A 56996-nucleotide genomic window follows, 5' to 3' on the forward strand; every position below is an offset into this window, starting at 1 on the left:
TCCCCAATTGTCGCGGCAGGTTCGGGGTTGGCCTTTTCCCACGCCTCCATCTCTGCCGCGACCTTTTCGGGCTGCCCCTGAAACAGGGCCTTGAGGCGTGCTTCCTCTGCCGCGCCCCGCGCGCCCCACTGGCGCAGTTCCTCGTTGATGAAGCGGGGCAGCGCCACCACCATCACGATCCCGCCATTCTCTGGCAGACGCGCCAGAACGGAATCCGGCACGTTGCGCGGGTGGCCGTTGACGGCGCGTGCGCCCGAATGGCTGAAGATCACCGGGGCTTTTGCGACATCCAGCGCATCCATCATGGTGTCTTCGCTGACATGGCTGAGATCGACCAGCATCCCCAGCCGGTTCATTTCGCGCACCACATCCTTGCCGAAATCGGTGAGGCCGCCGTGCACCGGCGTATCGGTGGCGGCATCGGCCCAGGGCGTGTTGCTGTTGTGAGTCAACGTCATGTAGCGTGCGCCGAGCGTATGAAGCTGGCGCAGCACGGCAAGGCTCGATCCGATGGCATGGCCGCCTTCCATCCCCAGCAGCGAGGCGACTCGGCCGTCGGCCATCGCGCGTTCGACCTGATCGGCGGTCTCGGCAAAGCGCAGGCCTTCGGGATAGCGTGCGATCAGCCGCTTGGTGACGTCGATCTGCTCGATCACCTGTTGCACCGCTTCGGCCTCGTCCGGGTTGGACGGCACATAGACCGACCAGAACTGCGCGCCGACCTTGCCTTCGGCCAGCCGGGCGAGATCGGTGTGCAGTGCGCGGCCTTGGGGATGGCTCTCGCCGCTGTCGGTGGTGTCTTCGAAATCGAAGGCGGCGATCTGGTTGGCGACCCGCGAACGCAGCTGGTTGGGCACATCATTATGCCCGTCAAACACCGGCGCAACCTCGAGCGCGGCATTGGCGGTGGCAGTGGCGGGATCGACCGGAGCCTCCTGCGCGTGGAGCGGGCCTGCCAGCATCAGCGCGGCAGCCAGAGCGGTGAGGGACGGCGCGAAAAGTTGCATCGACAAGGCTCCCGAAGGTAGAGCGCCCGCACCCGAAGACATAGGGGGCAGGCAAGGACATCGGCATGAGTGATAGCGCGGCAGGACTGATCGAACAATTGGGCCTGACCGCTCATCCCGAAGGCGGGTGGTATCGCGAGACCTGGCGGGGCGAAGCCGGCCCGGAAGGGCGTGCGTCGGGGACGGGGATCATCTTCCTGCTGCAAGCGGGCGAAGCATCGCACTGGCACCGGGTCGATGCAGCGGAGCTGTGGCTGTGGCAGGCGGGCGATCCGCTCCAACTGCGGCTCGCTGCCAGCGATACCGGGCCGGTGCGGTCGGTCATTCTGGGCGCAGATATCCGGGCGGGTCAGCAGTTGCAGGGGTTGGTGGCGAAGGACGAATGGCAGGCTGCGCGGCCCGCGAGTGCGCCGCAGTTCGGCTATACACTGGTGTCCTGCGTGGTGGTGCCGGGGTTCGATTTCGCCGGATTCACGCTGGCCGCGCCGGACTGGGAACCGGGCGGGGATCAAGGCGCGTGATCCGCACCGCACTGCGCTGGCTACTCGCGCTATTCTATGGGGCGGCGGGGGTAATCCACCTGATCCGGCCCGAACCGTTTCTGGCCATCATGCCCACCTGGGTGCCCGCGCCCGAAGCGGTGGTGCTGTTGACGGGTGTGGCCGAGGTTCTCGGCGCGGTCGGACTGGTCCAGCCGTTCTCACCGCGATTGCGGCGCGCGGCGGGGTGGGGGCTGGCGCTCTATGCGCTGTGCGTATGGCCCGCCAACATCAACCACTTCATCATCGACATGGCGCGCGCGGATAGTGGGTTGGGCCTCGGCTATCATGTCCCCCGAATGTTCGCCCAGCCGCTGATCATTGCGCTGGCCGTGTGGGTCAGCCGCGATCCGGCAGCGCTCCGCCAGAGCGGGTCAGCGGAAAAGTCCGGCTGAAACGCAAAACGGCGCGCGACCCGACAGGTCGCGCGCCGCTTGCGTTGAACCCCGCCACAAAGCGGAGCGTCAAATTCAGCTGAGGTGCTTCGACACCGCAGCGGTCATCTTGAACATCGAGATCTGGTCCTTGCCGATCACCGCGCCAAGCTTGGCATCGGGATTGATCTGACGCTTGTCCTTGCTGTCCTGCAGGTTGTTCGCCTTGATGTATTCCCACACCTTCGAGGTGACCTGTGCGCGGGTCATCGGGCCTTTGCCGATCACCGCTTCGAGGTCTCCGGAAAGCTGCACCGGCTTCTGCAGTGCGTTGGTCGTGCCAGCCATGTTCTACTCCCTTGTATTTGTGGCAGGTAAATTAAAACTCGTCATCATCTAAGCCCGCACCTTCTCCCGCACCGCCAGTGAAGGTGGCCGAAAGCACTGCGCAGGCGGTTATTGTCCCTTGCAATGATGCGAGCAGTTCCGCGCGGCTTGCCCCGGGCATCAGCACCAGTGGCAGGTCGGTAGCGAAAATCTGGAACAGGTAATGGCGCTGCTCGCCTTCAGGCGGATCGGGCAGCAGCCATTCGGAATTGCCGAAAGCATTCTTGCCGGTGCGCGGCGGAACTTCACCCTCGAGCAACTTTCCACGCTGCGCAGGCAGGCCCCAGACCAGCCAGTGGCACGCAGGCTCGGAACCCTGAACCGAAGCTTCCTCGACCACGATCACCAACTCATGGGATCCGGGGGGCGGCGCGCTCCATTCCAGCGGCGGGGCTACGGCGTCTTCTTCGGTGGCGGTAAAGCTGGGGTCGAGTTCATCGCCCGCGCGAAACGCCGGGCTGGTCAAAGCAAATCCGCCCCGCCCGAGCGCCTGAGCCGAGCCGAGCGCAACCACCGCGAGGCCGGGATGGCGTGCGGTAGCGGGCACATGAGATGTGAGCCAGGCAGGAAATTCAGTCATGATTCTGTCGCTTCATCGCCTTCGTGCTAGTCCCATCCACCGCGAGAAACGAGACTGGAAAGCCCAGTTTCTACCGGTTTCTGAGGAAAACCCTGCAATAGCAGGCAAAAACAGCCCAGGTGTGATATTTTTGGGCCACTGAGCCGCTGCGGCTTGCCCTTGATGCCAAGACATTGCATCCAAGCAACCCCGACCAAGCCATTTTCTCGACATTATCTCACGCCGGAGTCGCATCCCATAATGACAGCCCCCCGCGCCGCGCTCAGCATCATCCTTGCCTTCGCACTGGTTGGATGCGGCGGAGGAGGATCATCGGCCCCGCCTATCACAGGCGGCGTGTCGCCAACCCCTTCTCCCACGCCGACGACCTCAGCCTGTTCCTTGCGCGCGCAGCAGGATTTCGCCGATAGCGTACTGAACGAATGGTACCTGTTCCCTAACCTGCTCGCCAATGCCAATCCGGCGAGCTTCAACGCGCTGCAGGACTATCTCGATGCCCGCGTCGCCCCCGCCCGCGCGCAGAGCCGCGACCGGTTCTTCACCTTCGCAACCTCGATCGCGGAAGAGAACGCGCTGATCAGCTCCGGCGCGACCGCAGGGTTCGGCATTCGCCTGTTCTACGACACTTCGAACAACCGCGTATTCGTCACCGAAGCGTTCGAAGGGGGCAACGGTTTCGCCGCCGGCCTCGACCGGGGAAGCGAGATCACCGCCATCGGCACCTCGAGCGCCAACCTGCAAAGCGTTGCGACCCTGATGGCGAGCGGCGGGCCGCAGGCGGTGGTCAACGCGCTCGGCCCTGGCACCGCCGGAACCGTCCGCGTGCTGCGCTTCGTCCAGCCGGGCGGCGCCACCTTCGAACGCAGCATCACCAAAACCGAATTTGCGCTGGACCCGATATCCGATCGCTATGGCGTGCAGGTGCTGGATGATGGCGGCAAGCGGGTCGGCTATCTCAACCTGCGCACCTTCATCATCGCCGATGCGGCGACCCAGTTGCGGCAGGCATTCGGCCAGTTTGCGGCCCAGGGGGTGACCGAACTGATCATCGATCTGCGTTACAACGGCGGCGGACTGGTCAATGTCGCCGATACCATGGGCGACCTCATGGGATCCGGCCGGATCGGACAGGTTTGGAGCCGGACCGTGCTGCGCCCTTCCAAGGCCGCTGAGAACGAAACCCGCCTGTTCGAGAGCGAGGCGAATGCCATTGCCCCCACCCGCATCGCATTTATCACCACCAATGCCAGCGCTTCGGCCAGCGAGCTGGTGGTGAATTCGATGATCCCGTACCTCGGTGACAATATGGCGCTGATCGGCGGCAACACGTTCGGAAAGCCGGTCGGCCAGTTCGGCTTCGACCTCGAGGCTTGCGACCTCAGAGTGCGGGCGGTGACCTTTCAGACCGTCAACGCCAATGATCAGGGTGAATACTTCACCGGCCTAGCAAGCGTGGTTCCCAACACCTGCCGCGCGGAAGACGATTTCTCCCGTCCGCTGGGCGACCCGAGCGAAGCCTCGATCGCGACCGCGTTGGATTTCCTTGGCGGACGTTCGTGTACCGCAATCGGACAGAGCGCTGCTGGCGATATTGCCAGCAGCGGTGCCGACGCGCCGCAGCGCGGCAGTGCGGTGATCGACCTGCCCGAAACCGAGGCGCTGCGCCCTCGCCGCCCCAGCCCGGCACAAATCGACATTCCCGGCCTGTTCTGACGCCCGCCCTGCCAAGGGCGGTCGGCTCAGGGCGCGGCGTCGCCGGTGAAGGGCTGGCCGGTGGTGTAGCCGCAGCCCATCAGGGTCTCCTCGCCCACAGCGACCGTGGCGACAAAGGGGAAGGTACGATTGCTCATGCCGTCGCTGCAATCGCCGGGGGTGAGCGTGGCGGTAAAGGCGTCGCCATTTAACTCGCCGGTAAAGCCCAGCCCATTGTTCCCGGCAAAACGGGTGACGGCAAAGCGCGTGCCGCCCGGATTTCCGGGCGTCATCCACACCGCCTCGCCTTGCTTGATCCGGGCAGTCCAGAAAGGCTCGGTTCCCGAGATAGTAACCACCTCCGTCGGCGCAACCGCATCGAAGGTTCTGCCTTCCGGGTCGATTGCATCATCCGCAGGGGTACAGGCGGCAACCAGCAGCGCGGGCGAAAATAACAGGTGGCGAAAGCTGGTGGGCATGGCGTGCTCCTCTGGCAATGGAGTTTAAACCGACCCGATTTGCTTGGCAAAGGGCTGTCGTGAGGGCGGCCAGAACAAAGGGCGGACCGCGCCATCGCGCGATCCGCCCTCGGTTTTTATCAATGCCGATCCGCTTACTGCGGCATCAGCACCGTATCGATCACATGGATCACGCCATTGGAGGCCGCCACGTCGGTCGCGGTCACATTGGCGGTGTTGCCGGTCGCATCGGTCAGCACCACGCCGCCATCGGCGACAGTGGCTGTCAGAGTGCCGCCGCCGACGGTGTTGATCGTGTAGCCGGCATCGCCCGCTTCTGCGATCGCATTGGTCAGGGTGGCCGCATCGACCGAACCTTCAACGACATGGTAGGTCAGGATCGACTTCAATGTCTCGGTGTCTTCGGTCGTCAGTTGCTCAACAGTGCCGTCCGGCAGCTTGCCAAAGGCATCATTGGTTGGTGCGAACACCGTGTAGGGTCCGGCGCCCGAAAGGGTCTCGCCCAGGTCAGCGGCGGTCACCGCAGCGACCAATGTGGAGAAGGTCTCATCGCCTTGGGCGACCTCGACGATGTTGCCCGTCGCGGTGGCATCTGCGGTCATCGCAGTGGTATCCGCCGCGGTATCATCGGCCGGAGTTTCGCTGGCACAGGCAGTCAGAGCGAGTGCGACCGCGGAAGCGAGAGTGAATTGCATGATCTTCATGTAAATAGTCCTTGATTGCGCCCGTAGGCCTTGGTTCGTCCCGATAACACAGCGCACCGGGGACGACCGGGCTTGGCACCGAAATGGCGCTGCCCGTTCATTGTCCCAATGATTGGATGCGACGGAGGTTCCGAACCATTACGAACGCGATCCTCCGGCCCGGAACTTTGCTGATGCGTCAGGGTTGCTTGCCCCATGAACTGGAGCCCAACCCGCGAGCACGCGCTTGCGCGCCTTGCCGAATTCCTGCCTGCTGCGGGGCGCATCTACGCCGATCGGCGCAACCACGACGATGGTCCTTCGATCGGCAGCCGGAGCAATGTCTCGCAACTTTCGCCGTGGCTCCACGCAGGGGCACTGGGCGAGGCCGAGGTGCTGGAGGCTTTGCTGGCGCAACATGCCCCCCGTACGGCAGAGAAGTTCATCGCCGAGGTGTTCTGGCGCCTCTACTTCAAGGGCTACCTCGAACAGCGGCCGGGCGTCTGGGACAGCTATCGCGAAGGCCGCGATGCGGCGCTGGCGGCGATGAAAGCCAATGCCGGTCTGCGCAAAGCCTATGCCGAGGCCACCGAGGGGCGCACCGGGATCGCAGCGTTCGATGTCTGGGCGCGCGAACTTGCCGAGACGGGCTACCTCCACAACCACGCGCGGATGTGGTTTGCGAGCATCTGGATCTTCACACTGCGGCTGGACTGGCAATTGGGCGCGGACTTCTTCGTGCGGCACCTGCTGGACGGCGATGCGGCCTCCAACACCTTGTCGTGGCGCTGGGTTGGTGGGTTGCACACCCGCGGCAAGCACTACCTCGCGCAGGCAGACAACATCGCCCGCTACACTGCCGGGCGCGCGCACGGCCCGCTGACTGCCGAGCGTTTGGCGCAGGACGCTGAACCGCTCACCGAACCCCGCGACCATCTGCGCAGCTTGCCCGATCTCCCGCCGCCAGTAACGCCCGAAGACCTCGCCGAACCCTACGCGCTGCTGCTGCATGACGAGGCGGCGCATCATGCTCCCCTCGCCCTGCCCGCCGCACCTGCGCTGGTGATCGGCGCGAGCCGCTCGGGGGCACGCTCGCCCGGAGCGGTTGGCGTACTCGCCCGGTGCTTTACCGAAGCGGCGATGGCCAGCGGACTGGCGGAGGCAGCGGCGACGTTCGGCTGCCCGGCCGTGCTATGGCACGCGGACGAGCCGATTGAACCGTTGCTGGCTCAGGCCGGCATCACGCGTCTTGCGGTGCCCTATCTGCCCGCCGGATGGACCCGCGATGCGCTCGCGCCCGGTCTGGCCGCACTGACCGGCGAGGGCCGCGTCATCTCCCTGCTCGGAGACCTCGACCGCGCTACCTGGCCGCTGGCCAAGGCGGGCTTTTTCGGAGTCGCCAAGCAGATCGACGCGGTGCTGGGGGAATGCGGGATCGGAGGCGGTTAGCCCCCGAAGCCAGGTTAGATCGTCTTGTCGGGCGAAGGGTCGTGGCGGTGCCGCTCGGCCTTGCCGAAGATGCGTTCCAGCCGTTCGGCCATGGTGTTGGCGGCGATCCGCGCCGCGCCATCGACATCGGGCGCCTTGCCAGTGACACCGATCGGGCGACCACCGCGCGGGCGCGCCTCAATGGTGCAATGCTTGTCGTCCGCGCCGTGCTTGCGTCCGTTGACGTCGCTCACATGGACTTCAAGCCGGGTGAGCCGATCCTCGAACCGCGCCAGCTTCTGCCGGACCTGCTGTTCGATCCGCTCTGCGACGTTTTCCGTTCCCATTACCGAACTATCGGTGTTGAACTGGAATTGCATTGCCATGCGCTATCCTCCTGTCCTTGTTTTGGTTTTGTATCGACACAACCAATATGGGACGCAAGACAGCCGGTTTCCAGAGGAAACCGTAGCCGATGTCAGATGCTTTCGCTTTCGGTCTCGGATTCGTCCTCGTTAGCAGCCTCAAGCTCGGCTTCGGCCTCGGCAGCTTCCGCTTCGGCAGCGCGCTTTTCGGCGCGCACATTATCCGCCTTGGCGCGTTGCACGGCAGTTTTGCGCGCTTGTTCGGCCAGCCCGCGCCAGGTCTTTTCCGAGCGCAGCTCACGCTCGCGCACGTTTTCCAGCGTCGCAGCATCGGCGAGAGCGGCTGCCTCGTCTGCGCGTTCGCAGTAGAATTCGTAGGTCTGGGCCATGGGCTTTAATATCCTGCCGGGGTTGGAGGGGGAGGCGGGAAAGCGGTGGAGCGGGAGAGCGCCAATGCCCCCTCCCGCTCCGGTATTCGGTCAGTCAGCTGCCGAAAGGTTCACAGCGCTTTCCTTGCCATTACGGCCGCGCTCGAGTTCGAAGTTCAGACGCTGGTCCTTTTCGAGGCTGTGCATGCCGGCTGCCTGAACGGCAGTGATATGCACGAAGCTGTCGGACGAGCCATCGTCGGGCTGGATGAAACCATAGCCCTTGTCGGCGTTGAAGAACTTTACGGTTCCGGTCTTGCTCATGCGATGTTCCTTTCAAGAACATTTTCGTGACCCGCCACACCATGCAGCGGGGAAGTGCGTCAGTTCGTCCGATGAAAGGAAGTCGTCGTCTGGTTAACGCCGGGGGCCATACAGCCAAGCGGCGGAGCGCAAATTTCGAAGTCCGTCGCAAATTTCGACGTCAGCGAGGGAGCATGTAGCATGGATTGTCCCGATCGCCTAATTTGGGGGATTGTTTGTGTTCCGCACGCCCGTCCGGGCGTGCGAAATCCTCGCTCACACGGCCTGCGGCCGCGTCGCTGCGGGCGGCCGGTCGGCCTTGCGGTGCCTGCGGCACCGTTTTGGCTTGCACTTGCCACTGTCGCTGCGCCGCCGTGTAGGAGACACATGAGACACTGTCCAGGAACCGAAAACCTGCCCCCACTATGCGCCTGCGAGATGGGCGTGGGCGCGTGCGATTCGGCGCGGGTTGCGGGCTTGGGGTGCATCGGCGCAGGATGGCGCGGATCGGGGGGTGTAGGAAAGAGTCTCGCGCCATTTACCGCGCCCGCCGCGCTGGGCGATCGTGATTGGTCGCGTTTTCCGAGTCGCCGGGTGTTTCCACCCGGCTCGAAAACGCTCTAGGCTTGCGCGATGTCATCTGCCCCCATCACCATCCTGATCGACGCCGATGCCTGCCCGGTGAAGGACGAGATCTACCGCGTCGCCGAACGGTTCCGCGCCGAGGTGCGCGTGGTCAGCAACGCGCCTTTCCGCATCCCCGTGTCCCCGCGCATCAAGCGGGTGGTGGTGTCGGACAGCTTCGACGCGGCGGATGACTGGATTGCCGAGGCCGCCGAGGCGCTGCCGAAGAACACCTGCGTGGTCATCACCGGCGACATCCTGCTCGCCGAACGGTGCCTGAAGGCCGGCGCGCGGGTGCTGAAACACAACGGCGAGGAATTCAGCCCCGCCAGCATCGGCGGCGCCATCGCCACCCGCGCGATCATGGCCGACCTGCGCGCAGGGATGGACGGCGTCGGCGGCGGCCCCGCGCCGTTCAGCAAGGCGGACCGCTCGCGGTTCTTGCAGGCGCTCGACCGGGTGCTGGTGGGGTTGGGGCGTTAGAGCGGTATCGAAATGGGCTACGGAGCGGCGACAGTGTCGCCTAGTCCAAGATTACACGATCGCGGTTTGTTAATTCTCCACAATTTGCAAACTCCATATGTAAATCCATCCGAGAACTTGCTAACGAAAAAACCATGCCTCACATCAAAGCATTTGTCGGTCATAGCTTCACGGATGACGATGAAGCAATTGTTTCGATATTCTTGAAGTTCTTTGACCAAATCAGGGGCTCTTTGCACTCGTTCGAATGGGTGAACGCCCAAAAGGCAGCACCTCAAATTTTAGCCGAGAAGGTTCGCGGCCTCATGGAGGATAGAAACACCTTCATCGGTATTTGCACAAAGAAGGAGCTGGCGCTTTCTCCAAGTGCGGTATCTCAAAGTCTCATCTTTTCAAATTATTCAAAATCCAAAAACTCCGACATCGAGTGGAAGACATCTGACTGGATTATACAAGAAATCGGCCTTGCATTGGCCCATTCTATGTCCTTTTTAATACTTCTTGAGGAAGGATGCCGCCGTCCCGGCGGTCTTCAAGGAGATGTTGAGTTTATATCATTTACAAGAGACGCACCACAAAAGTCATTCGGCAAAATACTTGAGATGCTGCAGGACCTAAGTCCAACAACGTCTTCCCGCTCGGACATGTCAAAAGATTCTGAGGTCAATATTGCTTCAGAAGCCTCTACGCGGAATGAACTAGATGTAAGTGATGATGAAGAAGAGACGCCACAGCCTGACTGGAGTTTTGAGAACTTCAAAAATGCTTACTTCTGGCAAATTCTAAAGGAAAGTCCAGATAGAGCGCAGCGAATTTCTGACGCATTCTACCAATCTGACCATGCGCAGTCACAAGGCTTGCAGGCGCAATGGGAGTCCAAATGTGAAGAGTGGAAACTGATATTCGGACAAGGCGGCAGTCTGCAAAATCTTGAAAGGCTCGCCGAACAAAATCCCCATAATTTTGATGTGGTCGCGGCATTTGCTTCCGGAATGTCGATCTACAAAGAGCACATAAAATCGGCTGATATTTATCAAAAGGCGGCAAACCTAGCCTCCGAACCCTCGGACATTCTAAATTTTCGACTTTCCGCCGCCCACGAGCTTGCGAAGTTCGGAGACGCTAGTTCCGCTCTCGATCTTATCGACAGCATCAAACCTATAATATCAGATAGTCAAGAATTAGAAGTTTCGTTCTCGCAGCGAGTTAAAAGCATTGCTGACGAAATTAACGATGATTTTCTGAAGATTCAAGCAATGGAGCGGATAGTACATCTGCGACCATATGACGATGATGAACGATTTTCACTTGCTTACAGCCACTCTCAATTGGGAAATGACGAGTTAGCGCTTCATCATTATCTTTCAATACCTCATAGTCGTCGAAATAACTTTGCGTGGAATAACATCGGCGTAGCTTATCAGCATTTTTCAGCACCAGCGCGAGCCATTAAAGCCTTCGAAAAAGCAGCATCGGATGGCAACACTCTAGCGATGAGCAATCTTGCATATCGCTACATGAATGTCGGATTCTTACGTGAGGCTAAAGACAGGTTGGATTGCGCCCTGAAAGGGGAGGATGTTCACAAGAGCGTGAACGAGGCACTTGCTGCTTTGAGTGAGGTTGACGACAACGAAGCCGAAGTTGTTGAAAATGTGCTTGAGGGCGCTTCTATGAAAATTGAAGCTTTCAAAAAGCTAGGACGCGCAATCTGCAGACCGGACGTGAAGACGCTGGAAAAGAAATGGAATGGACCTCAAGGCGAATACGTCATCTCGATTAGCAATAGAGATTTCGAAGCAAGGGTGCGTTATATGACTGAGGTCAATGCGCTTTTAGGATTGGGCACATCGATAAAGCCGGCTGAGTACGAAGCAGTTTTCAAGGGGAGCATAATCGGGCATCAGGTTAGCGGAGATATTCAAAGAAAGAGACTCAGCCCAGGATCTCAATCACTGCTTGGAGACTTCGAAGTCGCAAAGCGATTCGCAATGATTTTTTCTGATGACCTCAGGAGCGTTGAGGTCATTGAAGATATTGGGTCGCGCAACCCGCGCTACTATCAACTGTCCGCATCAACACCGAAGTAACGACAGAAAAGAAATTGGGCGCTGACAAATAATAACTTCGTTTGCGGAGTGAATGGTTTGGCACGCTCTTGGCATTTGCCCGCAAGCCCCCCACATTGACACCACCCCCCATCAGGCCCACGCCTCGCTCCGGGCATCTCGCCCGTTAGGAACCTCCGATGGCCAAGGGCCAACAGAAGAAGAGCAAGGAAGCGCGCAAGCCCAAGAAGGACACCGGGCCCAAGCTCAACGCCAGCCAGCCCAGCCTCAAGGCAGGCGGGATCAAGGGGCTGGAGAACATGAAGAACTCCTGACGCGGCTTCGCCCGCGTTCGTCGCGGGGGCGCGCGTTAAGGGAATGGCGAGGGGTTCGCGCTATCGCCGCTGCGCGATGCCGCATCCGCCCGCCCTTCCCGCCATCCCGGCGCATAAGCCCTACCCCCGTGCATCGCGGGGCGTCCGCGGGCGCTTGATCCGCAACGGCGTGTTCGTGATCGGCGGGTCGATCCTCGCCTCGACCGGGCTTACCAACCTTGCCTTCACGCTGTCGGGCGATGCGAAATACGGCCTGACCATGGCGTTCGCCGTGCTGATCCCGCTGGTGGTGGCGAGCATCGCCTATGGCTGGATCGCCATGCTGACGTTGGGGCTGGAACAATCGCGCACCAGGCTTCGGCACCTCGCTCATTCCGACGCGCTGACCGGGCTTGCCAACCGCCGTGCGGCGCTGGTGGAGCTGGAGCGGTGGGCGGCAGAGGCGGAGGGCGCTCCGGTGGCGCTGGCGATCGCCGATATCGACCGGTTCAAGAGCATCAACGACCGGCTCGGCCATGAAGGCGGCGATGCCAGCCTCGTCCACTTTGCCGCGATGCTGCGGCAGCTCGCGCCCGAAGGCTGGCTGGTCGCCCGGTTCGGCGGCGAGGAATTCCTGATCGCGGCGCGCGGGGCGTTGTTGCCGGGCTTTGCGGGCGTGATCGAGCAGGTGCGCCAGACCATCGCGGAAACCCCGCTGATCGTGCCGGCCGGCCCCTATGGCATGACCGCCAGCTTCGGCGTCGCCGCGCGGGCCGAGGGCGAGCCGGTGGGCAGCCTGATCGCGCGGGCCGACGCGGCGCTCTATGCCGCCAAGCAAGCGGGCCGTAACCGCACCGAGCGCGCAGCCTGACTTAGCTGCCGTGCTTGCGGATATCCTCGGTCAGCACCGCCACCGTCACGCCGAGCTGCTTTACCGTCATCAGATTATCCACCCGCGTGCCGCCCGCTGACAGGGTGAGTTCCTGACGCACTGGCAAGCTGCCTTTCATGGTGTATTCGAGCACCAGAAGGTTGCCTGTCGCCCGCCCGCGGACCGGGCCGATCGCGTCGGACAGCGTCCCGGCATAACGGTTGGGGGCGATTTCCTCGATCCGCCACTGGCGGGTGCGCGGGGGCTTTTCGCCTTCGCGGATGGTCTGGTCGATCACCAGCACACGGCGCGGCGGCGCATCCCAGCTGGATTCGCGCAGGCGCTCCACCACGATCCGCCCGCGGCTTTCCACCCGGACAGGGACGGGATCGGACATCGCTGTCTTCAGCGTCCCCTCCCCGCGGCTGCTTCCGGCGAAGAAGGTGAAGGGATCGAACAGCGGCGCCTCGGCACGGGGTACAGGGGTGTAGCCCTCCGGCACCGAGACACAGGCGGCGAGCGCCAGCGCCAAGGCCAGCACAAGCGGGGCGAGCACAGTGGCGTGCAATTTGGCGCGCACCCCGCCTGACCGATCAATCGTGCTCACGATCCCCCGCGCCGACATAGAGCTGGTTGCCGGTTTCGCGGTACTTGGCGCTCATTTCGGCCATGCCCTTGATCGCGGCCTGACGGCTGGCCTCGGCGGTGTCCGCGCCCAGCTTTTCCGATGCGAGAAAGCTTTCGGGGCTTTCGTTCTGCTTGGCGGCGAAATCGCGGACCTCCTGGCTGATCTGCATCGAGCAGAACTTGGGCCCGCACATCGAGCAGAAATGCGCCGACTTCGCGCCTTCCGCCGGCAGCGTCTGGTCGTGATATTGCTCGGCGGTTTCGGGGTCGAGGCTGAGGTTGAACTGGTCGCGCCAGCGGAATTCGAACCGCGCCTTGCTCAAGGCATTGTCGCGCACCTGCGAGGCCGGGTGGCCCTTCGCCAAGTCCGCCGCATGGGCCGCCAGCTTGTAGGTGATCACGCCGACCTTCACATCGTCACGGTCAGGCAGGCCCAGATGCTCCTTGGGCGTGACGTAACACAGCATCGCGGTGCCGTACCAGCCGATCTGCGCCGCGCCGATGCCGCTGGTGATGTGGTCGTATCCCGGCGCGATATCGGTCACGAGCGGGCCCAAGGTATAGAACGGGGCTTCGCCGCACACCTGCAGCTGCTTTTCCATGTTCTCCTTGATCTTGTGCATGGGGACGTGGCCCGGCCCTTCGATCATCACCTGCACATCCTGCGCCCAGGCGCGGTGGGTGAGTTCTCCCAGGGTGTAAAGTTCGGAGAACTGCGCTTCGTCATTGGCATCGGCGATGCTGCCGGGGCGCAAACCGTCGCCGAGGCTGTAGGCTATGTCATACGCCTTCATGATTTCGGTGATGTCGTCGAAATGTTCGTAGAGGAAGCTTTCCTTGTGGTGGGCGAGGCACCACTTGGCCATGATCGATCCGCCGCGCGACACGATCCCGGTGACCCGCTTGGCCGCCATCGGCACATAGGCAAGCCGCACGCCTGCGTGGATGGTGAAGTAATCCACGCCCTGTTCGGCCTGTTCGATCAGCGTGTCGCGGAAGATTTCCCAGGTCAGTTCCTCGGCCACGCCGCCGACTTTTTCGAGCGCCTGATAGATGGGCACGGTGCCGACAGGGACGGCGGCGTTGCGGATGATCCATTCGCGGGTGTCGTGGATGTTGCGACCGGTGCTCAAATCCATGATCGTGTCCGCGCCCCAGCGGGTCGCCCACACCATCTTGTCGACTTCACTCGCCACGTTGGATGCCACGGCGGAGTTGCCGATATTGGCGTTGATCTTGACCAGGAAATTGCGCCCGATCGCCATCGGTTCGCTTTCGGGATGGTTGATGTTGTTGGGGATGATCGCGCGGCCCCGTGCAATTTCATCGCGCACGAATTCGGGCGTGATGATGGTCGGGATTTCCGCGCCCCAGCTTTGCCCGTCGCGCACCATGTCAGCCGCAATTTCGCGCCCGAGGTTCTCGCGCTCGGCGACATATTCCATTTCGGGCGTGATGATGCCTTGGCGGGCGTAGTGCATCTGGCTGACGTTCATGCCGGGTTTGGCGCGAAGCGGACGCTTTATGGCGTTGGGATATTGCGGGACGCCGCCGCTGCGGTCGGGGCCGAGCTGGCCGTTATCCTCGGGCTTGATCTCGCGCCCATCGTAAGCCTCGACATCGCCGCGGGCCATAATCCAGTCACGGCGCAGCTGCGGCAGGCCGGCGTTGATGTCGATCAGCGCATCGGGATCGGTATAGGGGCCGGAAGTATCGTAGACCCGCACGCTGGGCTCGCCGCCCTCAAGGTCGATCTCGCGCATGGCAACGCGGATGCCGGAGCCGGTGCGCGCGCCGACATAGACCTTGCGGCTGCCGCGAATGGGGCCAGTGGTAACGCCGATTTCGACGGGGCTGTTGATGTCGGCCATATCTCGTTCTCTCTCCATTGCGGAAAGGAGCGCGGACCTGTGGTGCATTGACCAGCCCACTCCCTCCGCCGATGTTAATCGGTTCAGGTTCGACGGGTCGGACGGTGCTAACCGCCCCTCTCAGCCAAGCGGCTCCCCGGGGATGGCGGAGGATTAGGCGTTTTGTGCCGGAGTGTCGAGCCTCACTCGATCACTTTCCCGCGCACCATCACGAAATCGACGTCTTCCAGCACGGTCACGTCCGCCAGCGGATTGCCGTCCACCGCGATGATGTCCGCTGAATAGCCGGGGGCGAGCCGCCCGATTTCACCTTCCATGCCAAGCACCTTGGCCGCGCCGGTGGTGGCGCTGGCGAGGACCTCGCGGTTGCTCATGCCCTGTGCTGTCATCAGCGCGAATTCCTCGGCATTGCGGCCATGCTGAAACACGCCTGCATCGGTGCCGAACACCACCGTCACCCCATATTCGCGGGCGCGGCTGACCAATGTGGCCATCAGCGGCTGCACAGCGCGGATCTTGTCTTCGACGACAGGTGTGTAGATGCCCTTGCCCAGCCCTTCGGATACGCCTTCGAGCGCCATCAGCGTCGGCACCAGCACCGTGCCATTGGCCTTCATGGCCTTGCCGGCGGCTTCATCGAGATAGGTACCGTGTTCGATCGAATCGATCCCTGCTTCGGCGGCCTGCTGGATGCCGCGTGCGCCGTGGGCATGGGCCATGACTTTCAGGCCGAGCGAATGGGCGGTGTCGGCGATCGCCTTCATTTCTTCAGGCGTGAAGTGCGCCTCCAGCCCGCGTCCCTGCTGCGAAAGCACGCCGCCGGTGGCGGTGATCTTGATGACATCCGATCCGTTCTGGCTGGCGAGCCGCACCTTGGACGCGCATTCGACCGGGCCGGTGCAGGTGAAGCCGCTGTCGAGCAGTTCGTTGACCTCGGGCCGGAAGCCGTTGACGTCAGCATGGCCGCCAATAATTGCCAGCGCCGGACCAGCAGCCACAATGCGCGGGCCGGGAATCACGCCTTCGGCCGTGCCGCGCCGCAGGGCGAAGGCGGTTTCCGTGCCGCTGCCCGCCTCGCGCACGGTGGTGAAGCCCGCGCGCACCGTGACCAGCGCATTCTTGGCGCCGACGACCACGCCCCATTCGTCGGGTTCGGTCGCATCCTTCCAGAAGTCGCCGCCGGGATCGCCGGTCAGGTGAGTGTGGAGGTCGATCAGGCCGGGCAGCACGGTCTTCGTCGATAGGTCGATCTCGCGGTCGGCGATGACGGGGCCGGCGCCGGGCGTGATCGAAACGATCCTGCCGTCCGTAACGATGATGGTCGCCGGACCGGATGGTTCGCTTGCGGCATCGGTCAGCACGGCTCCGGCGCGAATCGCTACGGTCTCGGCTGCCAGCGGCGCGGCAAGCACCGCGCACACACTTGCCACGAATCCCGCCACGCGGCGCACATGTCCCGTCATTCATTCTCTCCCATCAGGTATACAGACCCTGCGCGCAGTGATGCGACGGGCCTGTCCCCATGGCAAGCCCCGCGTGGCATCTGTGGCGGCGAAGAGCCCTGCGTCCCGACGGATCAGAAGGTATAGCCGAGACCCAGACCCAGCAGAAACTGGTTCGGATCGCCGCGCAGCGCGGTGTAGGGGGTGTCCGCCCCGTCACCGATCATCCGCGAGTACCCGGCAAGACCATAGACATTGAAGCCGCCGTTCAGCGCATTGCCGTCAGTATCGACGGTGACGATTGCCAGCGTGCCGAGCCGGTTCAATCCGCCGTCGGCGGCAAACATCGGCAACCCGCTCGCCGCGCTCTGCGCCGGAGTGACGGAGAAATAGTAATCGGCGAAATTGTCGTCGACGATTTCGGCGGTTGCGCCGACCTGCACCAGCATCCCGCGTCCGATCGGGGTGGCATAGGTCACGCCCGGCTCAATCACCCGGCCCCCGTGCGCGCCCAGCACATCCCAGCGTGCGTTGGCCGATATTGTGAGCGAATCGAAGCGGTTCAGCACACCGGGAAAACTCAGCCCGGCGCTCACCCCTACTTCAAGTGCATTGTCGAGCCGTCCGGCGGCATCCACCACGTCATCCCCGCTATCGACTGCGCGGTCGTTGCGGAACCGGAACGTCGGGCCGAGCGAGACGGTCGGCTTCTTGTCGCGCGAGACCACCGTCGGCTGGGGCGAAAGGAAATCGAGCGATAGCCCCGCCGCAGCCGGACGGAAGCCGACTCCGCCGACCCGGCCAACGATCAACGGCAGCGGAAACAGCTGGAAATTGTTCGATCCGGCATAGGTCGGTACCAGTCCCGCACCCAGCCCGATGGTCGCCCAGTTTCTGTCGAACACGGGCTTGAACGGAGGCGGACCGGCGGGCGATACTGCCGGGGCATTCTGAGCCTGCGCCTGATCCTGAGTTGTCTGGGCCGAGGCGTCTGCCTCTGTCTCCGCGCCTGTTTCTTCGGCAGTCTCACCAGCCAGCGCGGGCACGGCGCCCAACATCAGCCAGACACCGCACAGGGCAAGCGAAGGGGCAGCGGCAGAAGACTTCATGATGCGATCCTTGGGGAAGTGATCCGGGCTTGATGCGAACCTGTCTCAAAAACAATGCGGGCGTTTATGTTCCCGAAGCGCATGTTGCAACACGCTTTCATGCCGCGACCTTCGGCGCGACATTGCCGATCCGGCGCGGCTGGCCTAGGGCTGGAAAAGCATGAGCGATTCACCGCACATTGTTGATCACACACGCGCGAGTGCGCAGGACATCGTCATCGTCGGCGGCGGGCTGGCGGGCGGGCTGATCGCGCTCGCGCTGCATCGCCATGCGCCGGGCTGTCGGTTCCTGCTGATCGAGGCCGGACGAACGCTGGGCGGGCATCACCGCTGGAGCTGGTTCGAAACCGATCTCGCCCCGCAGGCAAAGGAATTGATGGCTGGCTTTGCGCTCAACGGCTGGGACGAAGGCTATGACATCACCTTCCCCGGCCTTGGCCGCACGCTGCCGACATCCTACCGTTCACTCGCCAGCGCCGAATTCCACGCCAAGCTGATCGCCGAATTGCCGGCTGACCGGGTGATGCTGGGCACGAAGGCGGACAGCCTCGATGCGGACGGTGTCATGCTGGCCGATGGCACGCGGATTGCTGCCAGTCGCGTGATCGATTGCCGCCCGTTCCGCGCGTCGCCGCACCTTGCGGGCGGATGGCAGGTGTTCCTCGGCCAGCATTTCCGGTGCGAGCAGCCCCATGGTCTGACCCGCCCGGTCATCATGGATGCCAGCGTCGATCAACTGGCCCCGCACGGCAATGGCGCGGCATACCGTTTCGTCTATGTCCTGCCGCTGTCGCCGACGGAGGTGTTCGTGGAGGACACCTATTACGCCGATCAGCCGAAGATGGACGCCGAGGTGCTGAAAGGCCGGGTCGCCGAATATGCCCACCGCCACGGCTGGAAGGGCGAAGTGATCGATTCCGAAGCAGGCATCCTGCCGGTGATTTCCGGCGGGGACTTTGCCGCAGCTCAGGCGGAAATCGCCATTCCCGGCGTCGCCCGGGCCGGCGCGCGCGGCGGGTTTTCGCACCCGCTCACCAGCTACACCCTGCCGTTCGCAGCCGACAATGCGCTCGCCATCGCGCGGCTGATCGCGGCCCGTCCGGCCCTGACAGGCAGTGATCTCGCCGCCTTCTGCCACCGCCGGGCCAAGCGCCACTGGCGCGCCACCGGCTATTACCGGATGCTCAGCCGGATGCTGTTCGAAGCCGCCGAGCCCGGCAGGCGCGTGGTGGTGTTCGAACATTTCTACGCCCTGCGCGGAAATCTGGTCGAACGCTTCTACGCCGGGCGCTCGACATTGCCGGATCGCCTGCGCATCCTGACCGGCAAGCCCCCCGTATCTATCGGGCGTGCCATACGCGCGCTATTTTCTCCAGGGAAGCCCTTGGACACCAAGCCACTCAAGATGGAGACCCCGGCATGAACGCCGATGTGAAGCTGAACCTTGGCACCCCGACCGGTGTGAAAGGCGTGAACCCCGCTTTGGCCGAACGTTATGCCGGGCGCACCGCCTGCGTGATCGGCGCGGGCTTCGGCGGCATGGCGCTGGCCGTGCGGCTGCAATCGGCTGGCATCGCCACCACCGTGATCGAAGGCCGCGACAAGCCGGGTGGCCGCGCCTATTACTGGGAGCGCGACGGGTTCACCTTCGACGGCGGGCCGACGGTGATCACCGATCCGCCCTGTCTTGAAGAATTGTGGAAGCTGACCGGGTACGACATCGCCGAAGATGTCGAGTTGATGAAGGTCATGCCGTTCTACCGCCTCAACTGGCCGGACGGCACCAATTTCGAATATTCGAATGACGAGGAAAGCCTCAACGCCGAGATTGCCAAGCTCAATCCGGCAGACGTAGCCGGATACGCCCGCTTCCTCGAATATTCGGCGCGGGTGTATGAGGAAGGCTATCTCAAGCTCGGCACCAAGCCGTTCCTCGATTTCAAGTCGATGCTGAAGGCCGCGCCTGCGCTTATCAAGGAACAGGCGTGGCGCAGCGTCTATTCGATGGTGTCGAGCTATATCGAACACCCCAAGCTGCGCGAAGCCTTCAGCTTCCATTCTCTGCTGGTTGGCGGCAACCCGATGAACACCTCGTCGATCTATGCTCTGATCCACAAGCTGGAGAAGGACGGCGGCGTATGGTGGGCGCGCGGCGGCACCAACCGGTTGATCGCGGGGATGGTGCGCCATTTCGAGCGGCTGGGCGGCACGATGCGGGTGGGCGATCCGGTGGTGCAGGTGCATACAATCGGCACCAAGGCGACCGAGGTCGAGACCAAGAGCGGCTTCCGTCAGCGGTTCGATGCGGTCGCCAGCAACGCCGACATCATGCATTCCTACAAAGACCTGCTGTCCGGTTCCGAGCGCGGCAAGAAGGTTGCCAAGAGCCTCAATCGCAAGAGCTTTTCGCCATCGCTGTTCGTGGTGCATTTCGGGCTGGAGGGCACCTGGCCCGGCATCCCGCACCACATGATCCTGTTCGCCAAGCGCTACAAAGGCCTGCTTGACGACATCTACAAGAACGGCGTGGTGCCCGAGGATTTTGCGATCTACCTCCACCATCCGACCGTGACCGATCCGAGCATGGCGCCCGAAGGCAAGAGCACGTTCTACGCGCTCGTCCCCGTCAGCCACATGGGCAAGATGCCATTGGACTGGGACGAAGTCGGCCCGAAGCTGGAGAAAATGATCCTCGATGAATTGGGCCGCCGCCTGATCCCCGACATTCACAGCCGGATCATCACCAAGTTCAGCTACGCGCCCAAGGACTTCAAGCAGGATCTGAACGCCCATATGGGCAGCGCCTTCAGCCTTGAGCCGGTGCTGTGGCAGAGCGCCTATCTGCGCGGCCACAACCGCGACGACGTGATCGACAATTACTATCTGGTCGGCGCGGGCACCCATCCGGGCGCAGGCATTCCCGGCGTGGTCGGCAGCGCGAAAGCGACCGCCGGGCTGATGCTGGAGGATTTGGCCAAGGTGCCCGCGTGATCGCGCTGCTCGCCGCGCCGCTGATGGCAGCGGCCGGCGCGGCCGCAGCGTTCGGCCCCTCGCCGCTGGTCGCCGAAGGGCACCAGTCGGATTGGGCAACCATCGCGATCGACGATCCGGGCGAAGGCTGGGTGGATCGGGCGTGGCACGGTGCCGACACGCTCGGCGGCCGCCCGCTTCGGCTGGTGCTGGTCCGGATGGATCTTACCGATAATGACGGCATGACGCTCGACACGGTGATGGCGGTCGATTGCGAGCGCCAGCAGATCGGCATCAAGGAAGCGTGGTTCTTCAGATCGGAATTCGGCAATCAGACCCGCGCGCCGATCCCTGCGGTGACGATGGATTTTCACGACACGCCGCTGTCGATGGGTGATCTGGCGATCATTGCCCATGCCTGCACGGATGCTAAGGCGGCGCAATGAAACGTCTCGCTGTCTATTGCGGTTCGGCCTCGCCCGAAGATCCGCGCTATGTGCAACTGGCCTATGATGTCGGCGCGGAATTGGCGCGGCGCGGCATCGGCCTCGTCTATGGCGGAGGGCGGCTCGGCCTGATGGGCGCGGTCGCCAAGGGCGCGAAGGACGCCGGCGGCGAAGTCATCGGCATCATCCCCGAAAGCCTTGTCCGCGCCGAAGTCGCCAACCATGATTGCGACGAACTCATCACCGTCAGCGGGATGCACGAACGCAAGCAGAAGTTCACCGACCTGTCGGATGGCTTCGTGACGCTCCCCGGCGGGGTGGGCACGATGGACGAATTGTGGGAAGCGATGAGCTGGTCGCAATTGGGATATCACTCGGATCCGGTGGGCGTGCTCAATTCCTTCGGGTTCTATGACGATCTGCTCGCTTTCAACGCGAAGATGGCGGCGGTCGGCTTCGTCCGGCCCGCGCACCAGAACATCCTGATCGCCGCCGACACCATCGGCGAACTGCTCGCCAAGATGGAAGCCTATCAGCCGCACACGCCGATCTTCCGCATGAAGGCCGAGGAGCTGTAATGTTGCCGCAAGCGTGCGTCCCCGCGCAGGCGGGGACCTCCCGCAATTACGGAGGAGGTCCCCGCCTGCGCGGGGACGCACGTTATTGGCAATGACAGATCCCGCCACCCGCGCCGCGCTGGTCGAACATGCCCGGCTGTCGATCAAGCGCGGATCGCAGAGCTTTTCCGCCGCCGCGCGCCTATTCGACAAGGAAACGCGCGAGCGGGCGTGGCTGCTTTACGCCTGGTGCCGCCGCGCCGATGACATTGCCGATAATCAGGACATGGGCGGGGTGCTGGGCGACCAGACCGAGCTTGCCGGACGGCTCGCGCTGATCCGCAAGCTGACAGCGCTGGCGTTCGAAGGCAAGCCGACCGGCGACCCGGCCTTCGACGCGCTGGGCGTGGTCGCTGCCGAAGTCGGCCTGACCCCGCAAATGGCCGAGGACGTGATCGCCGGGTTCCAGCTCGACGCCGAAGACTGGCGCCCCCGCACCGAGGCCGACATGCTGCGCTATTGCTACCATGTCGCGGGCGCGGTGGGCGTGATGATGGCGGTGGTGATGGGCGTCGATCCCGAGGATCAGGAAACGCTCGACCGCGCCAACGATCTCGGCCTCGCCTTCCAGCTATCGAACATCGCCCGCGATATTGTCGAGGATGACGCGGTGGGCCGCTGCTACCTCCCCGAAATCTGGCTGGTCGAACAGGATATCGAGCCGGGCCAGCACACCAAACCGCACCACCGCAACGAACTCGCCGCGATGGCCGCGCGGCTGGTGGCGCTGGTGGAAAAGCACGAGGCGGCGGCGCGCGTGGGCGCGGCGAAGCTCCCCTTCCGCAGCCGCTGGGCGGTGCTGTCCGCCGCCCGCATCTACGGCGCAATCGGGCGCAAGGTGAGAAAGCGCGGGCCCGAGGCATGGGCCAGCCGCACCTATGTGCCGCGCGGCGAAAAGGCGCTGTACGGTGCGCGCGCTTTTCTTTCGGCGGTGATCAACCGCGAGAAGATGCCGGAAGGCGGGATCGACTGGGGGATCACGGATTACCGGCCCGCCCATGCGCCCCGCGCCTGACCCTCAATTCCGTTCGCCCTGAACGGTTTTCTTTATCGCCAGTCAAGGCTAACCACCCCTTCATGAAAGCCATCCTCACCGCCGCCGCCGCTCTCGCCGCCGCTGCGCCCGCCGCCGCCGAACCGACGCCCGATCAGGCCGAGGCCATCGCTGCCGTTGATGCGTTCTTCGCCGCGCTGCGCAGCGACGACAAGACGGCGCTCGCCCGGCAGATGCTCCCCGAAGGCATGATCTTCATCCACAACCGCATGACACCCGATGCTCCGCGCGTGGAAATCGTTCCCGTCGCCAAGCACCTGGAAAACTGGGCCAAGTCGCCGCCGGGATTGGACGAACGGATGATCTACGACACCGTGCTGGTCGATGGCGACATGGCGCAGGTGTGGGGGCCGTACCGCTTCATCGCGGGCGGCAAGACCAGCCATTGCGGGATCAACTCCATGAGCCTCGTCAAGCGCGACGGAATGTGGAAGGTCGCCAATACCAGCTTCACGATTGAATCGCCCGACCGCTGCGAGGCGCTGGGTTCGCCGGAGGCCGCACAATGATCGCCAAACTCCTCATCGCCAATCGCGGCGAGATTGCCTGCCGTATCATCCGCACTGCCCGCGCCATGGGCGTGGCCACGGTCGCGGTCTATTCCGATGCCGATGCTAAGGCGCTGCATGTGCGCCAAGCCGACGAGGCTGTGCATATCGGGCCATCCCCTGCCGCCGAAAGCTATCTGGTCGGCGCGAAGATCATCGCCGCTGCCAAGCAGACCGGCGCGGATGCGATCCACCCCGGCTATGGCTTTCTGTCGGAGAATGCCGACTTCGCGCAGGCCGTGATCGACGCAGGGCTCATCTGGGTCGGCCCCAAGCCTGCTAGCATCCGGGCAATGGGCCTGAAGGATGCGGCCAAGGCGCGGATGATCGAAGCGGGCGTTCCCGTCACCCCCGGCTATCTCGGCGCGGATCAATCGCTCGAACGGCTCACCAAGGAGGCCGAGGCCATCGGCTACCCCGTGCTGATCAAGGCGGTCGCGGGCGGCGGCGGCAAGGGGATGCGCAAGGTTGATGCCCCCGCTGATTTCGCCGCCGCGCTGGAATCCTGCCGCCGCGAGGCCAAGGCCAGCTTCGGCAATGACGAGGTGCTGCTGGAGAAATGGATCACCTCGCCCCGCCATATCGAGGTGCAGGTGTTCGGCGATGCCCACGGCAACGTCGTCCACCTGTTCGAGCGCGACTGCTCATTGCAGCGCCGCCACCAGAAGGTAATCGAGGAAGCCCCCGCCCCCGGCATGGACGAAGCCACCCGCGAGGCAATCTGCGCCGCCGCCGTGCGCGCGGCCAAGGCGGTCGATTACGAGGGCGCGGGCACGATCGAATTCATCGCCGATGCCTCGGAAGGCCTGCGCGCCGACCGCATCTTCTTCATGGAGATGAACACCCGGCTTCAGGTGGAACACCCCGTCACCGAGGAAATCACCGGGGTCGATCTGGTCGAATGGCAACTGCGCGTGGCGAGCGGGGAGGTGTTGCCGAAGCGGCAGGAGGAGCTGTCGATCAATGGCCATGCGATCGAAGCGCGGCTCTATGCGGAAGACCCGGCCAAAGGGTTTTTGCCGAGCATTGGAAGGCTCGAACTGCTTGAACTCTTCCCGGAAGATGCGCGCATCGACACCGGGGTCGAGCAAGGCGATGTGGTATCGCCGTTCTATGATCCGATGATCGCCAAGGTGGTGGTGCATAGCGACAGTCGGGAAACGGCCCTCGATGCACTTGAATTCCAGTTGTCCGTATCGCGCGTCTGGCCGGTCAAATCGAACAAGGGCTTTCTCGTTCGCCTGCTGAAGAACGCCCGCGTCCGCACCGCCGATCTGGACACGGGGCTGATCGCCGATGCCTTCGACACCCTGACGACCGTGTCGACGCCGTCGGATCGTGTGCTGAGCGATGCGCTATGCTGGCTTCAGCGCGAGTCCACCGACTTCGATGACCGGAGCGTTGGCTTGCGGGGGTTCAGGCTGAACGCCCCTGACAAGCCGAAAGAACGGCTCGATGTCGAGGGAGAGGCTCGCGACTTCGAGTTCCGCCCGACCAAATCCGGCGAACGATTCGAACATGGGTTCGTGGATGTTCACCATCACGGCGACCAGTTCGTGCAGATTGAAGGCGATCTGATCCGCCTGTCATGGCCGCGAGCTGACGCCGGGGGCCAAGCCTCTGCCGCAGACGGCGCGATCATTGCGCCGATGCCGGGCAAGGTCATCGCGGTCGATGTCAGCGAAGGGCAGGCCGTCACCGCCGGGCAGCGGCTGTTGGTGCTCGAGGCGATGAAGATGGAACACGCCCTCACCGCCCCCTTCGACGGGGTGATCGAGGGGCTGGCGGTGAGCGCGGGCGCGCAGGTGCAGGTCGAGGCGGTGTTGGTGACGGTGGTGCCTGCTTCGGCAGAATAGACTTGCCCACCCCCGGCCCCTCCCGCAAGCGGGAGGGGAGAAGAGGGCGCGACCAGCCCCCCTCCCGCTTGCGGGAGGGGTTAGGGGTGGGCCTGTGAGGGAGAGGGAATGACCTGGGCCAAAGAACTCGAAGAACTCCGCGCGCGCGAGGCGCTGGCCGAGCAAATGGGCGGCGCGGACAAGGTTGCGCGCCAGCACGGGCGCGGCAAGATGGACGCCCGCGCGCGGCTGGCGGCTTTGTGCGACGAGGGCTCCTTCCGCGAGATCGGCAAGATTGCGGGCTCGGCGAAGTATGACGCAAACGGCCATCTGCAGAGCGTCACCCCCGCCCCCTTTCTGTTCGGCAAGGCCACCATCAATGGCCGCCCCGTGGTCGCCACCGCCGACGACTTCACCATCCGCGGCGGCGCGGCGGATGCGGGGATTGCGCGCAAGATGGTGCAGGCCGAGCGCATGGCGCACGAACTCAGGCTCCCGATCATCCGCATGATCGACGGCACGGGCGGCGGCGGCAGCGTCAAGACATTGGAACAGATCGGCGCGACGTATATCCCAGCGGTGCCCGGCTGGGGCGATGTGGTGACCAATCTCGACACCGTGCCGGTGGTGGCGCTGGCGTTGGGCCCGACGGCGGGGCTTGGTGCTGCGCGGACGGTGGCCAGCCATTACTCGATCATGGTGAAGGGCCTCAGCCAGATTTTCGCCGCTGGGCCCGCCGTGGTCGATGGCTTGGGCGAGGCATACAAGGGCGGTGCGGCCAATCACGAGGAGGCGAAGGAAGCGCTCGGCGGCTCGGCGATCCACACCCGCAACGGGGTGGTCGATGACGAGGTGGGATCAGAGGCCGAAGCCTTCGCTCGTGCGCGGCATTTCCTGAGCTTCATGCCCGAATATGTCGGCCAGCCCGCGCGGCGTTCTGTCTGCGATGATCCCTCCAAACGACGCGAGGAAGCGCTGCTCAGCTTGGTGCCGCGAGATCCCAAGCAAGTCTATTCGATGCGCCGCTGCATGGAGATGCTGTTCGACACCGGCACCGTGTTCGAGATCGGCAGGCATTGGGGCCGCGCCGCAATTACCGCCTTTGCGCGGCTCGATGGCTGGCCGGTCTGCGTGGTGGCGAGCGACCCAAGCTACCTCGGCGGATCGTGGGAGGCCAAGACCAGCGAAAAGGTTGAGCGGTTCGTCAAGCTGGCCGACCAGTTCCGCCTGCCCATCGTCCACCTCGTCGACCACCCCGGCTTCATGATCGGGCGCGAGGCGGAGATGGCGGGGACGATCCGTTACGGCGTGAACGCGATGAACGCGATCTACCGTGCCACCGTGCCGCTCGCCAGCATCGTCCTGCGCCGCGCCTATGGCATCGCGGGCAGCGCGATGAGCAATGCCGACCGGTACCAGTACCGCTATTGCTGGCCCTCAGGCGACTGGGGCAGCCTTCCCATCGCGGGCGGGTTGGAGGTCGCCTACAAGGCCGAACTGGAAGCCTCCGATGATCCGCAAGCGCTGCTGGAGGAAATCCGCGAAAGGTTGGCGAAAGTCACCTCGCCGTTCCGCTCGGCCGAGCGCTTCAACGTCGAGGACATCATTGACCCGCGCGATACCCGGCCGCTATTGTGCGAGTTCGCGGGGCTAGCTTGGCGTAGGCTCGAAAGCGGGCGCTAGGAACGGCCCGAAGGGCCGCAAGGGCGACCGCCCGCCCGCAGGTGCCCCGCAGCGAAGCGAAGGGATCAGCACCGAGGACGCACCCGCGGATGCGGGTGCGAAAGTCAAGAAGCGCCCAACCCAGCCTCAGCATCGCTCGGCCCGAACAGCTTGCCCTTCTCGCTCAGCAGCACCAGCACCAGACACACCAGCCCACTCGCCAGCAAGGCCAGCGCCAGCGGACGGGCGGTGCCGTCAAACGCATAGCCGATCGCTCCGCCCAGCAGCGCCGCCGTGGTCATGCGGACGAAGCCGTGAGCGGAACTGGCCGCGCCAGCGATGGCGAAAAACGGGTTCATCGCAATCGCGCCGAAATTGGAGCCGATAAAGCCGAGCAACGCCATGTTGATCGCCATCAGCGGCACGAACACCCACAGGCTTTCGTCCGGCTGGAAGGCGAAGAACACTTGGCACCCGGCCACCGCGATGAATGCGAACAGCGCCGTATGGCTCACCCGGCGAGCGCCGAAGCGTTCGACGATGCGCGAATTCGACCAGCTCGCCACCGCCATCGATCCGGCACAGATGCCGAAAATAATCGGGAAGATGTCGCCCGCACCGAATGTCTCGGTAATCAGCTGCTGCGAGGAATTGATGAAGCCGAACAAGGCGCCGAACACCAGCGCACTGCCGATCACGTAACCGGCGACGCTCGGCATCGCGAGCGCGCGGGTCATGTTGGTCGCGATGGTATGCGGCCGGATCGGCTGGCGGTTCTCTTCGGTCAGGCTTTCGGGCAGGCGGAAATAGACCCACGCCGCCATCCCCGCACCCAGCACCGCCATTGAGCCGAAGATCGCGCGCCAGCTACCGAATTGCAGAATGATCTCGCCGATGGTCGGCGCGATTGCCGGCACCATCAGGAAGATCACGAAGATCAGGCTCATCATGCGGGCCATCTTGTCCCCGCCCACGCGGTCGCGGATGATCGCGGGAGGCAGGGCGATGACCCCGGCGGCAAAGAAGCCCTGCACCGCCCGCGCCGCGATCAGCGCGTCATAGGTGGGGGCAAGCGCGCTGAGGATCGACAGCACGATATAGACCGCGATCGCGCCAAGCAGGATCGGTCGCCTCCCGAACCGGTCGGCCAGCGCGCCGGGCACCAGTGAACCGATCCCGCCAGCCAGCAGGAACACGCCGATCACGAATTGCCGATCATTGCCCGCGACCGAAAGATCCGCCGCCAGCGCATCCAGCGCAGGCAGGATCGCGTCGATCCCGAAGGCGTTCAGCGCCATCAGCAACGCCATCATCCACAGCAGCTCGCGCTCTCCGAGAGCCTTGCGTAGCGGCGCAGCAGGGACGGACGAGGTGGCCATGCCCGGGCCTTTGCCCACTGGTTCGCCGGAAGACCACTGTTCTTTTCGCATCTGCACAAAATCGTGGGCGACGCGGAAAGTTCCAGCAATGGTTCCTTCATACGCCCGAAGGTTCTATTTGCGGCGGATGGCTGCCCAACCGCCTGAACCCGACGACGATGACGCCGCGCGCCAGGATCGGCTCGGCCTGCGCAAGATCATTCATGTCGATATGGACGCCTTCTTCGCCAGCGTCGAACAGCGCGACAATTCGGAGCTGAAGGGTAAGCCGGTGGCGGTCGGCGGGGCGGGCGGGCGCGGCGTGGTGGCGGCGGCGAGTTACGAAGCGCGGGTGTTCGGGGTGCGCAGCGCCATGCCATCGGTCACCGCCAGCCGGTTGTGCCCCGATCTCATCTTCGTGCGCCCGCGCTTCGATGCCTACAAGGAAGCCAGCCGCCAGATCCGCAGGGTGTTCGAACACTATACCGACGCGATCGAGCCGCTGAGCCTGGACGAGGCCTATCTCGATGTCACCGACGACCGGCTCGGGATCGGTAGCGCCACCCGGATCGCCCAGCTGATCCGGCAGGAAATCCGCGCCAAGACGCGGCTGACCGCGAGCGCAGGGGTGAGTTACAACAAGTTCCTCGCCAAGCTTGCGAGCGATCAGAACAAACCCGACGGGTTATGCGTGATCCGCCCCGGCCAGGGCGCTGCGTTCGTGGCCGGGCTGCCGATCCGGCGGTTCCACGGAGTCGGGCCGAAGGCGGAGGAGCGGATGCAGCGCCTCGGCATCGCGACCGGCGCCGATCTGGCGGCGAAGGACATCGCCTTTCTGCGCGGGACATTCGGCAGCATGGCCGATTACCTCTACCGGGCAGCGCGGGGGATCGATTTGCGGCCAGTGCGCGCCCACCGCTTGCGCAAGTCGGTCGGCGGGGAGCGGACGTTCAGCGAGGATATCGGCAGCGGCACGGCGTTGCGCGAAACGCTGGAGAATATCATCGCCATCGTGTGGGAGCGGATCGAGGCGGCGGGCAGCGATGGCCAGCCGGTACGCGGGCGCACCGTCACATTGAAGCTCAAGTTCACCGATTTCCGCATCATGACCCGCGCGACCTCGCTACCCGATTTCGTCAGCGGACGCGAGGAATTCGCACGCCTCGCCCGCGCACTGCTGGAAGCGGAATTGCCACTGCGCGGGCCGATCCGGTTGATGGGGTTGACGCTCGGCAACCTCGAAGGCGCCGAAGAGCCCAGGCGGCAGCCCGATACGGCGCAACTTTCGCTGTTATAGCGCCCTACTCCGTCCCCCGCGCCTTCCATGCGGCAATCCGCGCGCGAGTGGATCGGCCCAGAGGCTCGGGCAGCGAATGCGAGGGGAAGAACCGCGCTTCCACCACTTCGCGCCGGTCGGGCCGGGGGCGCTCGTCACAAGTGGCGGCGAACAGATGCGCGGTGTGGGGCGAGCCTGACAGCACCTCCTCCAGCGTAGCGAATTGTTCGATCCGTGCCAGCGCGATCCCCAGTTCTTCGTGCACCTCGCGCCGGGCAGCCTCCAGCGGGTCTTCGCCGGGCTTCAGCCCCCCGCCGGGCAAGGCCCACACATCGGGGCCATAGGAATGCCTCAGCAACAGCACATCGCCGCCGAGATTGGTGATGACAACGCTGACCCCGGCAATCGGCGCCTTGCGCCAGCGTCGCCAGTAATGGCGGCCGATATGCGCGAGCGGCAGCAAGGCGCGGTGGAGCCGGGCGGGAATAAGGACTGGCATCAGGTAAACACGGTGACGGGTATGTCGCGTTCAACCGCCACGCGCAGCAGGCGGGCGATGGGCAAGTCGTGCTCGCCGCGCATCGCCGCTTCGAACACCGCGCGCTTGTCCGCCGCGCCGCCGAGCGTGAAAACGATGCGGTCTGTATCGAGCAATGCAGGGATCGTCAGCGTGATGCGGTCGAACGGCGCATGAGCTGGCAGCGGATCGGGCGTCAAGCGGCGGATCATCTGCGGATCGCCGCCTTGCGGGTCGGTGTTGGGGAACAGCGAAGCGATGTGCCCGTCCGGCCCCATGCCGAGCCAGGTCAGCGCGAAATGCGGTGGGCGGGTGCCTTCACTAAGAGCCGCGATCTGCGCGCCCGCCGGTTTCAGCAAGGCGCGGATCTTGCCAGTGTTGGACGCCTCGTGATCTTCCGGCACGATCCGGTCGTCGTTGGGCCACACCTCCAGCGAGGCCCAGTCGAGCTCCGCCCCATGCTGTTGGATCAACGCAGCGAGGATCGGAAACGGGGTCGATCCGCCGGGAATGGTGATGGCACCCCCGCCGGCCAGTCGCTGCGCCAGCCAGTCGGCAATCGCTTCCGGCCCGGCATTCTCGATGGTGGTGACAGCCTGCATCCGCGCAGCATAGCAAAAGGGCTGCTCCCGGATAACCGGAAACAGCCCCATTTTTGATCTTGCGAGAAATTATCAGCCCAGAAACGACGACAGGAACCACACCCGCTCTTCCGCCATGTCGGTCCAGTCGTCCAGCAGGCCGTCAGTGGCATTGTCGCCCGCCTGTTCGGCCAGACCCTTCATCTTCTTCAGCCGGTCGACCACCTTCTGGTTATCGTCGCGCAGTTCCGCGATCATCTCCTCAGCGCCGAGCGAAGCGCTGTCCTGATCCTTGATCTGGGTATGGCGCCCAACCGATCCGATCGAAGTCAGCGTATCGCCGCCCTGCTTGCGAACCCGCTCGCCGATGACATCGATCTGGTCGCGGATTTCGATGGCCTGCTCGTCGAACAACAGGTGCAGGTCGCGAAAACGCGGGCCCTTCACATGCCAGTGGAAGTTCTTGGTCTTGGTGAACAGCGCGAAGTGATCGGCCAGCAAACCATTGAGTTCGGCAATCAGCGCGCCTTTGGAATTGGTGTTGGCATCAGCCATGAGCTTCTCCTTTATTAAGCGATATGCGGCATTATCGTGCCGCTGAGATGGTTATTGTTATAACGGACGAACAGGGATCTGGTTTCGCCATTATTCAATTCGCAATAATCGAACAAAGCGATCAGAATGCGGCGTAGCGGGCGTTCAATCCGATAAAGAGTGCCGCAAGAATAAGGCCGAAGGCCAGCCCCCGCCGCAGCACCCGCAGCGGCAGTCGTTCCAGCCCGGCTGAACCGAGCGACCAGCCCATAGCGATCGCCGCTGCCCCGCCCAAGGCGCCGCCCAGTGCGGCGGTGGCTGGCAGGCTTGCCTGCGCGGCAAAGGCGAACACCGCGAACCGCGCGCCGTCGCCGATCTGCCGAGCGGCGAGCACGATGGCGATTGCGCCGAGCGAACGGGTTGGCTCGCGCGGCTGCTTCAGCTTGACCCGCCAGCCGAGTTCGAACCCGGCAATCGCCAGTGCGAAAGCGACCAGCATCTGCGCCGCGCGCGGGGGCAGCATGGCGGCAAACTGCGCGCCAACCCATGTCATCACAGCGGCGCTGACGCAGGCTGAGACAATGCCGATCAGCAACAGAGGCCCGCTGCGCCCGAGCGCGTCAGCCAAGTGCGCAACCAGCCATTGATCGCGCCCGCCCGACGCCAGCGCGAACACCACCAGCAAGGAGAACAGGAAACTATCCACGCGCCTGCCTTAAAGCCTTGGCGGGATTAGGCCAATCGGCTGGCTCAGGCCGCCCACGGCCCGGTGATCGCCAGAGTGGCGGTGGGGGAATAGGCGTTGACGAACAGCACCCTGCCGTCGGGCGAGAAGCACCCGCCTGCCAACTCAGTCTGCGCCTTCAGCCGCGCGAAGGTATAGGCAATTCCGTCGGGCGTGATGCCGCGAATGTGGTTGTCGACCACGTCGGTATATTGGTCCTCGCACACGATCAGGTGGCCGTTCGGCGCGACGGCGAGGTTATCGCCGTAGTTGAACTGCGCCTCGCTTTCGCTTTCGAAGAACAGCTCCACCATGTCGGGCGCGCCTGCCAGCCCCGGGGTCAGCTTGAAAATCTGTCCCAGCTGCTTCGCACCGCCATTGGTCGAACAGGCGAAGACTTCGCTGCCCCCGCGACCAAAGCCCATGTGCAGCCCCTCGCCGCGCGCGATCAGCGCCGCGCCCTTGGCGGCGGCGCGCTGGCGCAGGTCGTCCGCGGGCGCTTCGGGCGTGTCCAGATCGACCCAGCGCACCGGGTAACTCTGCCCAACAGCCATCGCCGCAGTACTGCCGGATTCCAACCAGTTGCGCGTATCGGCAAGACCGTCGATCACCATCGCCTGCAACCGCCCGCCTGCGGTCAGCCTTCCCGGCACCTTGGGCACGAAGCGGTACAGAACCCCGTCGTCGCGGTCTTCGGTCATATAGACGATACCGGTCGCCGGATCGACGGCAGCGGCTTCGTGATTGAAGCGGCCCATCGCGGTCAACGGGACCGCGTCGACCAGCCCGCGTGCCGAGGCGGGGACTTCGAACACCCAGCCGTGATTGCGCTCCAGCCCGTCGCCGTAGCGCTGGCCCGGCCCGGTGGGGGCTTCCTCGCAGGTCAGCCATGTGCCCCACGGCGTCACCCCGCCCGAACAATTGCGGATCGTGCCGCCAAGACTGCGGAACTGGCGTTTGACAGCGAGCGTTTCGGCGTCGAGCACGATATTGGTCGTGCCCCCCGGAACGACCACGCCATTGCGTTTGCCAAAACCCTTGGCGATTGCCCCGCCCGCATCGTGCTGCGGCTGCAGTTCGTGGTTGCGCACCAGCGCGATCTCGCCGTTCCCGATGTCGAAGCAGCCCATGCCGTCGGCACGGTCCGGCACGGTGCCGCCATCGTCCATTGCATCGCCGAGGCTTGAGATCACACGATATGAAAAGCCCTGCGGAAGATCGAGCAAGCCCGCCGGATCGGGCACCAGCGCGCCGTAATCGGTGAACCCGTCGCCCACCGCCGCAGCGCGGGTCGGGGCAGGCGCGCCGCGCGTCATGCAGCCGCTGGCGGCAAGCGCGGCAAAGGCAGTGGCGGTCGCGCCGAGAAAACGGCGGCGGTCAGGTGCGATTGTAGGTGCGGTCATACCGCTCACTTAGGGCCGAGCCTCCAGCGCGGCAAGGATCGCGTCCCACCGGGCATATTTGAAGTTCTGCGCATAGGGCGGGTTGATCCCGTCCTGCGCGATGAAGATGCCGCCGGGAAAATCGGGGCCGAAATCACGGTTATCGACTTCGATCCCGTCGGTTTCCTCGGTGCTGCCGAAGGTGCCCGCCGCTATCCGGAAGCGTCCCAGCGGAGTCATGTCGGGCAGGCGCCACACCGCATAGGCATTGTCGCCCTGTGACGATCCGATCAGATAGCCGCCATCCTCGCCTTCAGGCGCGATGGCGAGCCCTTCCAGATCGGCGACCAGCAGCTTGTTGTCGATCGGCGCGACCATCCGCTTGGCTCCGGTGGCGGCGTCGATTGCCCAAAGCCCTGCGACTTCCTCACCAATATACAACGTGCCGGTGCGCGGGTCGGCGATGCAGCCTTCGGGCTGGGTGGCCACAGTGGCGAGCGTGGTGGTGGTGCCTGCAAAGGCGGCGTCCCGGCGGCTGATCACGGTGCTGTAGATCACCCCGTTCTTGGGCGCGCTGAACACCCGGAAGCTGTCACCCGGCACCGTCCCCGCGTTCGGCTTGTCGATGCAGATGCCGTAGCCTTCGCCCGGCCCAACTGCGATCGAGCCTGCCGGGATCAGTTTGCCGGTCTCCTTATCGAGCAGCGCCAGCGTGATCTGCGCCGTGGCCAGGTCGCTGCGGTCGCTGGCCGCGACCACCACCGTGCCATCGCCCAGTTCGACCACATCGACATTGTTCAGCCCCGGTGCGGCAAGGAAGCCCTTTTCCGCGCCCTTCAGGTCATAGACGTAAAGCCCCCCCTTCTTGTCGGTGCCGACGATCAGGCTGGCGGCCGGGTTGCCCGGGTTGCGCCAGATCGCCGGGTCGTCGGCAGCATCTTCGTTGGCGGTGCCGACCGGCGGGGTCTCGGCGACCGCCGCCACGGTGACAGCAGGGTCGCCGATGATCGCCGGGGTCACCGTTGCGCAAGCAGCGGCAATCCCCACCGCAAGCAGCGCGAAACCGTGGAAAGGTCTTATCATGGCTGCTTCCTATCAGAATGTGAGGCGCAGACCGCCCTTCATCGTCCAGTTGTATTTTTCAAACTGCAGCACGTTTTGCCGTCCGCCCTGCCGGTTGAAGGCGAAGAATTCCGCGTCGTTGATGTTGATCCACTCGAAATAGACCTGCAGGTTCTTGCTTACCGAATAACGGCCGGTGAAATCGAGCTGGAACAGGCTGTCGACGATGCGGTCCTCTTCTGCGCTGGAGTCCGTTTCATCGAGGTAGCCATCACGATAGGTGCCGGCGAGCCGGAGCGAGAGCGGGCCCTTTTCGTATCCGAGCACGCCATTGAAGGTGTGCTTGCTGGCGCTGGGCAGCGTGATTTCGCGGAAGGTCGGCGTATCGGTGACCGCACCGAGATCGCCATCGGGGATCAGGCCCTTGGCATCGGTGAAGGTGTAGTTGGCCTGCACCAGAAAGCCCGAAAGCAGACCGGGCAGGAAATCGAGCTGCTGGGAAAAGCCCAATTCGATCCCGAAGATTTCGGCGGTCGAACCGTTGATATTGGTCTCAGCCTCCTCGAAATCGATGCCCTGAAAGCTGCCCGGCTCTTCGACCACGACACCGACGATGAAATTGTCGATTTCCTTGTAGAACAATCCGGCTGTCAACGCGCCGTTGCTCGACATGTAATATTCGACCGTCGCGTCGAAATTCCAAGCTTCGTAAGGCACCAGATCGGGGTTGCCGATCACGGCTTCATCGTCCTCGTTGATCTCGAACCGCGGGGCGAGCTGTGCGATGTTGGGGCGCACCAGACTGCGATAACCGGCCAGGCGCATGATGAGGTTGGGCTGGGCGGCATACCGGATGTTGAGGCTGGGCAGCCAGTGATCGTAATTGCGGTCGATGTCGCGCTGCGTGACGATCACGGTATCATCGGCCGCCACGCCGCCACCTGGCAGGTCCTGCCCTTCTTCGATCAGCCTGACGACATTGCCGGTCATGCGGTTGTCGGTTCGTTCATACCGCACGCCGCCGATCACCAGCAGCTTGCTGCTTTCCCAGCGGCCCATCAGGTAACTGGCGAAGATGTCTTCCTCGACGGTGTAGTCTTCGACATTGCTGGCGAGCGCGGTGTCGATCTCGGCGAGTTCGAATGCGCTGCGATTGGCGTTGAAGAATTCGGTCGCCTCGGTGAAACCGGGCAGCGGCTCCAGATCCACACCAGGAAGCCGATAGGTCTGACCGGCGCCCAGCGCATCGGCGAGGGTGAAATCGTCGTTTTCGTAAAACTCGAACGTTCCGGCGAAGAACTTCTCGCGCCAGCGCGCCTTGGCGCCGCCCTGAATGGTCAGCGTTCCGGCATCGCTATAAATTTCGTAGCCGAGATCGAGCCGGGCAGCGAATTCCTCGTCCTCACCCAGCGAACCGGCGGTGAATTCAATCGAATCCAGTTCATAATTGAGAGGATTGAGGAAGCCGGCGCTGTTGCCGGTTACCGAGTACAGCGGAATGCGCGGGTTGCTGTAATCGAAGGCGATTTCCAGCCCCGAATCCTCGAAATTGGCGTCGAACCGGGTCGGGTCGAGCGATCCGTCCTTGGTTTCCGACGATTTCGCCCAGCTGACCGCATAATCGGCCGTGAGCGCGCCGAACCGGCTTTCGCCGCCGAACACCACGGTGCGGATGCGGCTGGTTTCGAGGCGATCCTTGACGCGGCGGCGGATCTCGATTTCGGTGCCCGCATCATCAAACACCGCATTGGTGCCACTGCCCGAGACATTGGCGTCTTCAAGCTTGAAAATGACATCACGGCGGAATTCCTGATCGCTGAATTCGCTGTAGACGCCCTTGAGATACAGTTCCGTGTGCTCGCCCACCCGCGCATCGAAACCGAGCGTGGCGCTGATGCGTTCGCGTTCGACGTCGTAATCGCGATATTGGATTTCCTCGGCATAGACGAGGCCGCCGTCCTCCTGCCAGTCCGCACCTTCGACATTGTCGCTCTCGAACTCGCGGTTGTAGTAGGACAGACCGCCGGTGACGCCGAAATTATCGCTCAGCTTGGTGGCGAAATCGAACCCGACGTCGGGCGTCAACTGGCCCGAATAGTCGTTGTAGCTGCCCCCGAGTTTGACCACGTACAGATCGTTCTTGCGGTCGAACGCGCTGGTCGTCTTGATCTCGATCGACGCGCCGATGGTATCGGCGTCCATATCAGGCGTGAGCGATTTCTTCACTTCAATCGATTCGATGATCTCGGACGAGATCACGTCCAGCGCCACGCCCCGTTCGTCGATCCCCGGCGCAGGCACGCGCACGCCGTTCAATGACGTGGCGTTGAGGTTCGGATCGAGCCCGCGCACCGTCACGAACCGGCCTTCGCCCTGATCGTTGAGCACGTTGATACCCGGCAGGCGGCGCAGCGATTCGGCCACGTTCTGGTCCGGGAACTGACCGATGGAATCGCGTGTGAGCACATCGGACACGCCATCCGCCGTGCGCTTGCGCGACAGCGCCGAGGCGAGGTTCGCGCTCTGCCCCAGCACCAGAATATCCGATCCGGAATCGCCGAGCACAAAGTTTTGACGCACCAGCCCTTCCGCCGGGACGTTGATCGTGAACCTGACCGCTTCCGCGCCGACATAGCGGGCGGTGATGGTGTAGGTGCCTTCGGGAACGTCGTTGAACACATAGGTGCCGTCCCGGCCGGTGACGGTGCGGCGCCCCAGATCCTCGATCACCACTTCGGCGGCCCCGAGGCCGGCGGTGTCGCTGGCATCGGCGACCGTGCCGATCACTTCCCCGGCAAATGCGGGCGCGGTCAGACTGACGGCGAGCGCAAGCGCGGCGCTGCCGGTGGCAAGACGAATACGAATCATCAATTTCCCCCTGTTGGTGCCCCCCCGATGCGGGCCAACTTGGGGTCGCCTCTAATCGTCCATGGTGACGCAAGAGTGACCTCCCGATTACACCCGCATGACACCGGAAATATTCGCCCGAATGCCGCAACCGCAGAGATGGCGCACGCGCGCCGAAGCGGTTAGCGAAGGGGAAACACTAACAGGAGAGCGAGCAATGAAGATCGAAGCGGGCATGGCAGCCGTGGTCACCGGCGGCGCAAGCGGACTGGGCAAGGCGAGCGCGAAGGCCTTTGCCGATGCGGGCATGAAGGTCGCCATTTTCGACATCAACGACGAAGCGGGCGAGGCGCATGCAGCCGACATCGGCGGCACCTTCCACCATGTCGACATTATGGACGAAGCGTCGGTCGAAGCGGGTTTCGCCGCCGCGCGCGCCGCGCACGGGCAGGAACGCGTGACGCTGCACTGCGCGATGGCTTCGCGGCGCGGCAAGACACTGGGCTGGGACAAGGAAGCAGGCGCATACAATCGCCTTTCAACCGAGGACTATGCTTTCGGGGCCGAGGGCATTCTGGTGGCCAGCTACCGGATCGCCAGCATCTCGGCGCTGGGCATGGCCAATGCCGATCCGGTCAACGACGACGGCGAGCGCGGCTGCGTGATCCTGACCGCCAGCGTCGCCGCGCAAGACGGGCAGATCGGGCAGGTCATCTATGCCAGTTGCAAGGCCGGGGTGAACGGGCTGGTGCTGCCGATGGCGCGCGATCTGATGGACATGGGGATCCGGGTGAATTCGGTGATGCCGGGCATCTTCGCCACCCCGCTGATGCTGGGGATGAAGGACCGCAATCCGCCGATGTGGGCGCAATTGAACGCCAGCGTGCCTTTCCCCAAGCGTTTGGGAGAGCCTGAGGAATTCGCGTCGCTGGTGCTGGAGATCGCCCGCAACAGCTATATCAACGGTCACCAGTTCCGGCTGGACGGCGCGATCCGGATGCCGCCGCGATAAAGCGTTTGGCCACGGCAGGACCACATCGGAGGATGCCCATGCGTTGCGCGCAGGGTGCAACACCGCCCGCTGCCGCCGCGTGCCTGGTGGGCGAGCGCAGAACGAAACATCTTCTGCAAATCTTCGAATCTTTGTAGATTCGAACAACAATATCTAAAGTAATTCTAATTTGTTTCTTCACTGCAACACACAGAAGGCAAATTGACTGTCAATCGCACGTAAATAATTGCACACTGATGGCGCAGTGATATTTGGCATGCTTGCCGATAACGAAGCCCGTTTGAAATAAAAGAAGGCTCAGGCTCGGCACGCAGGCGGAACGATCCCCTCTCTCAACAGGAGCGTTCCATATGATGATTCGTTTTACATCAGCTGCTTCGGCGCTGGCCGTGGCCGGTGCCTTGGCCACCCCGGTGCTGGCGCAAGCGCCGTCGGCCCCCTTCGAAGTAGCCGCGCCAGTGCTGCTGACCGAAGCGGCAGCCGCAAGCCTTGCCGCTGCCGCAGCCGCCCCGCTGGTGGACACCGCTGCGGGCGACGATCTTTCCGGCGTGACCATCGCAGCTTCGGGTGAAGCAACCCCGGTTATTCTGACCGCAGCTAGCGCTGCTCCGGGCCTCGCTGCCGGCGACGGCGAAGTCATTATCACGAGCGCAGCTATCGCTGCCGCTGCTGCGGCGCAGGCCGGTAACACTGGCGGACGCGAGGAAAGCTTCAGCGTCACCCTCAACCAGGATTCGTTCTTCGGCTTCTACCCGGCTTTCAACGGCCTGATCCCGGTCAGCGAGAATGTCGATTTCAGCTTCTACGGGATCATCTGGACCACCGACGCCTTCGGTACCGGTCTCGGTTCCGACCTGTGGACCGAATTCGGCGTCGGCGCGGCGATCTACTCCGGCAATCTTGTCATCAAGCCGCAGATCGGCCTCACCAACGGCGCCCTGCTGTCGGGCGGCGCGCGCGATCCCAACGGTGTGCCGGCGGGAACCGGGGGCAACTTCGCCGACGGTATCGTGCCCAGCCTGACCATGAACTATTCGGACGAGACGTTCGAAGGCGAATTCTACGGCGGCTATTACGCCGCACTGCGCAACCGCAACGATGATGCCGCGCTCGACTTCCTGCACACCTGGGTCAATGCGGGCTACAAGTTCAGCGACAACGTCTCGGCCGGCGCGCATTACGAACTGCTCAGCAACACCCGCAATACCTTCCCCGGCGGGTCGACAGCGGTCGTCTACCAGTGGCTTGGCCCCTATGTGCAGTTCAAGACCAGCAATGGCTTCTTCGCCCGCTTCACCGCTGGCGCCGACATCGAGGGCGGCAATGACGGCGATTTCTACAAGCTGACGGCCGGCTTCTCTTTCTGACCCTTTCGCGACGTGAGGCAACACGGGGGCGTCCGGCACCATGCGGGGCGCCCCCGATTTTTTGTCGCACCAATCGGCCCTGCCCGCTTTGCTTTGCAGCCCGCTTTCCCATAGCTTCGCCCGATAATAAGGGATTCGGGTTCGGGAGAGGTTTGGATGATGCGGATTTCACTTCTGGCAGGCAGTCTGGCTGCGCTGTTGCTGGCGCCTGAGGCACAGGCACGCAGCGGGCTTGAGGCGACCATCACCCGCACCACCTACGGCATTCCGCATATCACTGCCGATACATGGCAAGGCGTGGGCTACGGGGTCGCCTATGCCTATGCCGAAGACAACCTGTGCCTGCTGGCCGAGGAATTCGCGACCGTGGCGGGCGAACGCTCGCTGCATTTCGGTCCTGAGACCAAGGCGGTGCTGGGCTTTCAGGAGGTCGACAACCTTTCGTCAGACGTGTTCTTTCGCGGCGTGATCGATCTGCCGGTGCTGCGGGCCGGGTTTGCCGATCAGGGACGCGAGGCGCGCGGGCTGGCTGAAGGCTATGTCGCAGGGTACAACCGGTTCCTGAAGAATGCAGGGGCAGACGGCATCCCCGCAGAGTGCCGGGGCAAGGCATGGGTGCGTCCGATCAGTCTGGATGATGTGCTGCGCCTCACTGAAAAGCAGATGCTGCTGGCCAGCTCGCTGGTGCTGGCGCCGGGTATCGCCAATGCCACCCCGCCCGGCACGCCGCTGGCTGCGGCCAGTAGGCCCGTCAATCAGGCGCTGCCCCGCCCCGGCGAAATCGGGCTGGGCAGCAATGGCTGGGCCTTCGGCGGCGAATCCACCTCCGACGGACGCGGACTTTTGATCGGCAACCCGCATTTCCCGTGGAACGGACCGAGCCGGTTCTGGCAGCTCCACGTCACAGGACCGGACGGGTATGACGTGATGGGTGTGGGCATTGCCGGCACACCGATCCCGACGCTGGGCTTCAACCGCGATGTGGCATGGACGCACACCGTCACCGCCGCCCGCCATTTCACGCTGCACGCGCTGACGCTCGATCCCGCCGATCCGACCCGCTACGTGCTCGATGGCGAAAGCGTGGCGATGGAGCCGCGCAACGTGACCGTGCCGATGCCGGACGGCACGCCTGCGGTCACCCGCACGCTTTATAACACCCGTTTCGGCCCGGTGTTCGTCGCGCCGCAATCGGGCGTGAACTGGAGCGCCGGGATGGCATTCGCGCTCAACGATGCCAATCGCGGAAACCAGCGCGCCATCGACACTTGGTTGCGCATCGGCAAGGCGCGCAACGTCGGCGAAATCGAGGCCGCGGTGAGCGAGACGCTCGGCATTCCGTGGGTCAACACCATCGCCGCCGATCGTAATGGCGACGCGCTGCACGCCGATGTGACGGCGGTACCAAATGTCTCGGCAGAGCTGATCGCGGCGTGTTCCACTCCGCTGTCGCCGCTGTTCGCGTCCTTGGCCACACTGCTCGACGGTTCGCGTTCGGAATGTGATTGGGAGGTCGCTCCCGGCACGCCCGAACCCGGCCTGATGCCTGCCAGCGATCAGGCGGCGACGGTGGTGAGAAGCTACCTGACCAACAGCAATGACAGCTATTGGCTCAGCAATCCGCGCCTGCCCCACCCCGCGCTCTCTCCGATCCTCGGCAAGCATGAAAGCGCGTTGTCGCTGCGCACGCGGTCGAACTTTACCGAAACCGAGGCGCTGCTGGGCGCGGGCGCAATCGATCACGAACGCGCCAAGGCAATGGCCTTCGCCAACAAGAGCCTTGCCGCCGACATGGTGATGGGACCGCTGATGGCGCTGTGTGCGGAGGCGGGACAGCCTGCGGAAACCACGGCGCGTGGCTGCGCGGCGCTGGCCGGTTGGGATCGCCGTTACGAAGCCGTCAGCCGGGGCGCGGCGCTGTTCCGGGCGTTCTGGTCCAAGGTCGGCCAGCGCAATGACCTGTGGGCCGTGCCGTTCGATCCGGCCGATCCGGTCAGCACACCGCGCGATCTGGCGACCGCAAAGGTGGGCGACAGGCTGCTCGCAGCGCTCGGCGAAGCGGCAGCAGAACTGGACGCCGCCGGTATCGCGCTCGACGCGCCGTGGGGCGAAGTGCAGCGCTGGACCGCAAATGGCGAGGCGATCCCGATCCATGGCGGCCCCGGCACTGCGGGCGTGCTCAACTATCAGGATGCGCGCCCCGCACCCGGCGGCGGATTGGTACCGGTCCACGGGACGAGCTACATCCAGATCGTCGGCTTCGACGCCGATGGCCCGGTCGCCGACGCCATCCTCAGCTATTCGCAATCGACCGATCCGGCATCGCCCCACTACGCCGATCAGACCCGCGCCTATGCGGTCAAGCAATGGCACCGCCTGCCGTTCGCAGCGGAGGAAATCGCCGCCCAGACGATCGGCGAGCCGCGCCGCATCGCGGAATAGGCAGACTGCAAAGGCCTGCATGACCCACTCCGGGTCATTCCCGGTCGGTAGCGCCGGAAATCGGATGTAGAACCGCGGCGGGATCGGCAAGGAGGGGTGTCTGATCCACCGCATCGGCCGATCCGCACCGATGTGTTTCAGGGGGCTCTTCGCGCTCTTTCCTTGCCAGCCTGCCGCCTCCCGGCGGTGAGAACCTTTGCGCAAGGACGGACCATGAGAAAGACCGCAACTATCGCCGCCACGTTCGCGTTGGTGGCCAGCACCCTCACCCCGATACCAGTCTACGCCCAGAACCGCGATGACGACGACGAAAAGAAGGGCGACAGCACCGCGGCGATCGTCGCAGGCATCGCCGCGCTCGGCATCGGCATCGCCATCGCCACATCCAAGCACGGCGACGATCACAAGCATGATAACCAGTGGGACGGCAATCTCTACGGCGATCCGTTCAGCCCCGCCAATAATGTCACCTGCGTCCCGCGCCAGAAGAAGTGCTATGATCGCGGGCATTTCTCCTACAGCTGGACGAAGCGCATTTTCGGCACATCGGCCGGCTTTGGCGGTTCGGGTGGTTCGGACGGTGGCTTTGGCGGTTCGGGCGGCTCTGGCGGCGGCTTTGGCGGTTCGGGCGGTAGCGGTAGCATGGATCTCGATCGTGCGCGGCGGGTGTGTGTCGATCGGGGCGAGCAGCGCGGCTTGCGCAATATTCGTGTCGAATCTGTCCGGCCCGAAGGTTCCAAGCGCGCGCGGGTGTGGATGCAGACCCGCCGCAGCCAGTCGACGGTGAACGCCGAGCGCTGGCGCTGCGAATACCGCTTCGAAAGCGGACGCACCGAATTCAAGCGCCTCTGACCCGCGCACCGGCGCTCAACAATCTGCTCACGGAGACTAATATGTTCCGAAAACTCAATCTGATCCCGGCGCTCTGCGCGTTCGCTCTTGCGGGGACGCTACAGGCCCAGACCACCACCATCCCTGAAGGCAGCAAGCCGGTAGCCCGCGCCGATGTACCGGTTTCGGCGCGCATGGGGATGCATGTCAGCGCGATGGTGCTGGAGGAAATCAAAAAGTTCGTGCCCGACGACGATAAACGGGGCGCCCTGTTTCTGCGCATGTCGATCCTGGCCAAGCAGGAGGCGGCAGCTGCCAGCTGCGCAGCCTTCGAACTGGATCAGCCCCGCATGGTTTCCGTGATGATGCGGACCTTGCGGGTTCTTTCGGACGGAACGCAGAGCGACCTGGCGACCGCGCACCTCAACCGAGCACTGCGCCACTACAACACCCTGCTCGGCGGTGAACTGGCGCAGTTCGCCTATGAGCCGACATCATACTGCAACGCTGCCGGCGATTTTTACAACGACCTTTCGGAATATCCGACAGAAGATTCGATGCTCGTGCTCAAACTTGCCACCTGACCGGGGGCAAAGGGACGCAGCGGCGAAGGGCATCTGAGGCCTGCCTTCCGCCGCTGCGGCTTTTCCTATCTTTTGCAATATGTTAATATGGCGCGACAAACTGGGGGGCAAAAATGCCGGCACCGAAGAAGTCTGCGCCGACGCTGCGGCTGGAACTCGACCGCGATGGCTTTGCTGCAACCGAGCGGCTGATTGCCTATGAGATGGTCAATTCCATGTTGCTCACCACCATAGAGCTGCAGCGGGTGTTCGCCATGCGGCCTCTTGAATACCAGATTTTCACGGTAATCGCCATGGCAAGCGTGCAGCGCTTTATCCGCCAGCATCAGCGCGACCCGGCATTCCTCGACAGCACCCCGCTGTCCGCCGAACATCGCGGCTCGATCTCTCGGCGGCGGATTGCCGAAACGCTCGATCTGCCACTGGAGACGGTGCGCCGCCATGTCGCCCATCTGATTGCCCGCGGTGAAATCATAGAGACCGGGCGGGGACTGCTATCGACCGGAGGCGGCACCTTACGCCGCTCCAGCGAGGCCGGCGTCATGCTGAACATGGCACAGCGTTTCCTGGCGGTTGCCAATCGCATGGTGCAACTGGACGCAGCGCGGCAGGAATCGGGCAGCGAATTCTACTAAAACGCCGTACAGGTTAACGTATCCGGCAAGCAATCGCTTGGCGACAGGCCTGAAACTGATGTAACATTGCTTCATGAAGCAAATGAACGGAGCAATGGCGACAGACAGCGGCGATGCTCCGCAAGCGGGCAGTGCCTCGGTCTTCCTCAGCTATGCACGCAGCGACCTCGATCGCACGCGGTCCGTCATCGGCCTGCTCGAAAGCGCCGGGTTCGACGTTTGGTGGGACGGGCGGCTGGAAGGCGGCGAAAACTATCTCGCCACCACCGAGACCGCGCTTGAATCCGCCGATTGCGTGGTGGTGCTGTGGTCGCAGACCTCGGTCGCGTCCTCGTGGGTGCGCGACGAGGCGCAGCGCGGGCGCGAACGCGGATGCCTGGTGCCGCTATCGCTCGACGGCACGATGGCCCCGCTCGGCTTCCGCCAGTTCCAGCTGCTCGATATTTCGGGTTGGCAGGGCGCACCCGATGCGCCCGAGGCAGACCGCATCATTGCCGCGGTCAGGACAAAGACAGGTGCGCCAGCTGCGGCATCAGTCGCCCCGGCAACACAATCTCAGACGCCTGCCTTGCCCGCCGCCCGATCCGGCCTTGCTCTGTCGCGGCGCACACTGATGATCGGCGGCGCGGGCCTCGCCGGCGGAGCGGCGCTTCTGGGCGTGTGGCAATCGGGCCTGCTGCGCGGCGCGCGGGCGGGCGATCCCATTTCGATGGTCGTCTTGCCTTTCGCCGATCTTACCGGAGACATCGACAAGGCGTGGTTTTCGAATGGCCTCTCCAACGAACTGCGTTCGGTGCTGGTCCGCAATCCGCGGCTCAAGGTCTCCGCGCCGACCTCCTCGAGCGCAATCGCGGGCGAGGATGAATTCGCGATCGGCCGCAAGCTCGGCGTCAACCACATCTTGCGCGGCAGCGTACAACGGGATTCGGAGCGGATGCGGGTTTCGGCCGAACTTGTCGAAGTCGACGGCGGGCTGGTCCGCTGGGCGGAAAGCTATGACCGTGCGGTAAAAGACGTGTTCGCGCTCCAGTCGGAAATCGCCGAAACCGTGGCCGGATCGCTGGTGGCCAAGATCGCCTCCAGCGAGGAGGTGCGCACCAGCATCGCGGCGCAGCAGGATGTCGGCGGCACCACGAACATCGTCGCCTACGAAGCGTTCCTGCGCGGCCATGCGCTTTATGATCTGTCATCCGGAACAGAAACCGACCGGGCGGCATTGGCGCAGTTCGACGCGGCGATTGCCGAGGACCCGGACTATGCGGCCGCCCACGCCATGCGATCGACCATGCTTGCGGCGATTGCCAATAATGCGGCCAGCGACGGCATGGAGTCGCGCAAGCTGTTTGCCGAAGCCATTGCTGCGGCAGAGCGGTCGCTCGCACTCGAACAGCGCCTTGCGCGGGGACACCTTGCGCTGGGCTTTGCGCGCAATAACGGTCAGCTCAAACGCGGCGCGGCGATGCCGCATTACGAGGCTGCGGAACGCCTTGCGCCGGGCGACGCGGACGTGCTGCGCGCTGCCTCCAGCTTTCATGCCTACGGAGAGGATCAGGCGCTTGCCGCCAAAATGATGGCGCGGGTGCTCGAACTCGATCCGCTCAACGCGCGAGCCTATCGTTCGGCTGGCTATAATGCCCTGTTCGCGCGCGATTATGCTAGTGTGATCAAGCACATGGAGCGCGGTCTCGAACTCAATCCCAGCCTTGCCAGCGCGCAGTTCGGCATTGCGATAGGCCGCCTGATGCAAGGCGATGCGGCAGGCGCGCTGGCGGCTGCCAAGGCCGAACAGGGGCGCGCCTATTCGCTCACAGCGTCGGCCATTGCAGCACACCGGCTGGGCGATACGGCAGCCGCAGACACGGCGCTTGCAGCGCTTGAGGCAGAATATGGTGATAGCCGCTATCAGCGGGCGCAGGTTCACGCGCAGCGCGGTGAAGTGGATGAAGCGATGGCGCTGCTCGGCAGGGCTTTGAACGCGCTCGATCCGGGCGTTTTGTGGGCCCCCAACGACCCCTTGCTCGATCCGCTGCGCGGCGAACCGGTGTTCGCCGATTTGCTTTTGCGCCTTTCCTCGTGATAGCTCCTCGGTCGCCCACTTCCGGGCGGTAAACGGGGGTACTCACATGAAGAAGATTGCATCTGTCGTACTGTGCACCGGCGCAGCGCTGGCGCTGGCCGCTTGTGGAGGGGAGGCTCCGGCTGTAGAGGCCGCGCCTGAAACCACCGAAATGGCGCCCGCCGAAGCCCCGACCATGACCGAAGAAGACGCTGCTGCCATCGAAGCGGCAGGCGCAGCTGCGGAAGGCACCGACACCAACAGCAATCCGATCGGCCCGGCCGTCTCGGCTGATGCAGCTGTTGCCGAATAGGTGAATTTCGTAGGCCGGTCCGGCTTTGCTGCCGGGCCGGTCTTGCAATTGACCGGATTTGTCAGCGCGGGCGTATCGGCGTGACGCTTCCGGCGAGAACCCTGTCGATCCAGTCCCGCACCCGCGCGACCGATACGCGGGTGAAGCGGGTCGGCACGCCGGTTTGCCCGCAATCGGTGCCTGCGCTCACCACCCCGATCAAGGTTGGCCCTCTGCCTGCATAGCTGATCAGCGGGCCGCCGCTGTCGCCGTCGCACGCCTGCGACTTGTCCTCTGCGCTGGCGCACAGCAGCGAGCCGAGCAGAAATGCCTCGTCGGTTGCTGTCTCCCGCTGGCATTGCGGGATATCCTGAAGCTGCAACAGCGCGCCTTTCAGGACCTGACTGTTCTGCCCCCGAAGCGCGGTATTGCCCCAGCCGAAAGCGTATACCGGCATCCCGCCGTTGAGCGACAACGGAGTATTGCGGCGCCCGTCGAGGTTGATCGTCTTCACGTCTTTCGGCGGCCACCTGTCCCCGCTGCGGGGATCGAACTGAATCAGGGCGATGTCGAACAGGCTACCCTTCACGATGTAGGATTCGTGCGGAAAGACGTTCTGGATCCGGTAGCTGGCGCCCTGCGTGCTATAGGCATCGGTAACTCCGAGCCGGATGGAATAGTCGCGGGTGATGATCGGCTTCTTGTCCTCGTCAAGCACGCAGTGAGCGGCGGTGACGATCCAGCCGGTGCCGATCAGCGCGCCGCCGCATTCGAGGCGTTCCGAAGGAGGCAGAGGCCGTCTGCGCCCCGCGACCCGTTCAGGACGCCACAACAGCGCCTGCCACGGGGCCGCTCCCGGCGGCACCAGAAACCCGCGGATCATCTTGCGCACGGTGGCATTGCAGACCCGGTCTTCGTAAGTGACGCCGCGAAAAACGACGGTTGAACTGTAGCACAGCACATTCGCCATTGCAGAGGCTGCGCGTTCCTGTTCGATGCCGCGATCGATTTCGGCCTGCTCCTCTTCGCTCAGCGGCGGAATGAAACGGCTGTCCGCCGCCAATAGCGGCCCGTCCGGATCGCTTTGAGCGACCTTCTCGAGGTCGTCGCAAGTATACTTGTCACCGGTCTCGCAGATACGGGTGAGCAAGGCATAGCCGCGGTCGCGGTTTTCGCGGTCGGAATAGCTGGCGAGCAGGTGCTTGCCGAGGCTGGTGCAATCGCGATCCGAACCGGCGCTGCACGCCGTGTCATACCACAAGGCAATGCGGGCGGTGCTGTCCGGGTTATCGGGGATGTCGTCGCCGCGCAGCACGCCGACGGCCTCGGCACAAACATCGATCACGCCTGCTTCGCATGCATCGCCCAGTAGCATCACTGCCTCCGCCGGTGAATGCAACGGGGAGTCCGGTGTTTGGCTGTAGATCCGCGCCAGCGCGACGCAATCGGCCTGCTCCCCCAGCCCGCAGCCTTGGACCAGCACCGGTCGGGTGCGGATCTGCTCGGGCAGGAGGCAAAAGCTTTCGTTCAGCCCGCAGGCGCGGTCGAACTGCGCGAGCGCTGCCTGGCGGCCCTCAGGCGGCCCGCTGGCTTGGGCGAAGAGTATCTCGCCAAGCTTGTGGCACAGGACGGCACTATCGGCACGGCAGCCGAGATCGGCCATCGCCTGCGCCAGCGCAGCGTTCTGCGCGACCAGCGGCATGATCTGTTCGCAGCCGCGCACGTCGCCCTTGCGGCACTGGCGTTCAAGCAGGTCGATCGCCTCTTGGCGTGCGGCTTGCTCATCGCTCTTTGCGAGGCTGGCGGCCAGTTCACGGCAGGCGCGATCGCTGCCTCTCGTGCAGGCGCGGCGCCGTAGCACCACCGCCGCGCCGACATCGGCCATGGCGGCGTCGAACCCGAATTCGACCGCATCGGCCTGTTCGGAGCAAGCGTCGACACTGCCCAGCGTGCAGGCACGCCCGAGCATCGCGATGCCGTATGCGTATGCTTCGCCCTGCCAGCGCGCAACGATCACGCGATTAGGTTCGACCAGCCACTTGCCCAGCACGAGGCAACCCTCGACCTCGGCGCCATCGCAGGCCTGACGCAGCAGCAATTCAGCGACAGGACGGTTCAGCGGGCGGCCGACGCCCTCCAGAAACGAGCGCCCGAGCGCGGTGCAACCCTGAAGATCGCCCGCCTCGCAAGCAGCCTCGGCGGCGTCGGCAAGCCGCTGCTCGCCCTCGCGTTGTTCCCCCGGGGCGTTGCTTTCGGGATTCTCGACAAGATTGTGGGGCCCCCGGACCTCCATCCCCTGAATGTATGGAAAGGGGATCGGCTGTTGGGCCGACGCCGGGAGCGCGAACACGAAGCCGAACCCCGCCAAGACTGCTGCCAATCTGCCCATCGCGCTTGTCCTCCCCGGCAATGCGCCCCCATCAGGAACAATGCCCCTTCGCTTCCTCCCCGTCAAACGGGCTCTGCTCCCCCTTGTAAGCAGCCGCACCAAGGGGTTAGAGACGTGGGTGAGCGCGCCGCACCGGCAAGGAGACGATCTGCCCATGCCCTCCCTGCCGACCCCTGCCCGCTGGCAAGCGCATCTCGCGCTGGGCATCACCGGTCACCGCGCCACCAATCCCGCCTTCTCCGCCCATGCCGAAGCCATCGACGCTGCGTTGGAAAGCCTGTTCACGCAGATCGAACGGATCGCCGCGTCGAGCCTTCCGGACGCGCAAAATACGCTACGGATGCACAGCCTGCTGGTGGACGGCACAGATCAAATCGCCGCCGAACTGGCTCTGGCGCGCGGGTGGGAACTGGTGGTGCCGCTACCCTTCGGCGCCGATCTCAACCTTGCGATCAACGCGCACCCGGCCACTCCCGCCGATGCCGCCGCACTATGCCGCGGCGATCCCGCCGCCGATCAGGCGGTCGAGGCACGCGCCGCCGCAATCCGCGCAATCACCGCAAGGGCGCACCTGTTCGAACTGGCCGACCGCGACAGCGAGGTCGAAGCGCTGTGGCTGGCAAGTCTCTCCGACCCCGACGACCGCGTCGCAGCGCGTGCTTTCGAAGCGCTGGTTTCGGATAACGTCGCACTGGCCGGGCGGGTGATGATCGAACGCACCGATCTGGTCGTTGCGGTGTGGGACGGCCGGATCGCCAACCTGCCGGGGGGCACCGGTCACACTGTCGCCGCCGCGCTGATGCTGGGCACGCCGGTGCTGCTGATCGATCCGACCGCGCCGCAGGACTGGTCGATCCTCACCAGGCCAGAGGACCTGGGCAAGCAGCGCCCCGCCGCCACGGCTGCCGGACCCGACCTTGCGCGCCTCGAAGCGATCATCCGCGCCGCCGTCATGGCCGAGGGGTGGAGCCCTGCGCTGCTCGACGGCGAAGCGTGGCGCGCGCGCAGTTCCCGCGCCTTCGGCCTCTACCGCCGGATCGAACGCGTGTTCGGGGGCGGCCCCGGTGCGTGGGGCGCGCTCAGGGTCGATTACGAGGCACCGGCTGCGATCGCAGCCGGTAGCGCGGCGGGTTTGGCGGCGGCGGCCAGTGCGCTTCCCGGCGCGGATGAAGGTGTGGCAGCACATCTGCGCGACGATGTTCTGCCGATGTTCGCCTGGGCCGATGGCATCGCCAGCCGCCTTGCCGATGCCTATCGCAGCGGCATGTGTGTCAATTTCGTACTCGCCGCCTTGGCTGTGATTATCGGAATTGCCTACCTTCCCGCCGGGCTGACCGAGATCAAATGGATCTTTGCCACAGTCGAATTGGTGCTGCTGACGGGAATTCTGGTGCTGACGGCCGCCGGTTCGCGGCTCGGCTGGCACCGGCGCTGGTTCGAACTGCGCCGCGTGGCGGAATATCTGCGCCATGCGCCGGGACTGCTGCTGCTCGGCGTATCGCGCCCCACCGGGCGCTGGCCGCGAAAGGGCGGCGGAGCGACCGGCGCCGAGTGGCCCGAGCATTTCGTCCGCCACACGCTGCGAGCGGTAGGCCTGCCGCGCGCCCGCCTGACCCGCGATTATCTGCGCGCCGGCCTCAAGGACGTGGTGCTGCCGCACGTGGTCGCCCAGCGCGCCTATCACGAGGCCAAATCGCACCGGCTTGAACGCGTTCATCACCGGCTCGACCGCGCAGCGGGCACCTGCTTTCGGCTCGCGGTGGTATCGGTGCTGGCCTATCTCTTGCTCAAACTGGGCGGCACGGCAGACGTCATTCCCAAGTCATGGGCGTCTGAAACGTCGCTTGTCTTCACGTTCCTCGGCGTCGCGTTCCCGACACTTGGCGCGAACCTTGCCGGGATCCGCTATTTCGGCGATTTCGAACGGTTCGGCGCGATTTCACAGGTTGCAGCGGAAAAGCTCGGCGAGATCGAAACCCGCATCGGCCTGCTGCTGACGGGCGCAGAGACCAGCATCACCTATGCCGCCGCTGCCGACCTGATGCATGCGCTGGACGAAGCGGTGGTGGGCGAGATCGAAAGCTGGCAATCGGTGTTCGGCGCAAAGCACCTCGCCCTACCCGCCTGATACCTTGGCGTGCGAGCACAGAGCACGCGAGCGGCTGAAGCACTGGAGCGGGTGAAGGGAATCGAACCCTCGTCGTCAGCTTGGGAAGCTGCTGCTCTACCATTGAGCTACACCCGCATCGCGCTGTCAGGGCTGGATGATTTTCACCAACCCGCCGCGGTTCAGCCGTCAGTTTACACTGCCCCGCGAGATGCGCTCGCCGATTGCCACGATTACCTGCAATTGGTCAACATTAGTTCGCCTGATCCCGGACACCTTTTCGGCCGACCAGCCCAGCCATGTCAGAACGCGATCGAGGCTGATGCCCGCACGGTCCGCGGCATGCCTTGCAGCAGCGCAGGCGTGAAGGCGTCGAAGGATGACGCCCAGAACGCATCGTCAAACACATTGTCCACCGTCAGACGCAATGTCACCGGCGCATCGCCTGCCGCAAAGACATAGCGGGCACCCAGATCGACTGTCGTCCAGTCATCGAGGGTCAGCGTGTTGGCGGCATCGGCGAACTGTTCGCCGGTGTGCGTGACGCGGCCCGTCAGCGTGAAGCCGGGGGCGAAGGGCAGATCCCATTCGACATTGCCGTTGAAGGTGAGTTCGGGAACACCGACGACCTCCAGCCCATTGTCGAGTTCGGCATTGTTGAGCGCAAGGCCGGTGATCAGCCGCAGACCCGGCACGATCTCGCCGTTCAATGTCGCTTCGATCCCCTGATGGCGCTGGTCGCCGACATAGTCGAAGACCGGTGCCCCGGTCCCGGCCAGAACGCCTTCGCCCGGCCGCTCGATCCGGTAGAGCGCAAGGCTCGCGAACATTCGGCCGATGGCGTATTTCGCGCCCACTTCGAACTGTTCGGATACGCGTGGGGCCAGCACCTCGCCGGGGTTTGCAATCAACGGATCGATCGGCGCGGTCGGGCCTTGCTGCAAAGCCTCGATGTAATTGGCATACAGCGACAGCCCCTCGGCCGGCTTGACCACAAGGCCCGCCACCGGAGTCAGGCGGTTCTCGTCATAGAACATCTCGCGCGTGCCATCCGCAGCGCTGAAGTTCTCGACCTGGATCTCCTGATAACGCACCCCGCCGGTCAGCAGCACCGTGTCTTCGAACAGCCCGATGGTGTCGGAAACGAACAGGCTGGATAGGCGGTTTTTCGCAATCGGGAACGGATCATCCAGATCGCCCCCCACAAAACTCGAAGCCGGGATCGGCAGTTGCGGCGTGTCATAGAGGTTGGTGTCGAAGCCCGGAAAGCCTGCCCCCCCGTAGAGGAAATCGAAGGCGTTGCGATTGACCTGCCAGTTAATATTGCCGCCGACATTCACTTCATGCGTGGTGCCGCCGAGCGCAAAGCGGCCCCGGAAACCCGCCTCGATCGCCTCGTTATTGTCGGTGCGCGGCACGAACAGCGCGTTGCCGTTGGCATCGCCGGTCGCTTCGTCGAGCGCGGTAATCCCGCCATAGATGCCGTCCTCGCTGCCATCGCGTGCGCCGGCGCGGGCATAGACCATCGCGTCTTCGGACAGGTCGTATTCGAGGTTCAGCGTGCCGAAGATATCGCGCAACTCGGTGAAGGTGTAATCCTGCGCGTAGTTGGCATCGCTGTCCGGCAGGCGCGGGATGAAGCCCGCAAGCGTGACCTTGGGCCGCAAGCCATCGACCCGCACTTCCTGATAGGCGAAATCGAGCGCGGCCCGGAAGGCGCCGCCATCATAATCGAGCGCCGCGCCCAGCACCTGCGTGCGGCGGTCTTCGCGGTCGATTGCTACCTCACCGTCGCGGTATGCGCCGTTGACGCGCAGACCCCATTCGCGGTTGTCGCCGAAGCGCCGCGAAACGTCGAAGCTGCCGCCGACATGCGCATCGCCGACAAAACCGACCGTGGAGCGGGTGACATCGCGGCGCCCGGCACGCTTGAGGGCCAGATTGACGCTGCCGCCGAGTGCCGATCCGCCGGGCGCCGCGCCATTGATGAAGGCGTTGGCACCGTTCAGCACCTCGACCCGCTCGAACAGTTCGGGCGCGATCAGCTGACGCGGGGCGATGCCGTAAAGGCCGTTCACGCCGATGTCGTCACCAAACAGGGCGAAGCCGCGGATCACGAACTGTTCGGCAGCATTGCCGAAGCCGTAGGTGGTGCGGATGGTCGGGTCATTGTCCAGCACTTCGCCAAGGGTCAGCGGCTGCTGGTTGTAGATCAGTGTCTCGTCATAGCTGCGGATCGAGAAAGGCAAATCCTCGGCCGGCATCGGACCGAACACGCCCGCCTCGCCGCCATTGATCACCTGCGTCGCGTTGTTGCGCTGGGCGGTAACGACGATGGTGGCGCTGTCCTCCTGCTCCTGTGCGGCGGCGGGGGCTGCCAATGCGGCGGCGAGAAGCGAGGCGGAAAGCAGATAGGCAGTTTTGGTCATGTCACGTCCGAAGATATCGAGGGAGAGAGAAGTCAGCCGCGCCGTTGCCACGCGAATGCGATGGCAAACAACGGGAGGAACAGGAGTGCGGCGGCGGCCCAATCGGCCAGGCCTTCGCCCATGAGGCCAATGACCAACCCGGCGAGACTTGCGGCCAGCAACAGCAACGGCACCGCGAATACGCGGGCAAGGCTGCGCGGCGCGGTGCGGGGCGAAGGTGCGTGCTTCACGCTTGCGCACTCCGCCCCATGCCGGGCACCGCACCGCTCGCGATTTCGTCGATCCGCCGCTCGATCCGGCCCGGCTCGCGCCGCAGCCACAGCATCAGGCCGGTCCACAGCACCCAGATGGTGGCAAGGTTGAGCAGCGCCCATAGCAGCTTCAGCGCAAGGCCGCCGTAATCGCCGAAATGCAGCGGCTTGGACAGCATCAGCGCCTGATTGATCGCGGGCATGGCGCGCGCGTCGGTCAGCGTCGCATCGCGCGCATCGATCAGTGCAGGAGTCAGCAGGAATTGGGTCGCTGGCTGGTCGCCTTGGAAGAACACCGCGTAATGATGCGCCGTGCTGAAGGCACCGCCGGGAAAGCCGATGAACTGCGGTGCCCGGCCCGGCAGCGCGTCCTGTGCCGCCGCCATCGCCGCATCGAGCGAGGCGTAGTCTGCCGGATCGAGCGGGGCGGAGCCTGAATATTGCGCGGTCATCTGCGCCAGTTCGCCGTTCTGCCACTGCGATGTGAGCGGATCGGCGAGCGTGTTGATCACGCCCGTCAGCCCGACCACCAGCGCCCAGCCCAGCGTCACGACCCCGAGCAGATTGTGCTGATCAAGCCGTCGCACTCGCAGGCTGCGGCTGGTCCGCAAAGTCCCGAATTCGAGCCGCCGCATGAACGGCGCATAGAGCACCACGCCGGAAACCAGCGCGATCAAGAACAAAAGGCCCATTGCGCCCAGAAACAGCATCCCGGGCAAGCCGAGGAACAGATCGACATGCAGCGACAGGATGAAGTCCATCACCCCCCCATCAGGCGCCGGGCCGATCGCCTGTCCGGTCGCCCGGTCGAGAAACAGCAGCGTCATTGCGCTTTCGCCAGTGTCCGGGCTCGGGCCGGTGGTGACGGTCAGCAGCGGGCTGTCATTGCTGAAAGCCATGAACAGCGGGACTTCGCCGGGACGCTGGGCGAGAGCCTCTGCCAGCATGGCATCGAGCGGCAAACCGGCCTGCGCCGAGGGCGCCCCCGGCAGCTGCGCCTCGTAATCCTCGCCCAGCATCGCGTCGATCTCGTCATGGAAGATCAGCGGCAGGCCGGTCACGCACAGCATCAGGAGAAAGGCGGTCGAGACGAGGCTCGTCCACTTGTGAACGATGAACCAGATCCTGATTGTGGAACGCTTCACGTCGTCTCCGGCAGATCACGGCCAAGGGGCCGCCCTTGTGACGCGCCGCTGCTAGGAGCGTTCCGGACTCCCGTCAATGATAAGCAGTCGCATTATTAAGTTGCGCCGAGCCAGGATCAGTCCTCGTCGAGCGTCACGCGCTCGACGGCAATTCCGGCGGTGAGGCCGTGGATGGACGTCGACAGGACGATGGTGAAAGCCACCACCGCCCATAAGGCCCCTTCATTGACAAGTTCGACGTGGTGCCCTGCGTAAGCGAGATAGTAGATCGATCCGATCCCGCGCACACCATAGAACGAGATCACCGCGCGCGGTCGCCAGCTCAGGCGCAACCCGGATAGCGCGAGCCATGCAGCGACAGGGCGAATGATGAACACCAGCGACAGGCCGATAATGACCTCGGGCCAGCCGAGGTAGGGCCAGAGACTCGGCAAGGCGGCACCCAGCGCAACGAGTATGAGCGCCGTCAACGTGTGTTCAAGCGACTCGGAGAAATCATGCAGCCGCGCATGGAAGTCGTGTTCGGGTTCCTGGCGCCGCAAAACGAGCCCTGCGACAAAGGCGGCAATGAAACCGTATCCCTCGATCAATTCTGTCAGGCCGTATGCGAAAATGACCCCCGCAAAAGCGACCACCCCGGTCTGCGTTGTGGCAAGGGCATTGCCCTTGGGCCAATCGAACAGCAATTTGCCGAGCAGCCAGCCGACGCTCGCCCCGCCCGCCGCGCCGACGATCACCCGGTAAACCACGTCGAGCATAACCCATTCGGCAACAAGACCAGTGGTAACGGCGCCAGCGGTGGCAATCGCAACGCCGAGATGCACGAACGGGAATGCCAGCCCGTCATTCAGCCCGGCTTCGGTTGTGAGGGCAAAGCGAACCGGGTGTTCGCCGCCTTCCGCCGGGCGGCCAACCTGGACCTCTCCGGCAAGCACGGGATCGGTCGGCGACAAGACGGCGCCGAGCAAAAGCGCGCCCGCCAACGTCATGCCGGCCGCCTGCCATCCGACGAGGGCGAGTGCGATGATCGTCAGCGGCATGGCGATGGCGAGCAGCCTGAGCGTGGGCATCCAGAGGTTGCGCCCCACCAACCGGTCTATTCGCAGGCCCGTGCCGAACAGGCCGAGGATCACGCAAAGTTCGGCTGCCACTTCCCAGATGCGCGGGGAATCGATGGGATTGATGGCCCCCGGCATCCCCGGCACCCACGAAAATGCGACAAATCCGGTGAGTAGAATGAGAGCGGATGCCGCCGGTTCACGTCCGGATATGAAGCGCGGCGACCAGTAGGACAGGATTATCGCGAAGCCCGCGGCGGACAGCAGGATATGGTAGGAATCGAATTCGAACATCAAGCCTCACCGTCCCGAAAGCTGGAGCAAAACGCGCCCCGGCGTCCGGAGGCATCGATTTGGCTCTAAAAGGTTACATATTTTAAGCCCTAACGCAGGTTCTTCGATGCAATCACGGCTGGCTGCAGTCCGAAGCGGGGCGCTTGCCCGTCAACCGCCTGGCTTCATCGCAAACTCCGCCCAGACCGGGAGGTGGTCGGACGCGGTCGCGGCGAGCGCGCTGTGGTGCACACCGCAGGCTGTCGGCGACAGGCGTTGGCAATGCATGATCCGGTCGAGCCGCCCGATCGGACGGCGGCTATGGAAGCTCGGCCCGCAATCGAGAATCCCGAAGTGCCGACCGAATTCGCGGAAGCACCCGGCATTGGCGCGCCATTCGTTGAGATCGCCCATCATCACGGTCGGTCGCTCCGCCTGCGCGGCTTCTGCCAGTTCCGCGATCACCCGTGCCTGCCTGACACGCCACAGACCTGACAGGTCAAGGTGCATCCCGAACACCGTCAGCGGCCCGCCCGCCGTCTCCAGCGTCGCGGTCACCACGCCGCGCGGTTCGAGGCAGGGGATGTGGATGATGTCATGGTGGGTGATTGCAATGCCCTTGCGCACCAGAATGGCGTTGCCATGCCACCCCATAGAATCGTGCTGCACGTCGAGCGGAACGGGGACGTAGTCGGTGTGGTTTTCGATCAATAATGCCGGCAAGGCGCTGCTGCGCACACCGAAGCGGCGGTCCGCTTCCTGCAGGGCGATGATGTCCGCGTCCACCTCCTGCAGCACCTTGAGAATGCGCAGCGGATTGCGCGCCCGGTCAGTGCCGATGGCTTTGCGGATGTTATAGCTGGCGAGCTTGATGCGGAAAGGCGCCGGGTCGGACGGATGATCGGGCATGGCAGCAAAGGTACTCGGCGCGGGCGAATGTGGGGTGGCGGAACGCTGGCAGGTTGGGCCAGACGCCTGCGATCCGCAAGGGCCGGGGTCAGGCCGGTGCGGCGGTTCGTCCCGGCTCCCGCTCCACTTCGCCGCCGACGGCCGTGAACAGGTCGACATAGGCCTGCGCCAGATCGGCATTGCCATCGATCAGCGATTCGCGGCTGGAG

The 56996-nt window shown here is 64.1% G+C and carries 53 protein-coding genes, 1 tRNA gene and 1 riboswitch (2 of these 55 cut by a window edge); of the genes, 26 read left to right on the forward strand and 28 right to left on the reverse strand.

Annotated features, from left to right (window positions below):
• Window positions 1–1007, reverse strand: partial view of a dipeptidase gene (locus J3454_RS06220; protein WP_349512871.1) — the 5' portion only. The gene continues 283 nt to the left of window position 1, outside the view; only the first 1007 of its 1290 coding nucleotides appear in the window; it begins with the start codon at window positions 1005–1007; its stop codon lies off the left edge, out of view.
• Window positions 1008–1072: 65 nt separating this feature from the next.
• Here J3454_RS06220 and J3454_RS06225 point away from each other — a divergent pair, with 65 nt between their 5' ends.
• Window positions 1073–1528, forward strand: coding sequence for a cupin domain-containing protein (locus tag J3454_RS06225; RefSeq protein WP_349512872.1), 456 nt, complete (start codon window positions 1073–1075; stop codon window positions 1526–1528).
• The gene (locus J3454_RS06230) at window positions 1525–1941 is read left to right on the forward strand and encodes a DoxX family protein (protein WP_349512873.1); all 417 of its coding nucleotides are present in this window, start codon (window positions 1525–1527) and stop codon (window positions 1939–1941) included. The genes J3454_RS06225 and J3454_RS06230 overlap by 4 nt, the downstream gene beginning before the upstream one ends.
• A 75-nt stretch (window positions 1942–2016) precedes the next feature.
• Here the strand turns inward: J3454_RS06230 and J3454_RS06235 are convergent, their stop codons facing one another.
• The gene (locus J3454_RS06235) at window positions 2017–2268 is read right to left on the reverse strand and encodes an SWIB/MDM2 domain-containing protein (protein ID WP_349512874.1); all 252 of its coding nucleotides are present in this window, start codon (window positions 2266–2268) and stop codon (window positions 2017–2019) included.
• A gap of 31 nt (window positions 2269–2299) precedes the next feature.
• The gene (locus J3454_RS06240; RefSeq protein WP_349512875.1) at window positions 2300–2887 is read right to left on the reverse strand and encodes a YbhB/YbcL family Raf kinase inhibitor-like protein; all 588 of its coding nucleotides are present in this window, start codon (window positions 2885–2887) and stop codon (window positions 2300–2302) included.
• A gap of 240 nt (window positions 2888–3127) precedes the next feature.
• On the opposite strand from J3454_RS06240, the gene J3454_RS06245 reads away from it, so the two are divergent.
• Window positions 3128–4600, forward strand: coding sequence for a S41 family peptidase (locus J3454_RS06245; RefSeq protein ID WP_349512876.1), 1473 nt, complete (start codon window positions 3128–3130; stop codon window positions 4598–4600).
• A gap of 26 nt (window positions 4601–4626) precedes the next feature.
• Here the strand turns inward: J3454_RS06245 and J3454_RS06250 are convergent, their stop codons facing one another.
• Entirely contained in the window at window positions 4627–5058 is a 432-nt protein-coding gene (locus J3454_RS06250) for a COG3650 family protein (RefSeq protein WP_349512877.1), read from the reverse strand.
• A 134-nt stretch (window positions 5059–5192) separates the two neighbouring features.
• Window positions 5193–5762: a fasciclin domain-containing protein gene (locus tag J3454_RS06255; RefSeq protein WP_349512878.1), complete on the reverse strand. Its 570-nt coding sequence runs from the start codon at window positions 5760–5762 to the stop codon at window positions 5193–5195.
• Window positions 5763–5957: 195 nt separating this feature from the next.
• On the opposite strand from J3454_RS06255, the gene J3454_RS06260 reads away from it, so the two are divergent.
• Window positions 5958–7190, forward strand: a complete 1233-nt coding sequence (locus tag J3454_RS06260; RefSeq protein WP_349512879.1) for an FAD-binding domain-containing protein — start codon at window positions 5958–5960, stop codon at window positions 7188–7190.
• Window positions 7191–7204: 14 nt separating this feature from the next.
• Here the strand turns inward: J3454_RS06260 and J3454_RS06265 are convergent, their stop codons facing one another.
• From J3454_RS06265 to J3454_RS06275, 3 genes are all read right to left on the reverse strand, one after another.
• Window positions 7205–7555 carry an HPF/RaiA family ribosome-associated protein gene (locus tag J3454_RS06265; RefSeq protein ID WP_349512880.1) on the reverse strand — a complete coding sequence of 117 codons (351 nt, stop codon included), beginning with the start codon at window positions 7553–7555 and terminating at the stop codon, window positions 7205–7207.
• A 92-nt stretch (window positions 7556–7647) separates the two neighbouring features.
• Window positions 7648–7923, reverse strand: a complete 276-nt coding sequence (locus J3454_RS06270; RefSeq protein ID WP_349512881.1) for a hypothetical protein — start codon at window positions 7921–7923, stop codon at window positions 7648–7650.
• 90 nt (window positions 7924–8013) lie between these two features.
• A complete protein-coding gene (locus J3454_RS06275; protein WP_296722192.1) occupies window positions 8014–8226 on the reverse strand; it encodes a cold-shock protein in 213 nt (70 codons plus the stop codon).
• A 612-nt stretch (window positions 8227–8838) separates the two neighbouring features.
• On the opposite strand from J3454_RS06275, the gene J3454_RS06280 reads away from it, so the two are divergent.
• The 4 genes from J3454_RS06280 to J3454_RS06295 all read left to right on the forward strand — a co-directional run bounded on the left by J3454_RS06280 (window position 8839) and on the right by J3454_RS06295 (window position 12545).
• Window positions 8839–9312 carry a YaiI/YqxD family protein gene (locus J3454_RS06280; RefSeq protein WP_349512882.1) on the forward strand — a complete coding sequence of 158 codons (474 nt, stop codon included), beginning with the start codon at window positions 8839–8841 and terminating at the stop codon, window positions 9310–9312.
• A 134-nt stretch (window positions 9313–9446) separates the two neighbouring features.
• Window positions 9447–11402, forward strand: a complete 1956-nt coding sequence (locus J3454_RS06285) for a tetratricopeptide repeat protein (RefSeq protein ID WP_349512883.1) — start codon at window positions 9447–9449, stop codon at window positions 11400–11402.
• Between the two features lie 158 nt (window positions 11403–11560).
• Window positions 11561–11695, forward strand: coding sequence for a hypothetical protein (locus J3454_RS06290; protein ID WP_296722200.1), 135 nt, complete (start codon window positions 11561–11563; stop codon window positions 11693–11695).
• 154 nt (window positions 11696–11849) lie between these two features.
• Complete coding sequence (locus tag J3454_RS06295) at window positions 11850–12545, forward strand: GGDEF domain-containing protein (protein WP_349512884.1); 696 nt, start codon at window positions 11850–11852, stop codon at window positions 12543–12545.
• A gap of 1 nt (window position 12546) precedes the next feature.
• Here J3454_RS06295 and J3454_RS06300 read toward each other — a convergent pair whose 3' ends face one another.
• The 4 genes from J3454_RS06300 to J3454_RS06315 all read right to left on the reverse strand — a co-directional run bounded on the left by J3454_RS06300 (window position 12547) and on the right by J3454_RS06315 (window position 17594).
• Window positions 12547–13152: a DUF3833 family protein gene (locus J3454_RS06300; protein WP_349512885.1), complete on the reverse strand. Its 606-nt coding sequence runs from the start codon at window positions 13150–13152 to the stop codon at window positions 12547–12549.
• Window positions 13139–15043, reverse strand: coding sequence for a phosphomethylpyrimidine synthase ThiC (gene thiC / locus J3454_RS06305; protein WP_349512886.1), 1905 nt, complete (start codon window positions 15041–15043; stop codon window positions 13139–13141). The genes J3454_RS06300 and thiC overlap by 14 nt, the downstream gene beginning before the upstream one ends.
• A gap of 42 nt (window positions 15044–15085) precedes the next feature.
• Window positions 15086–15192: riboswitch (TPP riboswitch) on the reverse strand.
• 33 nt (window positions 15193–15225) lie between these two features.
• Window positions 15226–16506, reverse strand: a complete 1281-nt coding sequence (locus J3454_RS06310; protein WP_349512887.1) for a metal-dependent hydrolase family protein — start codon at window positions 16504–16506, stop codon at window positions 15226–15228.
• A 113-nt stretch (window positions 16507–16619) separates the two neighbouring features.
• The gene (locus J3454_RS06315; protein ID WP_349512888.1) at window positions 16620–17594 is read right to left on the reverse strand and encodes a MipA/OmpV family protein; all 975 of its coding nucleotides are present in this window, start codon (window positions 17592–17594) and stop codon (window positions 16620–16622) included.
• A 160-nt stretch (window positions 17595–17754) separates the two neighbouring features.
• Between J3454_RS06315 and crtY the strand changes: the two genes are divergently transcribed.
• From crtY to J3454_RS06355, 8 genes are all read left to right on the forward strand, one after another.
• Window positions 17755–19017 carry a lycopene beta-cyclase CrtY gene (crtY, locus tag J3454_RS06320; protein ID WP_349512889.1) on the forward strand — a complete coding sequence of 421 codons (1263 nt, stop codon included), beginning with the start codon at window positions 17755–17757 and terminating at the stop codon, window positions 19015–19017.
• On the forward strand, window positions 19014–20585 hold the full coding sequence (locus tag J3454_RS06325; RefSeq protein WP_349512890.1) for a phytoene desaturase: 1572 nt from the start codon (window positions 19014–19016) through the stop codon (window positions 20583–20585). Before crtY ends, J3454_RS06325 begins: the two co-directional genes overlap by 4 nt.
• On the forward strand, window positions 20582–21010 hold the full coding sequence (locus J3454_RS06330; protein WP_349512891.1) for a hypothetical protein: 429 nt from the start codon (window positions 20582–20584) through the stop codon (window positions 21008–21010). Before J3454_RS06325 ends, J3454_RS06330 begins: the two co-directional genes overlap by 4 nt.
• On the forward strand, window positions 21007–21588 hold the full coding sequence (locus J3454_RS06335; RefSeq protein WP_349512892.1) for an LOG family protein: 582 nt from the start codon (window positions 21007–21009) through the stop codon (window positions 21586–21588). The genes J3454_RS06330 and J3454_RS06335 overlap by 4 nt, the downstream gene beginning before the upstream one ends.
• 91 nt (window positions 21589–21679) lie before the next feature.
• Window positions 21680–22642 (forward strand): phytoene/squalene synthase family protein, encoded by a 963-nt coding sequence (locus J3454_RS06340; RefSeq protein WP_349512893.1) that lies wholly within the window; start codon window positions 21680–21682, stop codon window positions 22640–22642.
• A 62-nt stretch (window positions 22643–22704) separates the two neighbouring features.
• Window positions 22705–23190, forward strand: a complete 486-nt coding sequence (locus tag J3454_RS06345; RefSeq protein WP_349512894.1) for a nuclear transport factor 2 family protein — start codon at window positions 22705–22707, stop codon at window positions 23188–23190.
• A complete protein-coding gene (locus J3454_RS06350) occupies window positions 23187–25085 on the forward strand; it encodes an ATP-binding protein (protein ID WP_349512895.1) in 1899 nt (632 codons plus the stop codon). Before J3454_RS06345 ends, J3454_RS06350 begins: the two co-directional genes overlap by 4 nt.
• Window positions 25086–25193: 108 nt before the next feature.
• Window positions 25194–26747, forward strand: a complete 1554-nt coding sequence (locus J3454_RS06355) for an acyl-CoA carboxylase subunit beta (RefSeq protein ID WP_349512896.1) — start codon at window positions 25194–25196, stop codon at window positions 26745–26747.
• Window positions 26748–26851: 104 nt separating this feature from the next.
• Here the strand turns inward: J3454_RS06355 and J3454_RS06360 are convergent, their stop codons facing one another.
• Window positions 26852–28105 (reverse strand): multidrug effflux MFS transporter, encoded by a 1254-nt coding sequence (locus tag J3454_RS06360; protein WP_349512897.1) that lies wholly within the window; start codon window positions 28103–28105, stop codon window positions 26852–26854.
• Window positions 28106–28232: 127 nt separating this feature from the next.
• On the opposite strand from J3454_RS06360, the gene dinB reads away from it, so the two are divergent.
• A complete protein-coding gene (gene dinB / locus J3454_RS06365) occupies window positions 28233–29381 on the forward strand; it encodes a DNA polymerase IV (RefSeq protein ID WP_349512898.1) in 1149 nt (382 codons plus the stop codon).
• A 4-nt stretch (window positions 29382–29385) separates the two neighbouring features.
• On the opposite strand, the gene J3454_RS06370 is transcribed toward dinB, so the two are convergent.
• The 7 genes from J3454_RS06370 to J3454_RS06400 all read right to left on the reverse strand — a co-directional run bounded on the left by J3454_RS06370 (window position 29386) and on the right by J3454_RS06400 (window position 37028).
• Window positions 29386–29859 (reverse strand): NUDIX hydrolase, encoded by a 474-nt coding sequence (locus J3454_RS06370; protein ID WP_349512899.1) that lies wholly within the window; start codon window positions 29857–29859, stop codon window positions 29386–29388.
• Complete coding sequence (locus J3454_RS06375) at window positions 29859–30479, reverse strand: 6-phosphogluconolactonase (RefSeq protein ID WP_349513150.1); 621 nt, start codon at window positions 30477–30479, stop codon at window positions 29859–29861. The genes J3454_RS06370 and J3454_RS06375 overlap by 1 nt, the downstream gene beginning before the upstream one ends.
• Before the next feature lie 72 nt (window positions 30480–30551).
• The gene (locus J3454_RS06380; protein ID WP_349512900.1) at window positions 30552–31013 is read right to left on the reverse strand and encodes a Dps family protein; all 462 of its coding nucleotides are present in this window, start codon (window positions 31011–31013) and stop codon (window positions 30552–30554) included.
• A 121-nt stretch (window positions 31014–31134) separates the two neighbouring features.
• The gene (locus tag J3454_RS06385; RefSeq protein ID WP_349512901.1) at window positions 31135–31698 is read right to left on the reverse strand and encodes a hypothetical protein; all 564 of its coding nucleotides are present in this window, start codon (window positions 31696–31698) and stop codon (window positions 31135–31137) included.
• 44 nt (window positions 31699–31742) lie between these two features.
• A complete protein-coding gene (locus J3454_RS06390) occupies window positions 31743–33119 on the reverse strand; it encodes an alkaline phosphatase PhoX (protein WP_349512902.1) in 1377 nt (458 codons plus the stop codon).
• A 9-nt stretch (window positions 33120–33128) separates the two neighbouring features.
• A complete protein-coding gene (locus tag J3454_RS06395; RefSeq protein ID WP_349512903.1) occupies window positions 33129–34181 on the reverse strand; it encodes a phytase in 1053 nt (350 codons plus the stop codon).
• A 12-nt stretch (window positions 34182–34193) separates the two neighbouring features.
• Window positions 34194–37028 carry a TonB-dependent receptor gene (locus J3454_RS06400; protein ID WP_349512904.1) on the reverse strand — a complete coding sequence of 945 codons (2835 nt, stop codon included), beginning with the start codon at window positions 37026–37028 and terminating at the stop codon, window positions 34194–34196.
• Between the two features lie 196 nt (window positions 37029–37224).
• Between J3454_RS06400 and J3454_RS06405 the strand changes: the two genes are divergently transcribed.
• The 8 genes from J3454_RS06405 (at window position 37225) to J3454_RS06440 (ending at window position 46247) form a co-directional block, all read left to right on the forward strand.
• Entirely contained in the window at window positions 37225–38019 is a 795-nt protein-coding gene (locus J3454_RS06405; RefSeq protein WP_349512905.1) for an SDR family oxidoreductase, read from the forward strand.
• A 350-nt stretch (window positions 38020–38369) separates the two neighbouring features.
• The gene (locus tag J3454_RS06410) at window positions 38370–39386 is read left to right on the forward strand and encodes a DUF6733 family protein (protein WP_349512906.1); all 1017 of its coding nucleotides are present in this window, start codon (window positions 38370–38372) and stop codon (window positions 39384–39386) included.
• 156 nt (window positions 39387–39542) lie between these two features.
• Entirely contained in the window at window positions 39543–41828 is a 2286-nt protein-coding gene (locus J3454_RS06415; RefSeq protein WP_349512907.1) for a penicillin acylase family protein, read from the forward strand.
• A gap of 213 nt (window positions 41829–42041) precedes the next feature.
• Entirely contained in the window at window positions 42042–42680 is a 639-nt protein-coding gene (locus tag J3454_RS06420; RefSeq protein ID WP_349512908.1) for a YcgJ family protein, read from the forward strand.
• Between the two features lie 41 nt (window positions 42681–42721).
• Window positions 42722–43243: a hypothetical protein gene (locus J3454_RS06425; RefSeq protein ID WP_349512909.1), complete on the forward strand. Its 522-nt coding sequence runs from the start codon at window positions 42722–42724 to the stop codon at window positions 43241–43243.
• A gap of 113 nt (window positions 43244–43356) precedes the next feature.
• Window positions 43357–43878 carry a hypothetical protein gene (locus J3454_RS06430; RefSeq protein ID WP_349512910.1) on the forward strand — a complete coding sequence of 174 codons (522 nt, stop codon included), beginning with the start codon at window positions 43357–43359 and terminating at the stop codon, window positions 43876–43878.
• 94 nt (window positions 43879–43972) lie between these two features.
• A complete protein-coding gene (locus J3454_RS06435; RefSeq protein WP_349512911.1) occupies window positions 43973–45955 on the forward strand; it encodes a TIR domain-containing protein in 1983 nt (660 codons plus the stop codon).
• 46 nt (window positions 45956–46001) lie between these two features.
• Window positions 46002–46247, forward strand: a complete 246-nt coding sequence (locus tag J3454_RS06440; RefSeq protein WP_349512912.1) for a hypothetical protein — start codon at window positions 46002–46004, stop codon at window positions 46245–46247.
• A 61-nt stretch (window positions 46248–46308) separates the two neighbouring features.
• On the opposite strand, the gene J3454_RS06445 is transcribed toward J3454_RS06440, so the two are convergent.
• The gene (locus J3454_RS06445) at window positions 46309–48615 is read right to left on the reverse strand and encodes a trypsin-like serine protease (protein WP_349512913.1); all 2307 of its coding nucleotides are present in this window, start codon (window positions 48613–48615) and stop codon (window positions 46309–46311) included.
• Between the two features lie 154 nt (window positions 48616–48769).
• On the opposite strand from J3454_RS06445, the gene J3454_RS06450 reads away from it, so the two are divergent.
• Complete coding sequence (locus J3454_RS06450; RefSeq protein WP_349512914.1) at window positions 48770–50743, forward strand: hypothetical protein; 1974 nt, start codon at window positions 48770–48772, stop codon at window positions 50741–50743.
• Window positions 50744–50786: 43 nt separating this feature from the next.
• Here the strand turns inward: J3454_RS06450 and J3454_RS06455 are convergent.
• The 7 genes from J3454_RS06455 to J3454_RS06485 all read right to left on the reverse strand — a co-directional run.
• Window positions 50787–50860 (reverse strand) — tRNA-Gly (locus J3454_RS06455).
• Window positions 50861–51024: 164 nt separating this feature from the next.
• Window positions 51025–53151, reverse strand: coding sequence for a TonB-dependent receptor (locus J3454_RS06460; RefSeq protein WP_349512915.1), 2127 nt, complete (start codon window positions 53149–53151; stop codon window positions 51025–51027).
• A 32-nt stretch (window positions 53152–53183) separates the two neighbouring features.
• Window positions 53184–53381 (reverse strand): hypothetical protein, encoded by a 198-nt coding sequence (locus J3454_RS06465; RefSeq protein ID WP_349512916.1) that lies wholly within the window; start codon window positions 53379–53381, stop codon window positions 53184–53186.
• Window positions 53378–54547: a PepSY-associated TM helix domain-containing protein gene (locus tag J3454_RS06470; RefSeq protein ID WP_349512917.1), complete on the reverse strand. Its 1170-nt coding sequence runs from the start codon at window positions 54545–54547 to the stop codon at window positions 53378–53380. The genes J3454_RS06465 and J3454_RS06470 overlap by 4 nt, the downstream gene beginning before the upstream one ends.
• Window positions 54548–54663: 116 nt before the next feature.
• Complete coding sequence (locus J3454_RS06475; RefSeq protein ID WP_349512918.1) at window positions 54664–55899, reverse strand: cation:proton antiporter; 1236 nt, start codon at window positions 55897–55899, stop codon at window positions 54664–54666.
• Window positions 55900–56049: 150 nt separating this feature from the next.
• A complete protein-coding gene (locus J3454_RS06480) occupies window positions 56050–56787 on the reverse strand; it encodes an endonuclease/exonuclease/phosphatase family protein (protein WP_349512919.1) in 738 nt (245 codons plus the stop codon).
• 88 nt (window positions 56788–56875) lie between these two features.
• Window positions 56876–56996, reverse strand: partial view of a TolC family protein gene (locus J3454_RS06485; RefSeq protein ID WP_349512920.1) — the 3' portion only. Its footprint extends 1274 nt past the window's final position; 121 of the gene's 1395 nt are visible here — the last part of the coding sequence; the start codon falls outside the window, past its right edge; the stop codon is at window positions 56876–56878.

It is taken from the genome of Erythrobacter sp. NFXS35, from assembly GCF_040148725.1.
Taxonomy (GTDB): Bacteria; Pseudomonadota; Alphaproteobacteria; order Sphingomonadales; family Sphingomonadaceae; genus Erythrobacter.

Coding starts and splice junctions, on each gene's coding strand:
- J3454_RS06225 (WP_349512872.1), top strand. CDS start 1,073: ATGAGTGATAGCGCGGCAGGACTGATCGAACAATTGGGCCTGACCGCT.
- J3454_RS06235 (WP_349512874.1), bottom strand. CDS start 2,268: ATGGCTGGCACGACCAACGCACTGCAGAAGCCGGTGCAGCTTTCCGGA.
- J3454_RS06240 (WP_349512875.1), bottom strand. CDS start 2,887: ATGACTGAATTTCCTGCCTGGCTCACATCTCATGTGCCCGCTACCGCA.
- J3454_RS06245 (WP_349512876.1), top strand. CDS start 3,128: ATGACAGCCCCCCGCGCCGCGCTCAGCATCATCCTTGCCTTCGCACTG.
- J3454_RS06250 (WP_349512877.1), bottom strand. CDS start 5,058: ATGCCCACCAGCTTTCGCCACCTGTTATTTTCGCCCGCGCTGCTGGTT.
- J3454_RS06255 (WP_349512878.1), bottom strand. CDS start 5,762: ATGAAGATCATGCAATTCACTCTCGCTTCCGCGGTCGCACTCGCTCTG.
- J3454_RS06260 (WP_349512879.1), top strand. CDS start 5,958: ATGAACTGGAGCCCAACCCGCGAGCACGCGCTTGCGCGCCTTGCCGAA.
- J3454_RS06265 (WP_349512880.1), bottom strand. CDS start 7,555: ATGGCAATGCAATTCCAGTTCAACACCGATAGTTCGGTAATGGGAACG.
- J3454_RS06270 (WP_349512881.1), bottom strand. CDS start 7,923: ATGGCCCAGACCTACGAATTCTACTGCGAACGCGCAGACGAGGCAGCC.
- J3454_RS06275 (WP_296722192.1), bottom strand. CDS start 8,226: ATGAGCAAGACCGGAACCGTAAAGTTCTTCAACGCCGACAAGGGCTAT.
- J3454_RS06280 (WP_349512882.1), top strand. CDS start 8,839: ATGTCATCTGCCCCCATCACCATCCTGATCGACGCCGATGCCTGCCCG.
- J3454_RS06285 (WP_349512883.1), top strand. CDS start 9,447: ATGCCTCACATCAAAGCATTTGTCGGTCATAGCTTCACGGATGACGAT.
- J3454_RS06290 (WP_296722200.1), top strand. CDS start 11,561: ATGGCCAAGGGCCAACAGAAGAAGAGCAAGGAAGCGCGCAAGCCCAAG.
- thiC (WP_349512886.1), bottom strand. CDS start 15,043: ATGGCCGACATCAACAGCCCCGTCGAAATCGGCGTTACCACTGGCCCC.
- J3454_RS06310 (WP_349512887.1), bottom strand. CDS start 16,506: ATGACGGGACATGTGCGCCGCGTGGCGGGATTCGTGGCAAGTGTGTGC.
- J3454_RS06315 (WP_349512888.1), bottom strand. CDS start 17,594: ATGAAGTCTTCTGCCGCTGCCCCTTCGCTTGCCCTGTGCGGTGTCTGG.
- crtY (WP_349512889.1), top strand. CDS start 17,755: ATGAGCGATTCACCGCACATTGTTGATCACACACGCGCGAGTGCGCAG.
- J3454_RS06325 (WP_349512890.1), top strand. CDS start 19,014: ATGAACGCCGATGTGAAGCTGAACCTTGGCACCCCGACCGGTGTGAAA.
- J3454_RS06335 (WP_349512892.1), top strand. CDS start 21,007: ATGAAACGTCTCGCTGTCTATTGCGGTTCGGCCTCGCCCGAAGATCCG.
- J3454_RS06340 (WP_349512893.1), top strand. CDS start 21,680: ATGACAGATCCCGCCACCCGCGCCGCGCTGGTCGAACATGCCCGGCTG.
- J3454_RS06345 (WP_349512894.1), top strand. CDS start 22,705: ATGAAAGCCATCCTCACCGCCGCCGCCGCTCTCGCCGCCGCTGCGCCC.
- J3454_RS06350 (WP_349512895.1), top strand. CDS start 23,187: ATGATCGCCAAACTCCTCATCGCCAATCGCGGCGAGATTGCCTGCCGT.
- J3454_RS06355 (WP_349512896.1), top strand. CDS start 25,194: ATGACCTGGGCCAAAGAACTCGAAGAACTCCGCGCGCGCGAGGCGCTG.
- J3454_RS06360 (WP_349512897.1), bottom strand. CDS start 28,105: ATGGCCACCTCGTCCGTCCCTGCTGCGCCGCTACGCAAGGCTCTCGGA.
- dinB (WP_349512898.1), top strand. CDS start 28,233: ATGGCTGCCCAACCGCCTGAACCCGACGACGATGACGCCGCGCGCCAG.
- J3454_RS06370 (WP_349512899.1), bottom strand. CDS start 29,859: ATGCCAGTCCTTATTCCCGCCCGGCTCCACCGCGCCTTGCTGCCGCTC.
- J3454_RS06375 (WP_349513150.1), bottom strand. CDS start 30,479: ATGCAGGCTGTCACCACCATCGAGAATGCCGGGCCGGAAGCGATTGCC.
- J3454_RS06380 (WP_349512900.1), bottom strand. CDS start 31,013: ATGGCTGATGCCAACACCAATTCCAAAGGCGCGCTGATTGCCGAACTC.
- J3454_RS06390 (WP_349512902.1), bottom strand. CDS start 33,119: ATGACCGCACCTACAATCGCACCTGACCGCCGCCGTTTTCTCGGCGCG.
- J3454_RS06395 (WP_349512903.1), bottom strand. CDS start 34,181: ATGATAAGACCTTTCCACGGTTTCGCGCTGCTTGCGGTGGGGATTGCC.
- J3454_RS06400 (WP_349512904.1), bottom strand. CDS start 37,028: ATGATTCGTATTCGTCTTGCCACCGGCAGCGCCGCGCTTGCGCTCGCC.
- J3454_RS06405 (WP_349512905.1), top strand. CDS start 37,225: ATGAAGATCGAAGCGGGCATGGCAGCCGTGGTCACCGGCGGCGCAAGC.
- J3454_RS06410 (WP_349512906.1), top strand. CDS start 38,370: ATGATGATTCGTTTTACATCAGCTGCTTCGGCGCTGGCCGTGGCCGGT.
- J3454_RS06415 (WP_349512907.1), top strand. CDS start 39,543: ATGATGCGGATTTCACTTCTGGCAGGCAGTCTGGCTGCGCTGTTGCTG.
- J3454_RS06420 (WP_349512908.1), top strand. CDS start 42,042: ATGAGAAAGACCGCAACTATCGCCGCCACGTTCGCGTTGGTGGCCAGC.
- J3454_RS06425 (WP_349512909.1), top strand. CDS start 42,722: ATGTTCCGAAAACTCAATCTGATCCCGGCGCTCTGCGCGTTCGCTCTT.
- J3454_RS06430 (WP_349512910.1), top strand. CDS start 43,357: ATGCCGGCACCGAAGAAGTCTGCGCCGACGCTGCGGCTGGAACTCGAC.
- J3454_RS06435 (WP_349512911.1), top strand. CDS start 43,973: ATGGCGACAGACAGCGGCGATGCTCCGCAAGCGGGCAGTGCCTCGGTC.
- J3454_RS06440 (WP_349512912.1), top strand. CDS start 46,002: ATGAAGAAGATTGCATCTGTCGTACTGTGCACCGGCGCAGCGCTGGCG.
- J3454_RS06445 (WP_349512913.1), bottom strand. CDS start 48,615: ATGGGCAGATTGGCAGCAGTCTTGGCGGGGTTCGGCTTCGTGTTCGCG.
- J3454_RS06450 (WP_349512914.1), top strand. CDS start 48,770: ATGCCCTCCCTGCCGACCCCTGCCCGCTGGCAAGCGCATCTCGCGCTG.
- J3454_RS06460 (WP_349512915.1), bottom strand. CDS start 53,151: ATGACCAAAACTGCCTATCTGCTTTCCGCCTCGCTTCTCGCCGCCGCA.
- J3454_RS06475 (WP_349512918.1), bottom strand. CDS start 55,899: ATGTTCGAATTCGATTCCTACCATATCCTGCTGTCCGCCGCGGGCTTC.
- J3454_RS06480 (WP_349512919.1), bottom strand. CDS start 56,787: ATGCCCGATCATCCGTCCGACCCGGCGCCTTTCCGCATCAAGCTCGCC.